Below are 57671 nucleotides of genomic sequence, written 5' to 3'. Positions count from 1 at the left end.
CACAAAAATTGTTTTTAACAACCGAAAAATAAATACCTCTTTATCTGATGCGATATTTGCTGAGTAGTTTTTGTTTGTTGTTTTTAGCTTGTGGTTCTTATCCTAAAAAACAAAATTTTCAAGTTGAGCAAGATGCAACGAGCATCTTTCATAATCCTTATTTTTCAAATGCAACTAAAGATTATGTTTACAAAGCCAATATTGAGGTCTACGACAATACCTTTAGCGGTATTTTTATCGTAAAAAAGTTAGGAAACTCTAATCATCGTATTGTATTTACTACAGAAATGGGAAATAAAATTTTCGACTTTTCCTTTGTAGAAGGCACATTTAAGGTTAACTTCATAATTGACGCTATGGATAAAGCTATTTTAATAAACATTCTAAAAAAGGATTTTAAAGTTTTAGTTGAAGAAGAATTATCTGTTATTAAATCCTATTCATTAGAAAACACTTTAGTGCATGAAATAACTATAGATTGTAAAACCTATTTTTATTTTAAAACACAACAGCTCGATAAAATAGTTCGTGTAGGGCATGGTAAAGAAAAAGTAACTTTTTTATTTTCAGAAATTAGTGATACTATTGCAAACCAAATTAAAATTTTACATTCAAATATTAAGCTTAACATCAATTTAAAATCAATCAATTAATTATGAAAAAATTAATATTAGTATTCGCATTTATTACATTAAGTACAACTGTATTTTCACAGGTAACCATAAGACCTGGCGTTAGAGCTGGAGCCAATATATCAAATTTCACCAATACTGAACATGATTCTAAAACAGATTTATATATTGGTGCATTTGCAGCAATTAAATTGGCAGATTTTTACACACTTCAACCTGAAATAAATTATTCAAGACAAGGAGCGAAGTCAAAATTTTCTAGTCATAAATACGAGATTAATTATGTAGGTATAACATTAGCCAATAAATTTTCTCCTTTTAAAGAAATAGGCTTAAACTTCATTCTCGGTCCTTCTATAAATATTAAGGTCAGTGATAATTTTAATGATTATTATGACGACTTAGAAGGTTTCGATTTTTTACTTTTTGGAGGTTTAGGTTATGAATTTCCTTTTGGTTTAGGTATTGAAGCTAGATATAACATTGGGTTAATAGATATTTTTGGAGGTAATGTTAACGCTGAATATGAAGAAGATACAAATATTGATAATTTAATTTTAAACAAGGTGTTTCAAATTGGAGCCACTTATAAATTCGATTTTTAATGAGTACATCACTTGAAGGTTTATACAAATTAGATGATTTAACGGTTCAGGATGCTTCTGCAACAGCTAAAATTACGATTAACAAAGATCACATTGTATTTAATGGGCATTTCCCAGACAATCCAGTAATGCCTGGAGTTTGTATGATGCAAATTATTAAAGAAATCACTGAAAAAATTGTTGAGAAAAAGTTGTTTATGCAATCTGCAAGCAACATTAAATTTATGGCGTTAATTAATCCATTTATTAATCCTGAATTAGAATTACAACTTAACATTATTGAAACAGAAGAAGGTTATAAAGTTAAAAACATTTCAAAATTTGAAGATACTATTGCTTTAAAATCTACCTCTAATTTTATAATGAAATAATTAAAAAATGAAGCTTTTAAATGTTCTCATATTAGCAATAAGTATCACAGTGTTATCTCTAGATGTTAGCACTGTTAGAAACGCTTATAAAGAAGCGGCTCAAGATAGCAGTAAAATAGAGGCATTTAGCAAACTACTAACTAATGTATCTAAAAACGATGACGTAACTTTAGTTGCATATAAGGGTGCGGCTATTGCTTTATTAGCCAGAAACGAAAAAAGAATTAAAGATAAAAAAGACTTATTCGTTGAAGGTATTTCTTATGTTGAATACGCTATAGAAAAGGCACCAAACAACATAGAGGTTCGTTTTATTAGATTAGGTATTCAAGAAAACACACCAAAAATTTTAAAGTATAAAGGAGATATTGAAGAAGATAAACAGTTTATCTTAAAACAGTTTAAAAATATCAATTCTTCTAATTTGCGAAATCACATAAAAGACTATATTTTACAGTCCAAATCTTTTAGTGATGAAGAAAAATCAGTATTTTCGAGATAATAATACTTTAAGGTTTCAATGAAGTGAACAACCAACTGATTCAACAAAAAATTACAGATTTAAATGTATGTGTGTTAATGCCAACGTACAATAACGAGCGTACTTTAAAGCGTGTTATTGATGGTGTTTTACAATTCACACAACATCTTATTATTGTTAATGATGGTTCTACAGATTCTACTACAAAAATTTTAGAAGACTATTCTACTCTTCAACAAATACATTTTAAAGAAAATAAAGGTAAAGGTCAAGCGCTTAGACAAGGCTTTAAGCATGCGGAAAGTTTAGGTTATAAATATGTAATTACTATAGATTCTGACGGTCAACATTTCCCTAAAGATATTCCTGTTTTCATAGATGAATTAGAACAAGCCGAAAACAAAAACCTATTACTCATTGGAGCACGAAACATGGCTCAAGAAAGTGTACCAAAGAAAAGTAGTTTTGGTAATAAGTTTTCTAACTTTTGGTTTTGGGCAGAAACGGGTATAAAATTACAAGACACACAATCTGGATTTAGACTTTACCCTATTCATCACTTTAAAAACCTCAACTTTTACACTAATAAATTTGAATTTGAAATTGAAGTTATTGTAAAAGCCGCTTGGAATGGTAGTGAAGTAAAAAACATTCCAATCCTTGTATTGTATGATGAAACCGAACGTGTTTCTCATTTTAGACCATTTAAAGATTTTACACGTATTAGTATTTTAAATACTTGGTTGGTTATCCTAACCCTTTTTTACATAAAACCACGAAATTTATTCAGGAGATTAAAAAAAAAAGGCATAAAACGATTTCTAGTTGAAGATGTCATTGGAAGTAACGATTCACCTCAAAAGAAAGCATTATCTATTGCCTTGGGTATTTTTATTGGTATCACTCCTCTTTGGGGATTCCACACTATTATTGTGTTATCATTAGCTCTAATTCTTAATTTAAACAAAGCCATTGCATTCGCGTTTTCAAATGTGAGTCTTCCTCCCTTTATACCATTTATAGTATTGGGCAGTTTTATACTTGGTAACACTATTTTAGGGCAGAACGAGACCTATAATCTCTCAACAATAACAACTAATTTTGAAGTTTTAAAGCATCTTAAAGCATATATCATTGGAAGCTTTGCGTTAGCCGCTGTATCAGCATTAATCGCAGGAATCTTTAGCTATTTTATATTATTAATTTTTCAGAAGAAAAAAGTAAGTGTCCCTAATGCATAACTTCTACTTTAACACATATAAATATTTTAAATCAAAGAAATGGTTTGGTCTAGGCATTTTGGTAGTCTTATTGGCTGGTCTTTTATTTGTGGCTTCAAAAATTCAATTTGAAGAGGATATTAATAAACTGATTCCAATAAATAAGGATAATGCTGAATTTCAAAAAGTTTTAAAGAACGTTAATTTCACCGACAAAATCATTGTTAATATTACCAAAGAAGATGATGCTTCTGTCGACGACTTAACCAATTATGCTTCGCAATTTATTGATAGTATAAATGCATCCTCTAGTCAATATATAAAAAAAATACAGGGACAAGTTCAAACAGAAGACCTTCAAGAAACAGCAGATTTTATTTATAAAAACCTTCCTCTCTTTTTAGATGAAAACGATTATAAAACGTTAGCTGATAAAATTGACAAAGACAGTATTGATGCTACAACCTTAAAGAATTATAAAACTTTAATCTCTCCTTCTGGTCTTATTACTAAAGATTTTATTTTAAAAGATCCCTTAGGATTATCGTTCATTGCTTTAAAAAAATTACAAGAATTAAGTTTTGGAGACGACTTTACATTACAAAATGGCTTTTTGGTTAGTAAAGACCATAAACACATTTTATTGTTTATTACGCCTGCATTAGAAGCCAATGAAACATCAGAAAACACTCTTTTTGTTAAAAATCTATATGATGTAAATGCCAAACTAAACGCTAGTTTTAAAGGTAGCGTAAGTAGCGAATATTTTGGTGGCACTTTAATAGCTGTAGCAAATGCTAATCAGATAAAAAGTGATATTCAGCTTACTATTAGTATTGCATTAACCATTTTACTCCTCATATTTATTGTATTCTATAGAAAATTAACGGTTCCGATAATCTTATTTGTCCCAACCATTTTTGGTGGACTAATAGCTATTGCAATTCTTTTTTTAATCAGAGAAAAAATATCAGCAATCTCATTAGGCATAGGTTCAATTTTACTTGGCGTAACCTTAGATTATTCTTTACACATTCTCACACATATTAGAAGTAACAATAATGTAAAAGATTTATATAAAGAAATTGCAAAGCCCATTTTAATGAGTAGCTCAACTACGGCTTTAGCATTTTTGTGTTTACTATTTATAAATTCACAAGCCCTTCAAGATTTAGGGATTTTTGCAGCTATTAGTGTTATGGGAGCGTCATTTTTTGCTTTGCTTTTTATACCTCAAGTTTATAATGAGCAATCTAAAAAAGTTCAAAAAAAGACAGTTTTAGACAAGGTTGCCTCTTATAATATTCATAAAAACAAATGGGTTGTTATTGCTCTTTTTGTTTTTTTTATTGGCAGTTTATTCACGTATAATAATGTCATCTTTAACAAGGATTTAAGTCAGATGAATTATCTGCCAGATGATATAAAAACAGCGGAATTACGTCTAGACAAACTCATTAACAGCACGTCAAAATCCATATATATTGCTGCTTATGGTAATTCTGAAGAAAGCACCTTAGAAGTAAATGATCGTATTTTAGAAAAACTTGAAAAATTAAAAGCCGAAAACAAGCTAATTAACTACAGCTCTATAGGGACATTTGTGCACTCTAAAAAGCAACAAAGCCAACAAATTGAGCAATGGAATTCTTTTTGGGACACTAATACAATTCAAAACACCAAACAAAATATTATAGAAAGCGGAACTGCTTTAGGTTTTAAACCCACAACGTTTAACGCTTTCTATGCGCTTTTAAATACCACTTTCAAACCTATAGAAATTGAAGACTACAAAAACATCAACACATTTTCTGTTGACGATTATATTGCGACAAAGGATAATTATACCACAATTACCACTTTAGTTAAAGTTGAAGATGGAGATGCCGTAATTGATACTTTTTCAAACGAAGCACAAACGTTAGTAATTGACAGAAAACAAATGAACGAAACCTTTTTAGGGAACTTAAAAACAGATTTTAATAGTCTAATTGGTTATTCGTTAGTTGTGGTTATCATTCTTTTATTGCTGTTTTACAAGAGTCTTTCGCTTACATTGGTTACAGGAATACCTATTTGCCTCACTTGGTTATTAACCGTTGGTATTATGGGATTATTCCATTTAGAATTCAACATATTTAATATCATTATTTCAACATTTATTTTTGGTCTAGGCATTGATTACAGCATTTTTATTACTAACGGATTGCTTCATGAATACGCAACTGGAGAAAAATCTTTAGCCACGCATAAGACTTCTATTTTACTATCTGTAATCACAACCATTTTAGGAGTTGGTGTATTAATTTTCGCTAAACATCCTGCGTTATACTCTATATCTATAGTTTGTTTAATAGGTATCTTATCCGCTGTTATCATCGCTTTTACTATTCAGCCTTTACTATTCAAACTATTTATTGGTAGTAAAACAAAACGACCAATATCACTAAGGCTATTAATACACTCCATACTTTCGTTTACTTATTTTGGTTCAGGAGGTCTTTTCATTTCATTGATTAGTGCTACGCTGTTAAAAATTATACCTGTAAGTAAAAAAGTAAAAATGAGATGGTTTCATAAAGTAGTATCAATATTTATGAAATCCGTGCTTTATTCTAATCCATGGTTAAAAAAGAAAGTTATAAATCTTAGTAATGAAACATTTAATAAACCAGCTATAATTATTGCGAATCACACATCGTTTTTAGACATTTTAGCCGTTGGAATGCTTCATCCTAAAATTATATTTTTGGTAAACGATTGGGTTTACAATTCTCCTGTTTTTGGCAAAGCGGTTAGAGCAGCAGGCTTTTACCCTGTATCTAGTGGTATAGAAAAAGGAGTGTCTCATTTACAAGAAAAAGTAAATCAAGGATACACTTTAATGGTTTTTCCTGAAGGTACAAGATCTACAACCAATAAAATGAAACGTTTTCATAAAGGAGCTTTTTATTTAGCAGAACAATTGAATTTAGATATTATACCTATCCTCATTCATGGTAATGCAGAAATAAACCCAAAAGGTAGTGCGCTGATAAGAAATGGCAATCTGACTGTAAAAATAATGGACAGAATTACTGTTGAAGATAAATCGTATGGCGAAACCTATAAACAACGTACAAAAAGCATCAGCGCGCATTTTAAACATGAATTTATGGAGTTTCGTAAAGAAGTAGAATCTGATACTTACTTTAGAGACAATTTATTGGACGACTATAGATTTAAAGGCGATGATTTATACCAAGATGTTAAAAAAGATTTTAACACGTATAAAGCGATTTACAATACTATTTTATGGACAATTGATGCTAAAGCTGAAATCATTCATCTATCAAAAGATTATGGGCAATTAGATCTTTTATTAGCCTTAAATTCTATCGATAGAAAAATAATTGCTTATATTGAAGACTCTAGTGTCAGAGCCATTCTTAAGAATAGTTTTATAACGAATAAACATCACAAAATCAATTTCGAGGATAGTTTAGAATCAACTTTGCAAAGCACAGGTGACACATTAATTCTAAACATAGACAATTTATCTGAAGCACAAATAAGCAACGTATTGAATAACACCATTAATCTTGTGATTTTAGTGAAAGAAAGTCGAAATTTGTATTCTGAAATGATAGCTGAATTTGGGTTTAAGTCCATTCAAGAGAATGAAAACCTTGCCATTTTCATACGAAAACAATAGAAAAACAATAAATATCTACACATGAAATCACATTATGACGTTGTAATAGTTGGAAGCGGATTGGGAGGCTTGGTGTCTGCCATTATTCTAGCCAAAGAAGGTTATAGTGTTTGTGTACTCGAAAAAAACAATCAATATGGTGGTAATTTACAAACCTTTGTAAGAAATAAAACCATTTTTGATACTGGAGTGCATTATATAGGTGGACTAGACAAAGGACAAAACCTATATCAATACTTTAAATATATTGATATTTTAGATGAAATTACTTTAAAAAAATTAGACGAAGACGGTTTTGATCTTGTCACTTTCGATGATGACCCTACAGAATATAAACACGCCCAGAGTTATAAAAAATTTATAGAAGTTTTAACTGAGCAATTTCCTGAGGAGGAATCTGCAATAATTACTTATTGTGAGAAATTACAGGAAACTTGTAGCAGTTTTCCTCTTTACAATTTAAAACAAGGTAAACCTTATTATGATGATACTGCTGTATTTCAACTTCAGGCAAAACCTTATATAAATTCGCTCACAAAAAATAAAAAATTACAAGCCGTATTGGCTGGAACAAACTTCTTATATGCTGGAGATGGAGAACGCACACCTTTTTATGTACATGCTTTAACTATCAATTCATATATAGAAAGTTCTTACAGGTGTGTTAATGGAGGTAGCCAAATCACTAAAGCTTTAATCAAAAAGCTTAAAGCACACGGAGGAGAAACATATAAGCACCATAATGTTGTTAATTTTGGATTTGAAGATGGTAAAATTACTTCAGCAATTTGTGCTAACGGTAAAGAGATAAAAGGAGATTTGTTTATCTCTAACATAGAACCAAAATTAACTTTAGACCTTGTTGGTAAAGATAAATTCAGAAAATCATACACTAATAGAATTGATCAGATTGAAAGTACAATCGCAGCCTTTAGTTTGTATATCGTTTTAAAACCAAATTCTTTCAAGTACCAGAACAAAAACTTTTATCACTTTAAAGATCCTGATAAGGTTTGGGATGTTCACAAATACACTCAAGAAAGTTGGCCTGAAGGCTATATGGTGTCCATGGCTATTAAAAAAAACATGGACGATTATGGCGATAATTTAACCGTAATGACCTATATGCATTATGACGAAGTTAAACCTTGGGTAGACACTTTTAATACGGTTGCGAATAAAAATGATAGAGGACAAACCTATGAAGAGTTTAAAGCTGAAAAAGCCGAAAAACTAATTGTAGAATTAGAAAAAAAATTCCCAAATATTAGAGAGTGTATTCAAGAAATCTACACCTCTACTCCATTATCTTATAGAGATTATATTGGTAGCAATAGAGGCTCAATGTACGGTTACGTAAAAGATGTTAACAGACCTATGTTATCTTATGTGTCTCCAAAAACAAAAATTAAAAATCTATTGTTTACAGGTCAAAGCTTAAATATGCATGGTATTTTAGGTGTTACTATTGGTGCGGTGATGACGTGTTCTGAAATTATAGGTAAAGACTATCTGTTAAATAAAGTTTTAGAAGCCAACAAGGAACAAGAAATCACAGAAAACAAGGTTCAATAATATGCTATTAAAAAAGGTACAATTAGTACACTGGTTTTGTTTATTTTCTATCTTATTTTTAGTTACATCTTGTGGTGTCTCAAAATCCTTACACGATCTTCCAGATGTAAGTGCTTATAATTCTACTATTCCCGAGCGCATAAAAACATCAGATTCTACATTTTCATTAGGAAGCAACCACCTCAACAAAAATAAACAAGGCTTATGGGAACTTTATGTAGAAGGAAACCCTTATGAAAGAGGTTTAATTACAGGACGTCTTTCAGAAGAACTATTTCATAAACAAGAAGCTGCCTTTTTATCAAAAGTAGATGAGTTAGTACCCTCTAAAACGAGGCAATTCTTTTTACGAAAAATTTTAGCCTGGTATAACAGAAAAATGTATTTGAATATTACTGAAGAATATAAAACTGAAATTTATGGGCTTTCAAAATATGCTTCTAACGACTATAATCACCTAGCAAGCAAATATTTAAGAATATTATATTTACATGGAGCACATGATATTGGTCATGCATTCCAAGATTTAGCACTAGTTGGCTGTACTTCTTTTGCAGCATGGGGAAATAAAACAGAAGACGGTAGTTTAATTATAGGACGTAATTTTGACTTTTATGCAGGAGATGATTTTGCAAAAGACAAAATTGTATCTTTTGTTAACCCTACAGAAGGACATAAATTTATGTCTGTTACTTGGGGAGGCATGATAGGTGTCGTTTCAGGAATGAATGAACATGGATTAACAGTAACTATTAATGCCGGAAAATCTAAAATTCCTTTAGTCGCAAAAACACCTGTTTCTATTTTAACACGCGAAATTTTACAATACGCTTCCACTATTGAAGAAGCTATTACGATTGCAAAAAAGCGACAAGTATTTGTATCCGAATCTATATTTATTGGCAGTGCAAAAGATAAGAAAGCAATAACTATTGAAATGTCTCCAAACAATTTTGGCATATATGAAGTTGCTAATTCTAATCAACTCATTTGCTCTAATCATTTTCAAAGTGAAGCCTACGCTGCAGATGAAAATAACAGTAAACATATCGTAGAAAGCCATTCTCAATACCGTTACGAACGTATGGAAGAATTGCTAAACCAACACCCAAAAATAACACCAGAAATTGCTGTAGATATATTAAGAAATAAGGATGGGTTACATGATAAAGCCATAGGTTATGGTAACGAAAAAGCGTTGAATCAATTATTAGCACATCATTCTATTGTTTTTAAACCAGAGCAACGCTTGGTTTGGGTGTCGTCTAGTCCTTATCAGTTGGGTGAATATGTGGCTTACGATTTAAATGACGTTTTCAAAAATCCAAATAAAAAATTACTTGCAAATACTAATTTAAACATTGAAAAAGATGATTTTCAATTTACTAAAGCTTTTAATAATTACGAAGCGTATAGAAAATTGAGAGCCGAAGTGCTTTCTGATATTGACGATAATGAAACGATAACTTCATCAACTCTTTTAAAATTGCAATCATTAAATCCAGAATATTGGGAAGCTTATTTTATAGTTGGTAAGTATAACTATGAAAAAGGCTACTATAGAGCTGCATTAAATGCTTTTGAAAAAGCAAAAACAAAGGAAATCACCACAATTCCCGACCTAGAACAAGTCGATAATTATATTAAAAAATCAAAAAGAAAGTTAGATTTATGAATCCTGAGATAGAATATGCATCAAAAGCCGAAATAAATAACTTTCAAATTGAAAAATTAAAAGCGCTTTTAAATTATTTAAGTACTAATTCTGCTTTCTACAAACGCTTGTTCAAAACACATCAAATTGATATTACTAATATTAATTCGCTAGAAGATTTATCCGTAATTCCAACCACATCAAAAGACGATTTACAACAATATAACGACGATTTTATCTGTGTACCTAAAAACAAAATTATCGATTATGTAACAACTTCAGGTACGCTAGGCGAGCCTGTAATTTTCGGATTAACAGATAAGGATTTAGATCGTTTAGCCTATAATGAAGCTATTTCTTTTGCTTGTGCAGGAGTGAAACCTGATGATGTTATTCAGTTAATGACCACCATTGACAGACGTTTTATGGCTGGACTTGCTTATTTTTTAGGAGCGCGAAAACTTGGCGCAGGAATCATTAGAGTTGGAAATGGTATTCCGGAATTACAATGGGATTCTATTTTAAAATTTAAACCCACTTATATTATTGCAGTACCTTCATTTTTATTGAAACTTATTGAATTTGCTAAAAATCACAACATCGATATTAATGCTTCAGGAATTAAAGGAGCTATTTGTATTGGAGAATCGCTTAGAGAACAAGATTTTTCATTAAATACATTATCAAAAAAAATAAAAGACAATTGGGATATTGAGCTGTATTCAACATATGCCTCAACTGAAATGAATACCGCTTTTACAGAATGTGAAGCACAAGAAGGTGGTCACCATCATCCAGAACTTATTATAACAGAAATCTTAGATGATAATAATCAACCAGTCGCTGAAGGAGAAGCTGGCGAATTAACCATTACCACTTTAGGTATTGAAGGCATGCCTTTATTAAGATTTAAAACTGGTGATATCGTTAAAGAACATAGTCAAAAATGTAAATGTGGTAGAAATACCAACCGCTTAGGCCCTGTTATTGGCAGAAAAAAGCAGATGATAAAATATAAAGGCACAACCATTTATCCGCCTGCAATGCATAATGTTTTAAACGATTTTAGTGAGGTTGAAACTTATATTATCGAATTGTCTCACAATTCTATAGGAACAGATGAAATACGCATTAAAATAGCTACAACAACACCTACAGAAGTTTTACTCCAAAATATAAAAGATCACTTTAGAGCAAAATTAAGAGTCCTTCCAAAAATTGAATATTGCGATAAAAAGGAAATTCAAGTATTACAGTTCCCTAAAATGAGTAGAAAACCTATGATGGTTATTGATTTACGGAAGTAATACCATTATTTAAATTTAGTAATGTACTTCAAGTAATTTTGAATTGTTAGAACAGAGTTCTAAAGTTTCAATAGTTGCAGGTATCAATATTGTCTCCCCTTTTTTAAGACTAATATTTTGATTTTTGTAGCTCATTTGTAAAATACCTTCTACACATATATAAATTACAAAAGAGTCGAGTTGCTTTAAATCCCTAAACATTTCACCTTTAATATGAAGAAAATTAGTTTTAAAATATGGTGAATTCACTAATTCGTTCTCTGAATTAATCTCTTTTGAATACCTCGATCTGTAATCTTCGTAAAAATTAAAGTCTATAGCATTTAATGCCAAATCGGTGTGTAATTCTCTTTTTTTTTCAGTAGTCTTGTCTATTCTATCATAATCATAAATGCGATATGTGATATCAGAGGTTTGTTGAATTTCTGCCAACAAAACACCTGCTCCAATAGCATGAACTCTACCTGTGGGAATATAAAATGTATCGCCTTTATCCACTTTTTCAATATTTAAAATATTACGAAGTGCAGAATTATTAAGATGCTTTTGATAGTTGTCTTTATTGGTAGTTTTATTGAACCCAATAATCAATTCTGCATCTTCTTCAGCTTCCATAACGTACCACATTTCGTTTTTTCCAAACGAGTTGTGACGCTCTTTTGCTAATTCGTTACTAGGATGTACCTGAATTGACAGTGGTGTTTTTGCATCTATAAATTTAATTAACAATGGAAAGTCATTACCAAAAGTTTTATAAACGTTATCGCCAACTAGCTCTCCTTTAAACTCAGTGATTAATTCTTTTAACGATTTTCCTTTTAGAGGACCTTCACTCACTAATGTTTCATTGTTTTCAACATCAGATATTTCCCAAGATTCACCAATAGAATCTTGCGTATAATCTTTATTCAAAACAGTTTTTAGTTTGTCTCCTCCCCAAATTCGATAACTGTAAACTGGATTAAATTTTAAAGGGTATAATTTCATTTATTTTTTAATTTTTTCAATAAATGTTCTAGTCATATTTTCTAAATACTGTGATGTATTTGTCAAAGCATCATCTAGGTCTTTTGCCAGACTCATAATAGAATCGCTATAATTAATTCCCATTGCATTTAATTCATCAGGTTGTAAATCCGTACTTCCACAAAAAGCAGCTACTTTTATTTTATGTTTCTTTGCAGAAGATAAAACACCACTTATCGTTTTACCAGACAAGGTTTGGTCATCTAATTTACCTTCGCCTGTAATAATCCAATCTGCAGTCTTAATATTTGCATCAAAATCTGCTATCTGCTTTATGAGGTCAATACCTGGTAAAAGCTCTCCTTTTAAAAAAGCTGTAGCACCTGCTCCCATTCCGCCTGCTGCTCCTGCACCTTCAATATTTTGAGTCTGAATGCTAAAATGTTTGTCTAAAACTTTTGAGAATTTTTGTAATCCAAAATCTAAATATTTAATTTCTTCATCAGAAGCTCCTTTTTGTTTTGCATAGACATATGCAGCTCCATTTGGTCCGTAAAGTGGGTTAGTAACGTCACAAGCAATTTGAAACTTAATAGTACTTAACCTTTTATCTTTAAGAGATTCATCGATTTTATAAATATTAGCAAGTTCTCGACCAATTGGCTTCACTTCATTGTCATTTTCATCTAAAAACCGATAACCTAAGGCTTTCGCCATACCAATACCACAATCGTTTGTGGCACTTCCACCAATACCTAAAATAATATGCTGAGCTCCTCTATTTATAGCATTAAGAATTAATTCTCCAGTGCCAAAAGTTGTTGTTTCCATACAGTTTTGGTCTTTGGGCTGTAAAAGCTTCATTCCTGAGGCTTCTGCCATTTCGATAAAAGCAGTTTTGGTTGCTTCTGAATATAAATAAGAGGCCATAACAGGTTTAAAAATAGGGTTAATAACTTCGGTCTGAATAGCCTCTCCTTTTAAATAGTAGTTAACAACTTCAATTGTACCATCTCCACCATCGGCTAATGGTACTTTTATAACTTCTGCGTTTAATGAAGCTTTTAAAATTGGTTCAATGATATTACAGAATTTAAGTCCTGTAAGTGAGCCTTTGTATTTGTCTGGTGCTAAAATAACTTTCATGAATGATACATCTAACTTAACATGCTTGGAAGAAAATAACTCACCACAAGAATTAAGATGAAAAATGACATTAAAATAATGCTCTCTTTCTTCAATAAATCTTTTGTGTTAAACGAATACGATAAATCCATTTTCTTAGCAGGTGTTTTACTCGTTAATTTGCTCACTATTATTGCCATTACTATAGCTATAACAAAGCCTGTTAAGTTATACCAAATCCAAAACAAATCCGGAATATTATTAATACCTAATTCAGCTAAAGCTACATGAATAGAATCATTGCCAGAATAGAAATTTCCTTGACTAAAGAAATACACTAACTCTGGTAAGTATTTAAAAATTAGATTAACAGCAACAGCCGTAATAATTGCTACATTCATCCCAATATGGTTTACTTTCTTTAAAAATATTGCAATCACAAAAGCTGCCAATATTGGTCCATAAAATAAAGATGAAATAGCATTAATTAACTCAATCACTGTGCTTTCACTATTACCGAAAAGATAGGCTGCCAAAATGCAGACAACTCCCCAAAACACAACCAAACCTTTTGATAAAAGCATGTATTTTTTTTCGGAAAGTTTCTTTTCTCCACTATTAAAAAAGTCTTCTATAGTCACAGCACTTAATGAATTAATTGTAGAACTCAATGAAGACATTGCTGCAGACATAATACCAACCATTAATATTCCGATAAGTCCATTTGGTAAATATTTAGTTATAAAAACAGGAACCATTAAGTCTGGTTTAATACCAGATTTTGCATATTCTGCAGGATAATGAATACGTGTTGTTTCTTTAATACTTTCATAAAATTCTGGAACGTTGCTTACTAAATAGCCAATCACTAATCCCATAATACAATACACTAAAACTACCGGAAACCTCAACAGTCCGTTTGCTAATAATAGTTTTCTTATAGTCCCTTCATTTTTTGCAGAAAGCAAACGTTGTGCTTGTGTTTGGTCAGTACCATAATACGATAGATATAAAAATAAACCACCTAAAAGCATTGGCCAAAACCCATATTCTTCACCATCAAAAAAGCCAAGGTTAGAGAAATCAATAACCTGAAGTCGTTCTGGATCAAAACCTTTAAAGGTTCCGGTATCTTTCATTAATGAATACCCAATAATAAGACATATTATTAAGCCCGAAAACAAAATAATCATCTGTATAGCATCTCCCCAAACCACAGCTTTCATTCCGCCTTGATAAGAGTATACAAGTGTTACAACACTTATAATAAGTAATGTCCAATGAAAACTTATACCAACGACAGACTGAATAATTAAAGCCATAGTAAAAACCATAACTCCAGTACCTAAAGCACGACTAATTTGGAAAACAACACTTATAAGTTTTCTTGTAGATTTTGAAAAACGACGTTCTAAATATTCATAAATACTTACAATTCCTGATTTGTATAATGGCGGAATTATAAAGAACATAATACCAATCATAGCTAATGGTACACCAAACTCAAAAGTTAACCATTTCATTCCACCATTAGCTTTTAGACCAACAAATGCTGGTGCAGAAATAAAACTAATAGCAGATAATTGCGTTGCCATTGTAGATAAACTTAATGGAAACCATCCAAGGCTTTTGCCTCCTAAAAAATAATCTTTTGAATTCTTATTTTCCTTAAAAAAATAACCCATAGCCATAAAGCCAATGAGGTAAACTGCAATTATTGTATAATCTAGCCAATTCATGTTAATTTATTTTTTAACTGTACTCTAACTGAATCTTTCCATTCGTCTTTTAGAATACTCATTAACACAGCATCAGTTCTTCCGATGCCATTAATACTTGGAAACATATTTCGTAATACACCTTCATTTTTGCAGCCAACACTACGCATTGCTGCTATACTTACTTCATTATCACTATAAGCACCAAAGCCTATTCTTTCTAATTTTAATTAATTCATTTATATAAGATATTTGTAAGTATAATCACCTTACTCTTTCATTTTCTAAAATATAATCTTTGGAAAAGTTAAGAATCATCATATTAGAAAATTAACACTTCAATAAGTCAATTAATAATGCAGCACTCCAAGAAAAATTATTACCTCCATAACCTGCATTTTCTTTAACAGATTTTCTAGAATCAAAATATTCGTAAAAACCATAGCGCTCTATTAATTGAACAGAATCGTCTTTCACACGATTTGCGATATCATAAAAACCGTAAGATTTTAAGCCTTTAAAAAGTAACCAATTTAGGTTGATCCAAACTGGTCCTCTCCAATATTTTTTAGGATTAAATCTATCACTACTTGGATCAAAAGATGCACACAAGTATCTATCTTCACTACCAAATTTATCCATCATTGTTTTTACAATAATCTCTGCTCTTTCCTCATTAGGTATGTCTGCAAAAATCGGTGCAAAAGATGAAGATGATAAAAATTCTATCTGCTTTTCGTTTCTAAGATCGTAATGCACATATGCACCAAGTTTTTCATTAAATAGCTTTTCATTAAATCTTGTAATAGCTTTTTTTTGCCACTGACGTAATGTTTTTATTTTATCTTCAGAATCACCAATCAGCTCATAAAGTTCAATTAATGCGGCATTAGATTTAATTAACATGGCATTAAAAAGTGGATCTTGAACTAAAAAAGGTGAAAGCTCTGCAATTTTAGCTTCATCGTAATTATGCGCTTTAGCAATTTCAATAAGGTGCAAATAGTAATCGTATTCTCTGTTTGTTGGTCTTTGTGCCGCATCAACATGTGTTGTATCTCTACGTTCAAATTTATAATTTGGTGGATCCATTGTACCCCAAATATCATCCCAAATTGGTGAGTTGTCTGTACCCGATTCCCAATTGTGGTAAATAAAAACTAAACCTTCTTGGTTTGGGTCTCTATGTGTATAGAAATGTTGGTGATTATTAAAAACCTTATCTATATTTTGCTTTATGAAATTGAGGATATCAGCTTTATCTTCTATAATATCATACATTTCCTTTAATACAAAACCTAAAACAGGTGGTTGTGTCATACCTGTTGTTCTGTGGCTTTTGGAAGCTAGAGGATGTAATTTAGACTGATGAAACTCAGGACCTGGAAAATAAGTATCACTATCGTTATGAAAAATGATATGAGGGATAAACCCGTTTTCCCATTGCGCACTTAATAAAGCTTCGACCTCTCGTTTGGCTTTGTTAGCATCATAATGTGCAAATCCTACAGCTATAAAACCAGAATCCCAGTTCCATTGAAAAGGGTACAACCCTTCACATGGTATTGTAAAACCTTTGTCTTCTTTAAAATTGTTGTTAAGGACTGTTTCAGCCTTTTTTATTAGATCGTTATTTGTCATAATAATATTTTAAAATGAAAAAGAAAGCATTGACACAATCTAACAATGCCAATGCTATCAAACTCAATTAATCAAACTTAAAAATTAAAAGTTGCATTGAAAAATACTCTTGTTGGTAAGACTGGTCTTCCAACAAAATACTCTTCATCTGTTTGGTTATTTCCTAATCGTGGTGAACCTTCTGTAACTCCTTCGGAATTAAAAAGATTAAATACTTGTGCTCCTAAACGAAGTGTTTCTCCATCTTCGCTTAAATCAAATGTATATCCGAGATTTAAATTTGCTAAACCTATTGCTTCTAACTCTATGCTATTTGCGTCATTCGCAAATTTCTTACCCGTATAATTATAAACTAAACCTGCATCAAACTTTGAGTTATTGTAATCAATTGCCAATGTTGATAGAATATTAGGTTGTCTTCTCAATTCGTTACCTTCTAAATCTGGGTCAGCTTCAGATTTTGTTATTTCATGACCTTGGTAAGTTAATGATCCTCCAAAATTAAAGTTATTAGCAAAAATCCAATTCCAAGTACCCTCAAGTCCATAAGTACTTGTATCCTGAATATCAACTTCCTCTATAAATCCACCTCCTGGTGCATTTACAAAACTAATTGATCGTCTGTCTTTTAAAGTAACTGCATATAGCGCAGCTGTTCCTGAAAATTTATTTTTAGAATATTTAATACCTAGTTCCCCTTGAATAATTTTTTCTGTATCATATGAAGAAGGATTACCTAAAGCATCAAACTTAGTCCCTCTAAGTTCTGGGAAAAAATAGCCTCTTGAAAAATTTCCATAAGCACTTAAATCATCATTGACTTTATATAAACCGGCAACAACAACTGCAAAATCATCAGCTGAGACATGGCCTCTTGTAAAACTTCCATTTCCCCAAGTCACATTATCTAAATTAGCAATACCAGTATTATCTACTGTATAAGATTCCGTACCCTCAACTTCAATATCTCCTGAAGCTCTTTCATATCTTATACCATAATCAAAATTCCAACGATCAAGTTTTACTTCATCTGCCACAAAAAGAGCAATTTTATTACTAGAAATATTTCTATTTGTATAAGCTGTACCTCTATTGGTAACACCATTTACAGTATAACCTGACACATTTATTAACTCAGGTCTATCGTTGTACTCTCCTAAATAATTAGTAATGACATTAAAGTCACCTCCTTGAGATCTAGACATAAAAGTTCCGAAAGTTATGTTATGATTTCCTGCAGTTTTAGTAAACTTGATGTCTGCCATTAACTCCTGTAAAGGTCTATTACGATCTAATATTCTATTTTCAAATAGTAAAGCATTTGCAGCTAAAGGTTGCCCATTTAGATAGGTAAAATCTCCAGAAGTTAAACCTCTAGCATCTAAAAATTCTTGTTGTGTTTCTACTGCTTTTGCCCCAGAAACACCACTACCATCAAGAAAAAGGTTGAATTGGTGTTCATATTTAGAATATCTAAGTTTAGCATCTAATTTTAAATCATCTGAAAAACGATGTTTAATATCTGTTAAAAAATATCCGCCTTTGGTAGCTACACCGTCTTCAATTGGAGAATTATAAATACCATTTGGTGTGGCATAAGAAATATCAGATGCTGCTGCAGTTTGTAAAGTGAATATTTCTTCGCCATCATTTCCTGTAGGGCGTTTTCTTGAACCTCCCTCTAAAGGGTATGGTAGAAAGAATTGTACAGCATCATCAATCCATTGTCCTGAAAAGGTAATTGATCCCTTATCTGTAACGTGTTTAATGTTACCTCTTAATTGGAAACCTTCTGTGGCTAAACCTGTTTTTAAAGGCCCCTCATCATATCTGTAAAAACCAGATAATGCGTAGAAAGTATTAGAATCTTCTCCACCTAGAGGACCGCTTGTTGCAAAATCAGCCTTATATCTAGAATTTGAAGCAACTTCAGTGCGCAAAGTTGTTTTACTTTTACTACTTCCCGTAGCACTTGTATAATTAATTATACCTGCAACAGAACCCACACCATAAAGAATGGAAGATCCACCTCTTACAAATTCTAAACTCTTCATTCCTATATCATTCCTAAAATACACATCGTGCGCAGAGGAATTTAAGCCAAAAGTACTAAGTACTGGCATTCCATCAATTTGTAATGGATTAAATTGATACTGCCCACCAGAAGGTAAACCTCTTACAAAAATATTTGAAGCCACTTCACCTCCACCACCTTCTGCAGTAATACCTGGAATACTTCGAAGCACATCTGCTTGACTACTAGTATTTACGGTTGATAATTTTTTGGCACCAATAGATGTAATAGACATTGGTGTTTCTTTTTGTGATCTTGTTGTGGATGTCGCTGTTAAAAGCACAGTATCTAAAGAGTTACCTCCTTCTGATAAGATTGCATTTACAGTAATTGCTGTACCATCACAAGTAATTGTTTTTTCATAAGTTTCAAATCCTAAGTAAGAAATTTGAAGAATTTGTTCTCCTGATAAATTAGTAGTAAAAATAAATTTCCCATCAAAATCAGTTGTTGCACCAGAAGTGCTTCCTTTAATAATAACATTAGTACCCATAATTGGCATACCAGATGCATCTGTAACTTTTCCGCTAATTTCTGTTTGCGAAAAAGCAGTAATCGTACTTAGAAAAAGCGCGAATGCGAGTAGAGATTTTTTCATTGATAATATAATTTTGTTGTTATTTAGGTGAAAATATTATCAATTCACTAAGTTTACACCATAAATGTTGCGAAATAATTAAGCAAACGTTTGCGGAAACGTTTGCAATTACATTTTATTAAATATATGTTATGAAAAAAAAGGTTACAACCTTAAAAATGTTAGCTCAAGCATTAAACCTATCAATTTCAACAGTTTCTAGAGCTCTCAACGATCATCCTGATATTAGTAATGACACTAAGGAAAAAGTTAAACGTTTGGCGCAATCAATGAATTATATTCCAAACATTTTTGCTAAAGGGTTTAGAAAACATAAATCCAACATAATTGGTATCATCGTTCCTAATATTACACATTATTTTACAACCACCATTATCCGTGGAGTACTTGAAGAAGCGTCTATACAAGGCTATCGTGTTATTATTTCAGAATCAAATAATGATGTAGAAAAACAAAAAGAAATGCTTAATACTATGTTACAATTTGGTGTGGATGGCATTTTAGCTTCATTAACAAAAATGACTAAAGAGATTACTCATGTACTGCCAATCATTAATGCTGTGCCTTTAATATTATTTGATAAAGTATCAGATAAAATACCTTGCACTCAAATCACCATTAATGACGAAGAAGCTGCTTTCAATGTTGTTGAACATCTTATTAATATTGGTAAAAAAAGAATCGCTATTATTAAAGAAAGAGAGTTTTCTTATACTTCAGAAAAAAGATATGCTGGATATCTAAAAGCATTAAAAGCTCATCAAATTGAAGTTGATGAAAAAATTATTATTAGTGTTGATGACATTTCTTTAAAACAAGGAAGAAGAATGACCAACAGTTTATTGAGTCTCAAAAAAAAGCCTGACGCCATTTTTGCTATAACAGATAGTGCTGCAATAGGTGTAATTCAAACACTTAAAAAATTCAATATTAAGATTCCTGAAGATATTGCCGTTGTTGGGTTTAGTAACTCTATAAATTCTACTATTATTGAGCCTATGTTAACTACAGTGAATCAACCAGGCAATACTATCGGAAAAACCGCGATCAAATATTTAATAAAAGAAATAGAAAATGATGATTCAAACCATATTTCTATGCATAAAACAGTAGAAATAAAAACAGAATTAATTGTTAGAGAATCAACGTTTAAAATTTCATAATCCGTTATAAACACAGAAAGTCCCCTTAATATAAATTATCTAAAGACGATGGATAAATGTTGTATCCGTTTTATGTCTAAATAAGAAATGTTAATCTAAAAAATAAGATATTTTTTTTATCTTAGAAATATACTTTAAAAATAACTTTTCGAATACTTCTAAAACAAAAAAGCCTCTATCTTTCGATAAAGGCTTTAGTACTGAAGACGGGACTTGAACCCGTACGTCCTAATGGACATTGGATTTTAAGTCCAACGTGTCTACCAATTCCACCACTTCAGCATCTAGGTTACAGCTGCAACCTAATTGGTATATTTTAATGAATAGAGCGAAAGACGGGATTTGAACCCGCGACCTCCACCTTGGCAAGGTGATGCTCTACCCCTGAGCTACTTTCGCAGTTTTTAAAGAACTATTCGCTCTGAAAGCGGATGCAAATTTATAATTTTTATTATAAAAGCAAAGCCTTTTTTAAAAATAAATTTATTTTTTTTTAAGCTTGCTTTTTCTTGATCAACATTCGCTTAATTTCATTAAGTTTCATTAAAGCTTCTACAGGCGTAAGCGTATCAATATCAGTGTGTAAAATCTCATCTTTTATTTCTATCAATAAAGGGTCATCCAAATTAAAGAAACTCAATTGTAAATCGTCTTTTATACTTTTTACCTTATCTGTTAGTTCTTCACTAGAATGTGACTTCTCTAATTTAGATAAAATTTTGTTTGCACGTCTAATTACTTGCTGAGGCATTCCTGCCATTTTTGCAACATGAATCCCAAAACTATGCTCACTTCCTCCTTCAACTAGCTTTCTAACAAAAAGCACGTTATCTTTTAATTCCTTTACAGCAACATTAAAGTTTTTAATACGACCAAAAGTTTCAGTCATTTCATTTAACTCATGGTAATGTGTAGCAAATAATGTTTTTGGTTTAGATGGATGCTCGTGTAAATACTCACTAATTGCCCAAGCAATAGAAATACCATCATAAGTACTCGTTCCTCTTCCTATTTCATCTAACAACACCAAACTTCGGTCTGAAATATTATTAAGAATAGAAGCAGTCTCATTCATCTCTACCATAAAAGTAGATTCTCCCATCGAAATGTTATCACTTGCTCCTACTCTAGTAAAAATCTTATCCACTAAACCGATTCTAGCTTCACCTGCTGGCACAAAACTTCCAATCTGTGCTAGTAATACAATTAAAGCCGTTTGCCTTAAAATTGCCGACTTACCAGACATGTTAGGACCAGTAATCATAATTATTTGCTGAGACTCTCTGTCTAGAAACAAATCGTTAGCAATATAAGGTTCTCCTATTGGTAATTGCTTTTCAATGACTGGATGACGACCATCTTTAATTTCTAAATCAAAACTATCATCAATTTGTGGATAGGTATATTTATTCGCTTTTGCCAAACTTGCAAAACCACATAAACAATCTAATTGCCCAATGAGTTGTGCATTTTGTTGCACCGAAATAATAAATTGATGCATCCACTGCACTAATTCTGAAAACAATTTTTGCTCAATAACAGAAATACGTTCTTCGGCTCCTAATATTTTAGATTCGTATTCTTTAAGTTCTTCAGTAATGTATCTTTCGGCATTTACAAGCGTTTGCTTTCTAATCCATTCTTCTGGAACCTTATCTTTATGAGAATTTCTTACTTCAATATAATAGCCAAAAACGTTGTTTGAAGCTATTTTTAACGATGTGATACCCGTACGTTCACTTTCGCGCTTCAACATATTATCTAAATAGGTTTTTCCAGATTGCGATAAACCTCTTAATTCATCCAATTCTTCAGAAAAACCTGCTGCAATGGTGCTTCCTTTTAAAATGTTTACTGGTGCATCTTCATTTAAAGTTTCCTTTATTTTATCACGCAGCAAATCACAGCGATGTAGATTATCACCCAATACTTTTAACGCTTCGTTCTCACAAGTTTCAGCAACTGACTTAATAGGAACAATAGCTTCTAATGAGTTTTTAAGCTGAATCACTTCACGTGGACTCACTTTAGTCGTGGCAATTTTTGAAATGAGACGTTCTATGTCTCCAATATGTTTTATTTGTCCTTGAATATCTTGAAGCACAGTTTCATTCTCTAACAAATACTTCACCACTTCGTGACGTTGTTTTATTTTCTCAGCATGTTTTAGCGGCAGTGCCAACCAACGTTTAAGCATACGTCCTCCCATTGCAGAAATCGTTTTATCAATCACGTTGATTAACGTTACTGCGTTTGCATTAGTAGAATTATAAAGTTCTAAATTACGAATGGTGAATTTATCCATCCAAACATAATCATCAGTTGCTATTCTAGAAATTGTAGCAATATGCTCTAACTTATTATGACGTGTTTCCCCTAAATAATGAAGAACCACTCCAGAAGCTATAATGCCTTCATACAAATCTTCAATACCAAAACCTTTTAATGTTTTAGTGTTGAAATGTTTGGTTAAGGTTTCATTGGCATAATCGGCTTGAAATACCCAATCTTCCAAATAAAACGTATGAAAATCATTTCCGAAAGCTTCAGAAAACACTTTTCGGCTTTGTTTTGAAATTAAAACTTCACTTGGATTAAAATTCTGAAGTAACTTATCAATATACTCAGCATTGCCTTGAGAGGTTAAAAATTCACCTGTTGAAATATCTAAAAACGCCACTCCAATACGTTGCTTGTCAAAATAAACAGCTGCTAAAAAGTTATTAGATTTTGAATGTAAAATATCATCATTAAAAGCCACTCCAGGTGTTACCAATTCTGTAACACCACGTTTTACAATAGTTTTGGTTTGCTTTGGGTCTTCTAACTGGTCGCAAATAGCAACACGCTCACCTGCTCTTACCAATTTTGGCAAATAAGTATTTAAAGAATGATGCGGAAAACCGGCCAATTCTATTTCACTTTCACTACCAGCTCCACGTTTGGTTAAAATAATATCTAGAATTTTAGATGCCTTTACAGCATCGCTACCAAAGGTTTCGTAAAAATCACCAACTCGGAATAATAATAAGGCATCAGGATATTTAACCTTGATGGCATTATACTGCTTCATTAATGGTGTTACTTTTTTTGCGGATTTTGCCAATGGTAATCTGGTATTAAGTTATATTTTTGCTTAGACTATTTTCAGAATTGCAAGTTTGCTAAATTACTTATATTTTAAGGTTTTTTGAAGCCGAAAAACTAGAAGTTATTTACAAGTGTTGATAACGGCGTGCCAACTGACCTAGCTGGTTTTTAAAAACTTTATTGGTATCGTAGAATAGAAAAACACCCCTAAAGTCCCCTCAAGGGGACAATTGTTAAAAATATCTTTCTGATTTTTTTAACCGCAACAGTGAGACTGTACCCTTGAGGATTAGTGAGAAATAAAATATATTTTGTTTTGAAACTACCGAGCGAAGCTCATTAGGGGTGTTTCAAAATTTAATTAAAAAAATTAAGTACAGTTGAAAAGAAAACTAAAAAACGAAGAATTAGACCGATTAGAAATTTCAGAATTTAAAGATGCTGAAAAATCACCAATCATAATTATTTTAGACAATATTAGAAGTCTCAACAATATTGGTTCTGTGTTTAGAACAAGTGACGCTTTTTTAATAGAAAAGATTTACCTCTGCGGTATCACGGCACAGCCACCACATAATGATATTAGGAAAACAGCTCTAGGAAGTACAGAAACGGTAGATTGGGAATATGCAGAAAACACCTTAGACGTTGTTGAAAAGCTTAAAGCAGAAGACGTAAACATTTGCTCAATTGAACAAGCCGAAAACGCAACCATGCTCAATGATTTTAAACCTCAATCCAACAAAAAATATGCTTTTGTTTTTGGTAACGAAGTTAAAGGTGTTGACCAAAACGTAGTTGACGCAAGTGATGTAGTAATTGAAATTCCGCAATATGGAACTAAGCACTCCTTAAATATCTCCGTGAGTTGTGGTGTTGTGATTTGGGATGTGTTTAGTAAGATGAAAAAGCCCATCTAAATCTTCCCAACGAGCAGACTTTCACTCAATACTGTCATTCCTACTCAGGCAGGAATCTAATAAAGATATTGATATAAAACATATCATAATTAAGTAATAACAACAATGAAGCAGTTCACTAAAAAAGTAATTGATATTTTCTTTTGGCTTCTTAAATGGACAATAATATCTATAATTACGATTGCGATTATTTATCTTGGATGGATGTCTTATGGTGGTATAGAACTATAATGGGCAGTCTTCATTTTACATTTTATCCTACTTTTATATATAGTTTTCATAAAAACAATAGATTCCTGTCTTCGCAGGAATGACAAAAAATAAAATGACCAAAAAACAAAAACAACCTTGGCCAACAAAAGACGTAATGAATCAGATTTATGATTTACATCTTTGGGGTGGAAAGGATTTTGATTTTTATTCGGGTTTTGGTTCTCATAACATTAAAATTGTTGAACCTTACCTACATAGTGTTTCTACGTTTTTAAAAACACATAACAATTCTCTTACTGTTTGCGATTTAGGTTGTGGTGATTTCAATATTGGAAAACAACTCGCTAAACATACCAAAAACTATATTGGAATTGATATCGTCGAAAATCTCATTGAAAGAAACAAAACATTATTTAAAGATAAAAACTTAGAGTTTCAGTGTTTAGATATTGTAGAAGATGAATTACCAAAAGCAGATTGTATTATTCTAAGACAGGTTTTACAACACTTATCTAATACTGAAATCTTAAAAGTCGTTGAAAAACTAACGAATTATAAATACATCATTCTCACCGAACACTTACCAGTTGCTGATTTTGAACCAAATAAAGATATTATTTCTGGTCAAGGGATTAGAATCAAAAAAAATAGTGGTGTTAACTTATTGGAAGCGCCTTTTAATTTGAAAATTGAAGAACAGAAAATTTTGAATGAAACTATTCTGGAAGACCATAAAGGTATAATCGTAACAACTATTTATACTTTATAAATGGTTACACTAAGAATAGATTCTGAATCGAGCTCAGAATGACAAAATTAAACGCTTATTGCTCACTGCTTAACGAAGCCTCATTAATCTCTGTCAACAACCATAAATAATCAGCACGGTTCTTAACAAAATCTTTTTCTGAAACATCAATAATCTTAACATTCATTTCGGGTTGACTTTTTAAGAATTCAAGATAACCAGAATTGATTTTATCTAAATAATCGTCTTTTATATCCTTTTCGTAATTACGTCCTCGCTTTTTAATATTAGCCTGTAAACGTTCGGTATTTTGATATAAGTAGATGTATAAATCTGGCTTTGCAATATCCTTGTAAACTTGGTAGAACAGTTTGCGGTACAAACGAAATTCATCTTCTGGCAAGGTTACCTTAGAGAATACGAGCGACTTATTTACATCATAATCACTAACCATAAAATCTTTAAACAAATCTAATTGCGATAAATCGTCACTAATTTGTTGATAACGGTCTGCTAAAAAAGACATTTCTAATGTAAACGCATAGCGTTCTGGCTCTTTATAGAATTTTGGTAAAAACGGATTATCTGCAAATCGCTCTAATATCAATTTAGCATTAAAATCGCTAGAAATCTTATTAGATAAACTTGTTTTCCCTGCACCAATGTTGCCTTCTATGGCAATATAATTATAGTTATTAAACGTGTACGATTTCTTAGGATTTTTCAACCAAATATTAACGTGCTCAATTACAGAACTATCATTACATTCCACCAATAAGGTTTCAATAGATTTATTTAAAACAGGATGTTTTAAGTCCTTTGCAACATCCAAAAGCGGTTGCAAAACAAATTTGCGATTTTGAAGCTGTGGATGCGGAAGAATCAAGGTTTTCTCTTCGATAATTTCGTCTTCAAAAAACAAAATATCTAAATCTATTTCGCGAGACTCATAACCTTTGCTTATTTTTGATTTCCTACCTAATTCAACCTCAATAGCCTGTAGTTCTCTGAGCACCTTTTTAGGTTTAAATTCCGTTACAACACTAATACAAGCGTTATAAAAATCATCGCCTTCAAATCCAAAAGCTGGTGTTTTATAAACTTTAGAAATCTTTTTTACAGCACCTATATGTACAAAAATAGCATCAATAGCAGATTGCAAATACTGCAACTTGTTGCCTTTGTTACTTCCTAATGCTATGTGAATTGTTTTAGTCGGTTTCATCGAAGGAACAAAATAACTAAAACAATTTTTATAACTTTACCTTTACTTAAACTATTTATTAACCATTTTCAATGTCACTAAAAGACAAGCTATTAGCACAACGTATTTACCTCTTACTTGGTGGCCTTTTTATAACCTCTCTCGTAGTTTCAAATTTAATCTTTCAAAAATTCTTTTATTGGCATCCTTTCGATGTAGAGATTTTTGGTTCAAAATTATTTGAAATCTCTGTTGGTATTTTACCGTATCCTATTACGTTTCTTATTACAGATTTAATTAGTGAGATTTATGGTAAAAAACGCGCTAACGATATTGTGGTTGTTGGTATTTTTGCATCGCTATTTTCACTTTTAATTGTATATACAGCTTCAAATGTACCAGCTACTGAATGGTCTTATGTAGACAACACAATGTTTAATACCGTTTTTGGTAATACGTCTTTAGCCGTTTTTGCTAGTATGCTAACGTATTTATTTGCTCAGTTTGTAGATATTCAAATCTATCATTTCTGGAAACGATTAACCAAAGGCAAACATTTGTGGCTGAGGAATAATTTTTCTACTTGGTTTTCTCAATTTGTTGACACTTTTACTATTGTCACGTTACTTTGTAGTTTCGGAATTATAGATTGGGCCAATTTTAAAGGCTTACTAATTAGTGGCTTTTTATTTAAAGTTATAGTCGCCTTGTTAGATACACCATTTTTATACTTAGGTGTGTATTTATTTAGAAAACGTTTCAAACTAAAAGTAAATGAGGAAATAAATTTACTATAACGATTAAACAAAACATTAAAATCTTCTTAAACTTGACAACAATAGCAACTTTTATGCGGAATTTTGCGTATATATAAAAGACGCTGTTTTAAAAAACACAAAAAGACCTTATGAAGAAATTTTTAAAAATTATTGGAATCGTTTTACTCATATTTATTGCGATTCTTATAGCTATACCTTTTGCTTTAGAATCTAAAATCGATACGATTGTTCAGAATTATGCAGATGAAAATTTAAATGCCGAATTATCCTTCGATGACATCAATTTAAGCCTTATCAGTAGCTTTCCGAAAGCAGAAGTTAGCGTTGAAAATTTAAAAATCACCAATCGTGCACCTTTTGAAGGTGAAACTTTAGCAACAGCAAAATCGTTATCTTTTGAAATGGGTGTAATGCAGTTATTAAAAGGAACTGAAGACCCATTAGAAATTAACGAAATTATCGCAGACGAGCTTCTTTTGGTTATTAAAACCAATAAAACAGGTGCTGTAAACTATGATATAGTAAAAGAAAGTGAAACAGATGCTGCACCTACAGAAACAGAAAGTTCTGGTGGTTTTAGTTTTGACATTGACAACTACGAGCTTAATAATAGTGCGTTTACTTATATTGATGACACTTCTAATTTAACCTTCTATTTAACAGAAATCAACCATAAAGGAACAGGAATTTTCTCTGGTGAAAAATCTGAATTAGACACCAACACAGAGGCAAATGTGACATTTGCTATGGATAGTACTGAATATTTAAGCAACAACAGTATTAAATTAGATGCGCTAATCGATTTAGACCTAGAGCAACAGAAATATACCTTCAAAGAAAACAAAGCCTACATCAATGCATTGCCTTTAGAGTTTGATGGATATGTTCAATTGGTTGAAGCTGGCCAGCAAATAGACATCACCTTTAAGAATCCAGAAGCTTCGTTTAAAGATTTCTTAGCCGTAATACCAAAGGCTTACGCAAAAGATATTGCAAATGTAAATACTACCGGAAATTTTACAGTCAACGGAATTATTAAAGGTTTGGTTTCAGAGGAAACGATTCCAACTTTAGACATCAATTTAAATTCAAGTAATGCATCTTTTAAATATCCTGACCTTCCAAAGAGCGTTAGAAATATTACAATTGATGCTTCTGTAAAAAACACAACAGGAAACGTTGACGATACTTTTGTAAATATTGATAAACTTAATTTTCAGATTGATGAAGATGTTTTTAAGTCTGAAATTCATGTTAAAAACCTAACTAAAAACCAGCAAATTGATGCTAAATTAGATGGTGTTTTAAATTTAGCGAACATCACAAAAGCGTATCCAGTAGAATTAGAAAATGAGTTGAGTGGTATTTTAAAAGGAAACATCAATACGTCTTTTGATATGAATGCGATTGAAACAAATGCTTATCAACGCATTAAAAATGTTGGTAGTGTTTCTATTTCAGATTTTATATTCTCTTCTGAAGATATTGTAAACCCTATTCAAATTAACAAAGCCGATTTAGCCTTTAAGCCAGGAACGGTAAGTTTGAACAGTTTTGATGCTTTAACAGGAAAAAGTGATTTTTCAGCCACAGGAACTATTAATAATTTATTAGGTTTTCTATTAAGCGACAAAAAACTTGAAGGTAATTTTAATGTAAATTCTAATACGTTTGCGATTTCAGATTTTATGTCTGAGGACGAAACAGCTACAGAATCATCTAATAAAACGACTTCAGAATCAGAATCACTTAAAATTCCAGATTTTTTAGATTGTACTATAACAGCCAACGCAAAAACTGTTATTTATGACAATCTCAACTTGAAGAATGTAAAAGGTCAATTATTAATAAAAGACCAAAATGCGAATCTAAAAAATATGACCACAGATATTTTTAATGGTCAATTAGGAATTTCTGGTAATGTCTCTACTAAAGCAGCCAAACCTGCTTTTGACATGAGTTTAGCGATGCAAAACTTCGATATTTCGCAATCATTTAAAGATTTAGATATGTTGAAGGCCTTAGCGCCAATTGCAAAAGTGCTTCAAGGAAAATTAAACTCTACAATAGATGTTAGCGGATTTTTAGACGAAAGCTTTTCACCTGATTTAAGTTCAATTTCTGGTAGTGCAATCGCTGATATTTTAACTAATAATATAGATGCTGCAAATAGCCCGTTGCTTTCAAGCTTAGATAGTAAATTAAGTTTTATAGATTTTAGTAAACTAGATTTAAAAGACCTTAAAACAAAATTAAGCTTTGAGAATGGACAAGTTTCTGTAAAACCATTTACTGTTAATTATAAAGACATACCAATTGTAGTGTCTGGATCTCATAGTTTTTCGAATTCAATGAATTATAGTGCTGTTTTTCAAGTACCAGCTAAATATTTAGGAAGTGATGTCAATCGTTTAATTGGAAAGATTAATGATAATGAAGTAAATAAACTTACTGTACCTGTTACGGCAAATATTGGTGGCACTTTTACAAGTCCTATTATACAAACAGATTTAACGTCTGGTGTTTCAAACTTAACGAAGCAATTAATTGAAATTGAAAAACAAAAATTAATTAACACAGGAAAAGATAAGGTTACCGATTTAATTGGTGGACTTTTAGGAGGAAACTCAAACACGACTAAAACAGATTCTACTACGACCACAATAGAAGACACAACTAAGCAAACAGCAGAAGATAAAGTTAAAGAAGGTGTAGGAAATATTTTGGGCGGACTCTTAGGCGGAAAGAAGAAATCAAAGGACACAAAAGCACAAGACTCAACTAAAAATTAACCGTTTATCGTCAAAAACAGCTTTTTTTCGTCAATATGTGTTAATAAACATACAATTATTTGGAAATCTAATTTATTAGGTTACATTGAAGGTTCACTAAATTTTAAATAGGATATATGAGGCAGTTAAAAATCACCAAGCAGGTTACCAACAGAGAAGACAAATCTTTAGATAAGTACTTACAGGACATCAGTAAGATTCCGTTGATAACAGCTGATGAAGAAGTGGAACTAGCACAGCTCATCAGAAAAGGTGATCAAGCAGCATTAGACAAATTAACAACAGCCAACTTAAGGTTTGTTGTATCTGTTGCAAAACAATACCAAAACCAAGGTTTAAAATTACCAGATTTAATTAATGAAGGTAACGCAGGTTTAGTAAAAGCAGCAAAACGTTTTGATGAAACTAGAGGTTTTAAGTTTATTTCTTATGCTGTATGGTGGATTAGACAAGCTATTTTACAGGCTTTAGCGGAACAATCTCGTATTGTACGTTTACCTTTAAACAAAATTGGTACTATTAATAAAATTAATAAAGCCTTTTCTCATTTAGAGCAGATAAACCAAAGACCACCAAATGCAGATGAAATTGCACGCGAATTAGACATTAGCGTTCGTGAAGTAAAACAGTCTATGAAAAATTCTGGTCGTCATTTATCAATGGATGCACCATTAAAAGATGGAGAAACTTTTAGTTTATATGATGTAGTTAGTTCTGGTGAGTCACCAAGACCTGACATGGCTTTAATGAAAGAATCTTTAAACACTGAAGTAGAACGTGCTCTAGAAACACTAACTCAAAAGGAAAGTGATGTGATTCGTTTGAATTTTGGAATTGGAGATCAACCACCTATGACGCTAGAAGAAATTGGAAGTATCTATGATTTAACTCGCGAACGTGTGAGACAAATTAGAGAAAAAGGTATTAGAAGATTAAGACACGCTAGTAAGAGTAAAATTTTAAAGACTTATTTAGGATAAAAACAATAGTATAATAGATTGCTATTTATAACTTAAGACATTGATTTTATGGTTTAAATGGCATTAAAAATACTAATCCAAAAAATAAATACTTAAAAATTTCATTTAATTTTTTATTTTCAAATAGTTAGCATATATTTGCCGACCATTTGCAAGAAATAGTTAACAAAAATATATCGATATAATGATTAAAATCGAAATCAAAGAAGGAGAAAATATAGAACGTGCACTTAAGCGTTACAAGCGTAAACACAGAAATGTGCAAATTATGCAAAACCTAAGAGAGAATCGTTATTTTGCTAAGCCTTCAGTTAAAAGAAGAAGAGAAATTCAGAAAGCTGAATACATTCAAGGTCTAAGAGACGCTGAAAACGTATAGTTTTCTCAATTATAAAATTTAGATTAAAGAGTAGCAGATATGCTGCTCTTTTTTTTGTGAAAAATTCTACAAATCTAAATTTTCATTTTATCTTTAGTACGTGTTAGCCTTGTATAAAGTTTCATATTTTTAAGGTTTCATATTTTTTTAAATGAGCATTCTATGTAATTATGCTCTAACCTAATTTTCAAAATAATAACATATGCCAGTTATAAAATCCGTAAGAGGAAATCATCCGCAAATCCCTGAAGATTGCTTCGTTGCAGAAAATGCAACTATTGTTGGGGAAGTTTCAATGGGAAAACAATGTAGTGTTTGGTTTAACGCTGTAATTAGAGGTGACGTTCATTTTATTAAAATGGGCAATAAAGTAAATATTCAAGATGGAGCCGTAATCCATGCAACCTACCAAAAATCACCTACAACCATTGGTAATAATGTATCCATAGGCCATAATGCGCTTGTACATGGTTGTACGATAAAAGATAATGTGCTTGTTGGTATGGGAAGTATCATTATGGACGATTGTGTCATAGAAAGCAATAGCATCATCGCTGCAGGTGCTGTAGTTACCAAAAATACCATAGTAGAATCCGGAAGCATTTATGCTGGTGTACCGGCCAAAAAAGTAAAAGACATTAGCAAAGAATTAATTTCTGGAGAAATTGACCGAATTGCAAATAACTATGTTAAGTATTCAAGCTGGTTTAAAGAGTAATTATTAAATACTAGATTTTAGTCGGCCTATTAAAGTTTCGACATTTGGAATATCATTTAAAACCTCTGGATTTAAAACGGTTGTGAGTTGATTCTTTTCTAATTTAAGTATGGTTGGATACAATAGCTTGACTTTTGGAAATATAATTTCAAACTCATCCTTGTGATAAAAAACCATATCAAATTGGCCTTCATCTCTAAATCTTTTCCATATTGCGTTTTCAGAAAAAACGTCATGTGTTAACGCACATAAACTACATTTATAAGATGAAGGACTAAAAAGCTTGTGTCCCACATCAAACAACGTATTTAACTTTCCTGAATTAGCATTGTAGACAAATAATAATTTCATAATACCTTAGTATGATTTAAAGACTAAACCTTACTAAAAATCTAAATAAGACACTTCAAATTTATCCTCAATAATAGATTTTAAAACACTAACATCACCATTAGAAAATAATTGTGTTGTTGGCTCTAAAGTAGCATCATCCAATAAATTAAGATTTGATAAGATTAATTGTGTTTGTTTTGCTACCGCTAATCCCGAATCAATAATTTTAACATCGTTTGGCAGCATTTCAGCTAGTATAGGAATCAAATATGGGTAATGAGTACAACCTAGCACCAGGTAGTCTATATTCTGCTCTAGCATAGGTTTTATATATGTATCTAAAAGCAACTTCATTTCAGTAGAATTCAATTTACCAGATTCAATAAGCGGCACAATACCTTCACCAACTTGTTCTATTACCTTTATGCCATTAGCATATAAATCTGTTGTTTTATGAAAAAGGTGACTGCTTAATGTCCCTTTAGTTGCTAATATACCTACAGATTTGGTTTGTGTATTTAATGCTGCCGTTTTAATAGCAGGCTCAATACCAATAAAAGGAATGGGATAGTTTTCTCTTAAGTAATCAATGGCATTTGTTGTAGCTGTATTACAGGCCACAACTATTATTTTACACCCTTTAGCTATTAGGAATTCTGTATTTTTAATACTCAACCTAATAATCTCTTCTTTAGATCTGTTACCATAAGGAGCATTTTTGCTATCAGCTAAATATATGAAGTTTTCATTTGGCAAAAGCGCATGGATTTCTTTGAAGATAGATGTACCTCCAATACCAGAATCGAATATGCCAATTGGTCCTTTACTCATTATTACAAAAATAAAAAGTCGCTTATTAATAAGCGACTTTCTAAATAAATATTTTTAGTTGGGATTACATTCCTAATTGCTTCTTAACATCCATCATAAGATTTTTGCCGTCTGCTACTATTAGCATTGCAGAGTCTACAACATATTGGTATCCTTGAGCCTTAGCAACTGCTTTAATAGCATTGTCTGCTTTTTCAACGATAGGCTTTAAAAGATTAAATTCTTTTTCTTGTAAATCCTTTTGTGCTTGTTGTTGGTACTCACCTAAACTCTGCTTTATACCTTCAACTTCTTGCATACGCTTCATGTTTTCTTCTTCAGTCTTAGTTTCAGCTTCTGCATTATATTGCTTTAACTTAACATCTAATTCTTTAAGAGATGTTTGAATAGTTGCTTCATATGTTTTACCTAACTTTTCAATTTCAGTTTGAGCTTGAGCATAAGCAGGCATTGCTTTAATTAATTCTTGCTTATTAATATGAGCAATTTTAGTTTGAGCAGTTGTAAAACTTGTTGCTCCTACAAAAAGTACTGCTGCAAATAATAAAGATTTTAAATGTTTCATTTTCTAAAGTGTATTTGTGTGTTATAAATTATTAATTGTTGTTTTATTCGTTCTTCTTAGCCTTGGCTATAGAGTCATTCCTTTTTACTTGTTTTTCACGCTCTTCACGCGCTTTTTTTCGTTGCTCTATTATCTTCTTTTTTCTATCTTCTAATTCCTTTTGACGCGCTTCTCTATCTTTCGCTTTTTGAAGACGTTCTGCCGCAGCTATTTCTGCAGCTGTTTTAGGTTTAGCTGAACTGGCTGAATCTTTCTTAGCAACATCTTTGGCTTTTGTACTATCTGTTTGAACAGTAGGTCTTGCACTACTAGTACTATCCTTCTCAACAGTTTTAGCTTCCTCAGAAGATTTAGCTCTATTATTTCTAGCATCTGTAGCTTTTTGTCTACGTGCTTCTGCTTCTAATCGCTTTGTCTCTCTTAAGGCTTCCTGGGCTTTTTTTCTATCTTCAGCTGCCTTTTCACGTTCTGCGCGCTTCGCTGCTAATTGCTCCTCACGTTTAGCTTTTTTATCGTCCAATGCTTTTTGACGAGCATCTTGACCATCACTTACTTCTGGCACAACTTCTTCAGCTTCTAATTCTTTACGCTCTTTTTTACTTTTTGCTTGCGATCTTTTAGAAGATCTAGTTATTGTTTTCAGTACACGCTCACTAATATCGTAACGTTCCGCTGAATAAAGCATTACTACATCTGCTGATTTATCAAACACAAAATCATATTTACCCGTTTCAGCAATGTCTTGTACAGCCGCAAAAATCTGATCTTGTATAGGCTCTATCAATTGGCGTTTTTGGATCATTAAATCACCTTCAGGACCAAAACGTTTTTGTTGATAGTCTAATATTTCAGCTTCTTCAAAAGAAATATCTTCATAACGTTCGTCGTACAATTCTTTTGTTAGAAGCACACGTTCATTATCAAGCTCTTTTTTCTTTTGCTCAATACCTTTTAATTTTGAATCTATTTCAGCCTTCCAATCCTGAACCTTTTTGTCTAATTGCGTTGAAGCTTCTTGATATTCTGGAACATTTTGTAAAATGTACTCCGTATCTATATAACCTATCCTTACACCACGTTGCGCATTAGCACTAAAGCTCAATAAACCTACTATTACTATTAAAAAAAGAACTTTAAATTTCATCATTTCTGTTTTTGTATTTTGAGACATCTTACCCGTAAAACTAAATGTATTACCGTTTTAGTATTACTAATCATCAAATTTAACGAAATATATTCTTAAAAATTTTAACATCCTGATGAAATCCTTATTTAGCTATTAGAAAATATCGTGCCAAACTTAAAATTGTTGTCCAATAATGAAGTGTGTTTCCCAGTTTTTAACTGTTGCTCCGTATGGAGCATCATCAAATGCATGACCAAAGTCTATACCAAGTAAACCAAAGGCTGGCATAAAAATTCGTAGTCCAAAACCTGCTGATCTTTGAAGTTTAAATGGATCAAAATCTTTAAAATTATTAACTGATGAACCAGCTTCTAAAAATGACAATGCATATATTTTAGCTTGCGCACCTAAAGTAATAGGGTAACGCAACTCTAATGAGAATTTGTTATAGATTGATCCACCATCAGCATCTGATAGCGATTGATTAGGATATCCTCTTAATTGCACTACTTCTCTTCCATCTAATGAAAAGTTACCTAAACCATCTCCACCTACGAAGAAACGTTCAAAAGGAATTACTCCACGAGAATTATTATAAGCACCAAGGAAACCAAATTCTACACTTGGACGTAGCACTAATTTTTTTGTTAATGATTGGTACCAATCTGCTTTAAATTTAATTTTATAAAACTCTAACCACTTAAAACGTTCTTGATCAATTTCTGATCTTCTTGCTACAGCATCATCATAAGCACTTATTACTGCTGGATTTGTACTTGGATTAGCTTGGTACTCGTTAATTGTTTCTTCTTGTTCATCTCTTTCATCTGCTAATGCATCATAATCTACACCGTTTACTAATGAATAAGGGAATGAAAACTTAGCCGAAACTGAAAAATTAGAACCTCCTGTAGGATAAATAGGGTCTGTATAAAGGTTGTTTCTACTTAGACCAATCGTGTAAGACAAGTTGTTAGAGGTACCATCACCAAAGGTAAATAAACCTGTATTATAATTCTGAAGATCATAATGCTGATAACTTAATGCTTGTGATAATAAAAAGTAATCATCTGGCTCAGATAACCTAGTTGACAAACCAAAAGTTAAACCTGTAATGTTAAAGCGCTTATCTCTATCTGCACTTCCTGTTGATGAATTGTATAAAAACTGTCTAGAATGCGAGATTGAAGTTGACATTTGGAACGGCTTTTTACCACCAAACCAAGGCTCACTAAATGAAAAGCTATAGGTTTGAAAAAACTGACTTGCTTGAAGTCTCAATGCTAAACTTTGTCCATCTCCTCTTGGTACTGGCTTATAAGCATCTTTCTTAAATAAATCTCTAATAGAAAAGTTATTAAATGACAACCCAAGTGTACCAATAAATCCGCCACCTCCGTAACCACCTTGAACTTGTATCTGGCTAGAACCTTGTTCTACAACAGAGTACTCTACATCTAAAGTTCCATCTACTGGATTAGGATTTTTAACATTTGGTGTAATTTGTTGTGCATCGAAATAACCTAGTTGCCCAAGTTCTCTAATGGTTCTAATGATATCTGCTTTTCTATAAAGCATACCAGGACGTGTTCTTATCTCTCTATAAACAACATGGTCATTGGTAACATCATTTCCTACAACTGTAACATTATTAAAGTAAGCCGGTTTACCTTCAGAAATACGGATTTCCATATCTATAACATTTCCTTCTGCACTTACCTCAACTGGATTAATTGTTGAGAACATATAACCAAAGTTTTGATAAGCATTTGTTATATCGTTAGCATCTGGGTTAGTCTCATCTGCAATACGTTCTCTCAATTCTACTCCATTATAAGTATCACCTTCTTTAATTTGAAGAAGATTAGATAATTGTTGGTCTGTATAAACCGTGTTACCAACAAAAGTAATCTTACCAAAAGTGTACTTTTCACCCTCTTCTACTTTTATATCTAGATTAATGTTTCGTTTGTCTAAATAAGTTATTGAGTCTGATATTACTCTAGCATCACGATAGCCATTTTCTTTATAGTAATCAACTAAACTTATTAAATCAGCTCTAAAATCATCTTCAATATATTTAGAACGCTTTAATAACCTCAATGGACTTAGACTTTTTTGCTTCGTGTTTTTCATTGCTTTACGAAGCTTTTTATCTGTTATTTTTTCGTTGCCTTCAATATTTATGGCTTTTATTTTTACTTTCTGGCCTTTATCAATATCAATACGCATATTAACTCGCTCTTTCTCAACAGAGTCAATTACTTGTGAAGTACTTATTTTAACTTTAGTATTAAGAAATCCTTTTTTTCTATACTTATTAGTTAAATAGTTTTTAGTTGTTGCAATGAGATTCTCAGTAACTTTCTGTCCTGTTTTGAGTTTATTCTCATCAATTACCTCATCTTTTTTACCTTTTCTAATACCTTCAATTGTAAGGTCTTTAAGTTCTGGTAAATCACTAAGGTTAATTTCTAAATCTGCTGTACTACCATCTATGTTAATCACATAAATATCAATACTACTAAACAGGTTAGATTTCCATAATGTTTTTACGGCGTTGGCAATTTTTTCGCCACCAACTTGTATTTCTTCATCTTTTCTAAGTTTAGAATATGCAATAATTGTTTGCTCGCTAAAATTAGTGTTTCCGGTAACTTTAATTTCCTTAATTAAATAGGTTTCTCCACCTTCAACCTGTGCAATACCGGTAAATGAAATTGTAAAAAGGAATACTGTAAAGGCAAGTTTTATTAATGACTTCAATACTGTATTATTAGGTAAGTTGTTCGCTTGTTTTTCCAAATCTTCGTTCTCTGTTTTGATAGTTTACGATTGCCTCATATAGATCTTCTTTTTTAAAATCTGGCCATAAAATATCTGTAAAATATAATTCTGCATAGGCTATTTGCCAAAGCAAAAAGTTACTAATACGCTGTTCACCACTTGTGCGAATAAGTAGATCTACGTCTGGTAAATTTTGCGTGTAAAGATGCTTATTTATAATTGATTCGTCAATACTTTCTACAGAAATTATATTATTTTTAACTTTAAATGACAATTCTTTAATAACATTAACAATTTCTTCACGAGAACCATAACTTAACGCTAGAGTTAATGTCATATGAGTATTATTCTTAGTATTTTCTATAACATCTAATAATTCTTTATGAGCTTTTTTAGGCAAATCTTCTAAACAACCAATGGCACAAAGCCTTATGCCATTGTCTTGAAGTGTTTTTATTTCCTTTTTTAAAGACTTTACCAAAAGCTTCATTAAGGTCTGCACTTCTAATTTTGGCCTATTCCAATTCTCTGTAGAAAACGCATAAAGCGTTAAATTTTTAATTCCTAATTCCGCACTAGCTTCAACAGTTTGTCTTACTGATTTTGTTCCATTTTCATGACCAATTGCGCGCAACAACCCTTGTTGTTTTGCCCAACGACCATTACCATCCATAATAATTGCTAGATGGTTGGGAAGCTTTTCTTTGTTTATTTGTTCTTTTATACTCATTTAAAAATTGCAATAGCAAGGTCTTCTACCAAAGGTGTAAGTTAATGTAATTCCTGTAAACATATACCAATCAGTGTTATTAGTATTTCCAAAACTAAGGGCTTCTCGGTCTACAGAATCTGGAACACTTCCATCTAATTCATCTGAAAAAGTATAACGTGCACCAATTTCTGCTCCCAGTACTAAATGATGAGATATCTTAGCTTTATAGCCTAATGCCATAGGAATTCCAACTGCCCAACTACTTGTGTTTTCTGAAGTAAATTGACCTGCGGATGTAAAATAATTATTATCGTGATTAGCTAACGAAATACCTGAATATATATATGGTGTACCTTTAAATCCACTTTTATGAAGATCAAAATCTAAAAATGTAAACTCCATACCTGCTGAAACCTCTATAATACTCGTGTTAAATTCATAGCCACGTTGCTTTCGTCTTGGGTCATCAGATTTTACATCTAAACCTTTAAGATCCGTAAAAATCACGGAAGCCCTAAAAGAGTGTCTCGGACTTCTGTTCCATTTTACAATAGCACCAAATGCTGGTTGATTTGGCGAAATATAATCCGTAGCGCCAACATCTCCAATAAAATTACTGCCACCAGCAAATACGCCAACCTCATAGATTTGAGCCTCAGCTTTATTAATAATAAATGTGCTTAATAGCATTAGAAAAATATACCTCATAAATTTTTCAAAGTTTGCAAATATAACAATTATGATTTGTGCATAACAATTTGACGTAAATTGTCTTACTGATAAACAGTTTATTGAAGTATTTATTGTTTTAATTGCGTCGATCTTCTCCCCAAAGTAACTTTTTTCGGAGTGTTGCTAAAAATGTTTCATCTAACAGTTCTACCATTTTAATTACAAAATCTGCTTTTTTAACTATTACTGTAGTTGTATTAGATAATGTTACAATCCTAGAATCTAAAGACATTAAAAATTGATCTTCCCTACCATTAACTCTTAATGTTACAGTTGTACTATCTGGTATTATTAAAGGACGTGCACTCAAATTGTGCGGAGCAATCGGTGTAAGTGCAAAATTATTAGCATCTGGCGCAATTACCGGACCTCCACAGCTTAAAGAATAACCTGTTGAGCCCGTTGGAGTAGATAAAATTAGTCCATCTGCCCAATATGAAGTTAAAAACTCATCATTTAGATGTGTTTCTACAGTTATCATTGATGTTGTGTTTTTACGACTTAATGCAATTTCATTAAGCGCAAAATTAGTTTCAACCACATCACTATGCTCTGGATCCGTTGATACGCTTAACAACGAACGTTCCGAAATTTTATAATCTCCCTTAAATATTTCCGTAAGTGCCGTTTCTATATCGTCTATTTGTATGGTTGCTAAAAAACCCAAACGACCTGTATTAATACCAACAATTGGTATCCCTAAATCTCTAACATAAGTTACAGCTCTTAAAATTGTACCATCACCTCCAACGCTTATTAATAAATCAAAAGTTTTATCGAGCTTATCAAAAGTACTAATGGCAGAACTATTTTGTATTTCTGCATTTTGAGTTGTAATAAATTCACTCTCAAAAAAAACATTAGCTTGTTGCCTTAATAATATATCTAGAAGTCGTTCCACTGCTTTTTGAGTGGTATCTTTTACATAATTCTGACCGTATATTGCTACTTTCATGTGTTTTCTCTATTATTTTTCAATGATCACATGCTGTTCGCTATTAAATATTTGTTTAAGTAATGAAATTTTGAACATGCTCGTTTCATCATTACATGTTTAGGTATTTGTCTAGATATTTAGAACGTTCCTTTAAACTTTCAATATAAGTATCATCCTCATGGCCAGATACAATATTATAGCTATAACGTCTAAAGGTTTGAATCACCTCATTAAGACTTGCATTAGCAATCTTTAAAGTAATTTTTACTAAATCGCCATCCATTTTAGAAATAAAGGCACCTAAAAGTTTTGCGTCATTAGATTCTACAATTTGGCTAATTTCACTAAATGAATAATCGTTAATTCCTTTTTCAACAATTAAAATACCTCCTGGTTCTGAAAAGAAAGGAGTTTCATTAAATAAATGAATAATATCATTTAACTCGTAATATCCCAAATATTTATTATTCTGATCTAAAACAGGCATAATGTTAGAATCGTTTTGAGCAAATGCTTCAAGTACATCTAACCAATTAGTTGTTGGTCTCACAAAAAAACCTTCAATAGCATAATTACAATCGCTTATTGTAATACTACCTTCAAAACAATGTGTATCAGTCTCAGAAATACAACCCATATAAACATTATTATTCATTATAGGAATATGAGAATAGGTTAGCTGATTAAATAGCACTTTTAAATCCCCAATTTTATCGGTAAAATTGAGTGGCTTTATATCGTTTATCACATAATTCTGAAGCTCCATTATACTAAAATATTTAAGTTGCAAATTAATCAAAAATAACCATTAAAAGCACCTCCTACTTCGTATTTTTGTAATTCAAAATCTATAAAAATGACCAAATTAAGTGTTAATATAAACAAAATCGCAACGCTAAGAAATAGTCGTGGAGGTGACACACCAAATGTTGTTCAGTTTGCTAAAGATGTTCAGCGTTTTGGCGCAGAAGGTGTTACTATTCACCCAAGACCAGATGAGCGTCATATTCGCTACCAAGACGCATATGACTTGAAACCAGAAGTTTACACTGAATACAATATAGAAGGTAACCCTATTCCAAAATTTGTGGATATGGTTTTAAAAATAAAGCCTACACAAGTCACCTTAGTACCAGATTCTGTAGATGCAATAACTTCTAATGCAGGTTGGGACACTCTAAAACATAAAGATTTTTTAATTGAAGTGATTAAGGAATTTAAAAGCAACGGTATAAGAACTTCCATATTTGTAGATCCAGACTTACACCAAATTGAAGGTGCAAAAGCAACAGGTACTGACCGGATTGAACTTTACACAGAAGCCTTTGCACATCAATATAGTTTAGGAAATAAAAAAGCTATTAATCCATATATGGAATGTGCAGGCTTGGCTAACACCTTGCAACTTGGCATTAATGCAGGACATGATTTATCTTTAGATAATATTAAATTTTTCAAAGAAAACATAACGGGCTTGCTAGAAGTTTCTATTGGACATGCCTTAATTGCCGAAAGCCTTTATTTGGGAGTTGAAAATGTAATAGGCATGTATTTAGATAAATTAAAGTAAATTTTCATTAAAAGACACAAAGTCGTTAAGAAACAAAACTGATAATGATATTATACTCAAACATTATAGGAGAGGGAAAGCCATTTATTATCCTACATGGTTTTTTGGGCATGGGAGACAATTGGAAAACTTTAGCTAAGCAATTTTCTGAAGAGAATTTTGAAGTGCACCTCGTGGACCAACGTAATCATGGTCGTAGTTTTCATTCTAACGAGTTTGACTACGAGTTAATGGCCGAAGATTTAAAAACTTATTGTAAAACCAACAATCTCGAAGACATTGTTTTATTAGGCCATTCCATGGGAGGAAAAACAGCTATGCTTTTTGCCGCCAAATACCCAGAAATGGTTAGTAAGCTCATTGTTGCAGATATTTCACCACGCTACTACCCTATTCATCATGATGCCATTTTAGAAGGCTTAAGCAGTTTAGATTTTTCAGAAATAAAAACGAGAGGCGAAGCTGATAAAGCTCTGAGTAACTATGTTCATGAAGTGGGAACTCGTATGTTTCTTCTCAAAAATTTATATTGGGTAGAAAAAGGACAATTAGGCTTACGCATTAATTTAGATAGTTTAAAAGAAAACGTTTCCGAAGTTGGAGAAGCACTTCCTATACATGCTATTTTTGAAAAAGACACTTTATTTTTAAGAGGTGACCGTTCAGAATATATTGCTGAGGCAGATGAAGCACTTATTCATCGTCATTTTCCTAATTCTAGGATAATTACAATTTCTAATGCTGGCCATTGGCTACATGCAGAAAATCCAAAAGAGTTTTATGATGCTGTAATGAACTTTCTTTAATTAAAATCCATATCTTATTAGTATGAAGTATATATACATAATTATTCTTTTCCTATTTAGTATTCAATTTTCATTAGCTCAAAACAAGCCTGATGGACCACATCAAGAATTCTATGATTCTGGAGAACTTAAAAAAGAAGGGCAATACAAAAACAACAAACGTATTGGAGAATGGAAACGCTATTATAAAAACGGACAAGTTTCGAGGATATACAGTTATAATGATGGTAAATTTAATAAAGAAGAAATTTCATATTTCGAAAATGGAATAGTTAGCAGAAAAACAGTAAAAGAAGATGGTGTTTATGTACGTATTGGTTTTTATGAAAGTGGAAATACAAAGTACAAATGGCAAGATAAATCGGGCTATTTTAAGAGTTATTATGAGGATGGCTCCATAGAAATTGAAGCCAAGCATAAAAATTATGATCCAGTAGGAGAATGGAAACGCTATTTCAAAAACGGAACGGTAGAATGGTTGGTAAATTATAAAGATGGTGTAAGAGATGGAATCTATAAAAACTTTTACAAAAATGGAAACCTTAAATTAGAAGGTAAAAATGAAAACGACAAAAAAGAAGGCGAAGAAAAACGCTATTTACCAAATATGATTTTGGAATGGAAAGGAGACTATAATAAAGATAGGCTACATAACACTTGGACAAAATATGACGCTAATGGTAAAAAGGTAGAAAAAATTAAATTCTATTATGGGGCAGCTACAAATTCAAAAACCGATACTAAATTACTAATTACTGAAGTACCAGATGGTGTATTAGAAAGAGTTGCTATTTATCCTGGTTGTGAAAATTCCAAAGGTAATTCAGAAAAAAAGAAATGCATGAATAAAAAAGTCAATGAGATAATCAAAGCAAATTTCAATACTAATTCAGCTGCTAATATCGGGCTATCAGGAATTCAACGGATTTTTGTAACATTTAAAGTTGATAAAACTGGGGAAATAACAGATATAAAGGCAAAAGGACCTCATCCTAAACTTATTAAGGAAGCGATTCGAGTTATAAACTTACTCCCTAAATTAAAACCAGGAAAACAACGTGGCAAAACTGTTATAATGCCTTTTTCAATACCTATTGTTTTTCAAGTTCAGAAATAATTTTAAAATATTCAGTATCTTAGATATAATTCAAAACAATAAATTATGAATCTAATTATTAGACTTTTACTTAACGCACTAGCCGTTTTTATTTTAGCAAATGTTTTAAACGGTGTACATGTAGACGGTTATACTGGCGCAATAATAGTTGCTGTTGTTTTATCCATTCTAAATTTATTGGTAAAACCAATTTTAGTCATTCTTACATTACCAATAACCATTGTTACTTTAGGATTGTTTCTTTTGGTTATCAATGCGTGCATTATTCTATTAGCAGACAAACTTGTAGACGGATTTAGCGTCTCTAGTTTTTGGACAGCCATATTATTTAGTATTCTACTATCTATACTGCAATCATTACTACAATCCTTTTTAAAAGACGATAAAAAGTAGCTGATATACAAACGCTTAAAACTGTTGTTGGGTTGCAAAAAATATTGTATTTTTGCAGCCCAATTTTAGTTTCAATAAAAATGAACATTACAAGAGAAAACATCGATGCATTAAATGCAGTTGTAAAAGTTGATATCGCTAAGGAAGATTATAGCGATAAAGTAGAAAAAATATTAGTAGATTACCGTAAGTCTGCAAACATTCCTGGCTTTAGAAAAGGCCACGTACCAATGGGAATGGTAAAAAAGCAATATGGTAAAGCTGTATTAGTAGATGAAGTAAACAAATTACTACAAGATGCCCTTGGCAAGTATTTAGTTGAAGAAAAATTAGATGTTTTAGGTAATCCGTTACCAAAAGCACAAGACGATTTAAATTGGGATGCAGAAGCATTTTCTTTTGAATTTGAATTAGGTTTAGCTCCTAAATTCGATGTAGAATTAAAGGGTAAAAAAGCAATTACACATTATAATATTGTTGCAGATGACAAAATGATCGATGATCAAATTGTACATATCCAAAAACAATATGGAAAAATCGTTTCTCAAAACGAAGTAACACAAGATTCTGAAATCACAGGAACTTTTACTAACGAAGAAAAGGAAATCGATAATTCTACAATGATTACTTTAGATAAATTAAAAGGGAAAACAAATCCTAAGAAATTTATCGGAGCAAAAGTTGGTGATGTTATAACATTAAAGACAAAAGGATTATTTAACGATGATCACGATTTAATGAACTTTTTAAAAGTAGCTCATGATGATGCTCATGGTTTAGATATTGAAGTGAATTTTACAATCACTGAAATTAACGAACGTGAATTAGCTGATTTAGACCAAGAGTTATTTGATAAGTTATTTGGTGAAGGAAAAGTTACTTCTGTAACCGAACTAAAAGACAAAATCAAGGAAGATTCAGAAAAGCAATTTTCTCAACAAGGTGATCAGAAACTATTAAACGATGTTACTGAGAGCTTAATTGAAAACACTAAATTCGATTTACCATCAACATTCTTACAGAAATGGATGCAAACTGCAGGTGAAGAAGCAATGACTGAAGAGCAAGCTAAAGAAGAATATGAAAAGTCTGAAAAAAGCATGCGTTACCAACTTATAGAAGGTAAATTGATTCAAGATCATAAACTTCAAGTTCAATTTGAAGAATTAAAATCTTATTCTATGGATATGATTAAAGGACAAATGGCACAATTTGGACAAATGAATCCTTCAGAAAAAGAGCTAGAAGACATTGCAGCACGTATTTTATCTAACCAAGATGAAGTAAAACGTATGTCTGAACAGTTGATGAGTCAAAAATTATTAAACCTTTATAAGACTGAAGCTAACGTTAAGACTAAAGAAATTACTTATGACGATTTTGTTAAAGAATTTTATAGTTAATCAGTCTCATTAAAATAATTAGTATCTTTAAAGCGTAAAACTTATTGGTTTTGCGCTTTTTTTTATGGAAAATAATTTTCTTTAGAAAACAGTGGCCACACTGAGCGTAATTGATTTGCTTCTAAACGGAATTCACAATCAAAAACCTTTATTATTTACATAAAACGGAAGACGTTAAAATGTCTAATTAATTAAAAGAATTTAAATTTATATGGATTACGGAAAAGAATTTGAAAAATTCGCAATTAAAGATCAAGGAATCAATAGTAATTATTACAGTAAGATTATAGAAAGCATGTACCCTTCTAACATGACTCCAAACATTATTGAAGAACGCCAAATGAATATTGCCGTTTTTGATGTGTTTTCACGTCTTATGATGGATCGTATTATCTTTTTAGGCACTGGTGTTAACGACCAAGTTGCAAATATTATACAAGCACAATTATTGTTTTTACAAAGTACTGATGCTTCAAAAGATATTCAAATTTATATCAATTCACCAGGAGGTTCTGTATATGCAGGTTTAGGTATTTATGATACTATGCAATTTGTAAAACCAGATGTAGCTACAATTTGTACAGGCATTGCAGCTTCTATGGCAGCCGTATTATTATGTGCTGGTGCAGAAGGCAAACGTTCGGCATTAACGCATTCTCGTGTAATGATTCACCAAGTAAGTAGCGGAACTCAAGGTCAGTTAAGCGATATGGAAATTGCCTTAAAAGAAACCATTAGAGTTAAAGAAGAATTATACGCAGTTATTGCAAAACATTCTGGCAAATCTATTGAGCAAGTTGAAAAAGATTCTGATAGAGATTATTGGATGCGTTCAGAAGAAGCTTTAGAATACGGTATGATTGATGAAGTATTAAAGCGCAAGTAAACCTCATTACTTTCGACTAATAATTAAAATGTAAAATAAAATTTCTGGATACGCAGGAATTTAAAAAATTGAAGATGGCAAAGGAAGAATTAGAATGTTCATTCTGTGGTAGAAAAAAACCAGAAACTAGTTTACTAATTGCAGGTTTAGATGCGCATATCTGTGACCGTTGTATTGAGCAAGCTCATGGCATTGTTTTAGAAGAGTCTAAACAATCTGGCAACTCAGAACTAAGTGCAGAATTAATGCTTAAAAAACCTAAAGAAATAAAAGGATTTTTAGACGAATATATCATTGGACAAGAAAACACTAAGCGTGTAATGTCTGTTGCTGTATATAATCACTACAAGCGTTTATTACAACCACCAACCGATGATGATATTGAAATACAAAAGAGTAACATCATTATGGTTGGGCAAACAGGTACCGGTAAAACGTTAATGGCAAAAACTATTGCTAAAATGTTAAATGTACCTTTAGCTATTGTTGATGCCACTGTACTTACAGAAGCTGGTTATGTTGGTGAAGATGTAGAAAGTATTTTAACTCGCTTATTGCAAGCAGCAGATTACAATCTTGAAAAAGCACAACGAGGTATCGTTTTTATTGACGAAATTGATAAGATTGCTCGTAAGAGTGATAACCCATCTATAACTAGAGATGTTTCTGGTGAAGGTGTGCAACAAGCTTTACTTAAACTTTTAGAAGGCACTGTAGTAAACGTACCACCAAAAGGAGGTCGTAAGCATCCAGATCAAAAGTTTATTGAAGTAGACACAGAAAACATTTTATTTATTGCTGGTGGAGCGTTTGATGGCATTGAACGTGTTATTACCAAACGTTTAAATATGCAAGCGATTGGTTATAGCTCTATTAATAAAGAAAGTGTTGATAAGGATAATATCCTACAGTATATTATACCAAAGGATTTAAAGGATTTTGGATTAATTCCAGAAATCATTGGTCGTTTACCTGTATTAACATACATGGATCCTTTAGACGCTAAGACGTTAAGAGCAATTTTAACAGAGCCTAAAAATGCCATCATTAAACAATATAAAAAATTGTTTGAAATGGATGATGTTAATTTTACCATTACAGATGGTGCTCTAGATTATATTGTAGGAAAAGCTATTGAATATAAACTTGGTGCTCGTGGTTTAAGATCGCTTTGTGAAGAAATTTTAACAGAAGCCATGTTTGAATTGCCAGGTTCTGGTGAAACAAAACTAAATATCACAAAAACTTATGCTGAAGATCGATTGAATAAATCGACGTTGAAAAAATTGAAGGCAGTTTCTTAAACTTCTTAATTATTTTAACCAAATAAAAAACCACAATTCAATAGTTCTGAATTGTGGTTTTTTTAGTCAGGGAATTAATTAATTTAATATTGCTGGCAATATATTTTAAGGAATTGTAAAAGTTAATAGCACATTAATTTTTAACGAATATATAAGCTATAATCAATGTGAAGTGCATTTGATTATATATTTTGGATAAAATACAAGTGATTGCCGTTATGTTGTTTCTTTCTGTTCTTTTTAAGGTTAAACAGCTAGTTGATCATTTTTAAACAACTATAGAACAATCAAATGCTATTAATTTGTAATAGTTGTTCTAAATAAATTCTAGAATTAGATAAACGAGGCACTTTATGCTGCCCTCCTAATTTATCATTTTCCTTTAACCAATCATAAAACAAGTTAGGCCTTGCACAATGAATTTTAGGTTTATTTAAGGTCATGTTATTAAAACGCTTGGCCTCATAATCCGAGTTTAAGGATTTCAATGCATTATCAAATAACTCTTCAAAATAAGACATGTTTTCTGGTGGAGTTTTAAACTCAATAATCCACTCGTGTGCTCCCTTTTCTTTCCCTTCCATAAAAATAGGAGCCGCAGTATAATCAACTATTTCTGCTGCAGTACGTTTACATACGCTTTTAAAGGCTTTCTCTGCATTCTCTATAATCAATTCTTCACCAAAAGCATTAATGTGATGTTTGGTTCTCCCAGTAACCCTAATTCTATGTGGACTTAAACTTACAAATCTAATTGTATCACCAATTTTATATCTCCATAAACCGGCATTAGTTGTAATTATAACAGCATAATTGGTATTGAGCTTTACATCGCCTAATGGAATTACTGTTTGCTGTAGCGTACCATAACTATCCATAGGAATAAACTCATAAAAGATACCATAGTCTAACATCAACAATAAATCGCTAGAATTATTCTGATCTTGAATGGCAAAAAAGCCTTCAGAAGCATTATAAATTTCGTAATATCTAAAATTATTTGAAGGTAATATAGCTTTATACTGTTCTACATACGGATTAAAACTTACTCCTCCGTGGAAATAGACTTCTAAATTTGGCCAAATATCAAATAGACTATCTTTTCCTGTTTTATCCAAAACGTTGTTCAACAAAACCAACATCCAAGATGGTACACCTGCAAGACTTGTAACATTTTCCTCTATAGTTTCATCAACAATGGCTTGCATCTTAGTTTCCCAATCACTCATTAAAGATACCCTATTACTAGGAGTGCTACTAAACTCTGCCCAAAATGGCATATTATCTATAAGAATAGCACTTAAATCCCCAAATGCCGTTCCATTTTCCTTGTATAACTCTTTACTGCCACCTAGCCTTAAACTTTTCCCTGTAAATAATTGTGCGTCTTCATTATTATTTAAATACATACACAACAAATCTTTACTTGCTGCATAATGGCAATCTTCTAAAGATTCTGAGCTAACAGGAATAAATTTACTTTTTGCATTTGTTGTTCCGCTAGATTTAGCAAACCACTTTATAGGTCTCGGCCAAAAGATATTCTGTTCACCATTACGCGAGCGTTCTACTAAAGGCTGAAAATCTTCATAATTAACAACCGGAATTCGAGAATTAAATTCCCTATATGTTTTTATAGAATCAAAATCATATTGCCTACCTATATCGGTATCTTTTGCCACTTTTAAAAGGCTAAAAAGCAATTCATTCTGAACTTCATTTGGGTATTTTAAAAACAATTCAATTTGATGAAATCGTTTTTTCAAAAACCATGAAGCTATAGAATTTACAATAGGAATTGGCATAGATTGGCTATCTTTACGACATAAATGAATGCTAAAAATACTAAAATTCTTTCATGGTTTACACAGGAGTCCTCACAAAAATGCAAACTGAATTTTTAGAGCCTATTCAATACTATCTAGTCTTTAAAAATGATTTTATACATGTCAATCAATTATTGAATAAACCTATTGATATAAAGCTTATTGGACATCAATGTTTAAGCTGTGGATTAGACCGTCCAATTTACAGACAAGGCTTTTGTAAAACCTGTTTTTTTAATCAACCACTCGCAGGAGATTGGATAATGCGACCAGAATTAAGTACAGCACATTTAGGTATAGAGGATAGAGACCTCGAATTTGAAAAACAAGTACAACTACAACCACACATTGTATATTTAGCCAACTCTAGCAACGTAAAAGTTGGTGTTACTAGAAAAGGACAAGTGCCCACGCGTTGGATTGACCAAGGCGCACATGAAGCCATAGAGATAGTTGAAGTTCCTAACCGTTATTTAGCTGGAATTACCGAAGTTGCCTTAAAAGAACATGTTGCTGATAAAACCAACTGGCGAACTATGCTGAAAAACGATATTAAGGATGAAGATTTATTAGAATGGCGACAAAAACTAAAACAATACATTCCAGAAGAAGCACAACCCTATTTTATTGAAAACAATACTGAAACACATATTGATTTCCCTGTAGAACACTATCCTTTAAAACCTAAAAGCCTTAATCTAAGTAAAACTCCACATTACTCTGGAAAATTAGTTGGTATTAAAGGCCAATACTTAATTTTTGAAGATAATACAGTTTTTAATGTAAGAGCAAATGAAGGCTTAGTAGTGGAATTGAGTATGTAATTTAAATTAAATGCTGTTAGAGTTACGTTAAATACCTTTTAGATTTTACATAAAATTAGTATCTTAAATTAAAAATTTTTAAGATATGAAATCCTCACCTTTTCCATATGTAATAATCACCACATTATTATTGATTACCGTAACAATAATGGCCACACTAAATTTTTCTTTTACTTGGGTCTTTTATCTAACTGTTATTGGGCAAATAGCTGTAGTTTTAATGGTATATAAAACATTAAAAGAGAAATACACAACAAATAAGACCTTTGAACATTATTATCAAGATCATCCCATTGAGCCATTTAAATATGAGCAAGAATAAAAGCTATTTTATCACTTAAAATAAGACAACAAATCAGACTTTTTTGAAGCTGATACCATAATCTCTTTGCCATTACTTAATACCACACTTCCACCTTTACCTTTTACGTATTTTACAATTTCATTAACGTTGACTAAGTAGCTTTTGTGCACTCTAGCAAAATTAGCATCCTTTAAGCTTTCCTCTATATACTTTAATGTTTTACTAACAAGTTTCTTTTTATTGGTATTAAGATATATTTCTGTGTAGTTATCATCTGCTTTACAATACATAATATCTGCAGTTTCGATAACTTCAAAACCATCTTGCTGCGGAATAGTTATTTTACCACTCACAGAATTTGTCTTTGGCACTAAAACCTGATCTTGAAGGGCATCTTCTTTTGTTCTAATTTCCGTAACATAATCTACAGCTTTTATTAACTCATCAATAGAAATTGGTTTCATTAAATAATACGAAGCATGCGCATTTAAAGCTTCAATTGCATAATGGTTGTAAGCGGTTACAAATATGGTTTCGAAATTGATATCTCCAACTTTATCTAATAAATCAAAAGCATTGCCATAAGGCATCTCTACATCTAAAAAGACAACATCTAAATCATTAGCTCTAATTAATACTAATGCTTCTTCAACATTTGCCGCTTCACCTAAAATCGAAATATTGGGGCAGTATTTTGTTAAGTAATTTCTTAGAATTAGTCTACTATTTTCTTCGTCCTCAACAATTATAGCGTTTAATTTCATACTTAATCTTTCTTTAGTGTTACAACTACCTTGGTTCCTGCATCTTCCAAATTTTGGAAATCATCGATTGTTACATCAACTTTATCTTTATACATTTCATTCAAAATAGCAACACGTTTTTTAATATTATTCATTCCTTTAGAGTTTTGCTTTTTCTGATGGTCTGTTTTTAATGCTTTAGAGCGTTCTCTACCAATACCATCATCTGAAATGGTGATATTTATTTCGTCTTTGGATTTTGGTTGAATATTAATATTTAAATGTCCTTTTTCGGTTTTGTAACGTAAGCCGTGCCATACGGCATTTTCAATATAAGGTTGTAATAACATAGGTGGAATCTGAAATTCTTCAATATCTATAGTTTCGTCTACATCTATAGAATAATCAAACTTATCTTGAAATCTAAAATGCTCTAGCTTGGTGTATAAATTTAATAACTCAATTTCCTTTTTCAATGGAATAAAATCTTCTTCACTATTTTCTAAAACAGCTCGCATTAACTGTGAAAAATCAGACAGATATTTATTTGCAGTTCGCTCATCATTTGTTGCAATAAATGTATTTACAGAGTTTAAAGCATTAAAAATAAAATGTGGATTCATCTGACTTCTTAAGGATTTTAAAGCCAATAGATTATTTGCTAAACGTTGTTGTTTAATATATTTAAACATTAAATAACCCGTAATTAATAACAAAACTAAACCTCCAATTAGTGAATAAATAATAACTTTCTGACTTTTATTCTGTTCTTGTGTTAACTCGTATTTACTCTTAGACAAAGCCCTATCACTCTCTAAAGATGTTATTCTATTTTGCTGCTCAGCAATGTTTCTACTAAAACGTGCGGCTTGAGATATTTCTTGTATTTTTTTAGCATATAACTCATCTACTACATTTTTATATTCTTCATTATAGGCTATTGTTTTTTCAGTATTACCTAATCTCGCATTAACTTCAGAAAGCTTGCGCGTTGCATCTAACTTAACATCTAAATCTCCCTTCTCTCCAGCTTCTTCTCTACTTTTTTCTAAATATGGAATCGCATTGTTTAAATCATCACTAAGTAAGTAAGCTGTTGCAATTTTATAGTTTTGTTTTTGTGATGTTATAGGACTTTCATTAGCGATTACAGAATCTCTTTCAATATCCTTAATTCCTTCAATCGCTTGCTTTCTTAATACAATTTCATTTTCGTAATCTGCATTTGCGCTATTAAATTCTGCTACCTTAATCTGTTCTTCTACTGCACGTTTTTTATTTTCTTTTTCAGCTAAATTCAAGGAATTATTAAAAAAACTTTTTGCCTTAGTCGTTTGTCCTTGGTCGCTATAGACTTGTGCCATTTTAGAATTTAAATCTGTAACCTTTGGCGCAATTAGATGTTTTTTTGCCACTTTTAAGCCATCTTCATATGCTTTAATGCCGTTAGAATAATCTTTCAGTTTTACAAATACATCTCCTCTACCTTCAAACCATATAGTTTTATCATAGTTAGATAAAGCATTTTCATCAATCGCATTATAAGTCGCTAGGCTAGTATCAAAATCACCATTATCTAGATAAGACTTTGCTAATTTTAGTTGTGCAGATGTTGTCTTTGTATTTTGAAGGCTAATTTTGTATGCAGAAATAGCCAAATCAAACTGTTTCCAATACCTATAAACATCACCCAACAATTCATGTGCTTCAGCACTTTGTGCGGTATTAATTCCTCCATTTAGTGCATCTCCAATAAACTTAATACTCTTCTCTGCGTCTTTTTTAAGGTAGACATCAGCAGAATCAATCATCTCATTAAAACGTTTTACATTTCCATTACTTTTAGATTGAAAACTCGATTTTTCAGAATCAACAACTTCAATAATTACACGTTCATTAGATTTAATGGTATAGTAAATGGTTTCAAAATCTTTATGGCTAATAATTAGCTCATCCCCCATTTTGGCTAATACATTAAATGATCCATCAAAACTAGTTCTAGTGTACTTTCCTCCATTTACTAATACTTCTACACCACTATAAGGATCATGTGTACTTTTGTCATACACAGAGCCTCTAATGGTAAATACAGGTTCACTGTTTTTTTTAATTGACTTATTATTCTGTCCGAAGGATAAAAACCCAACACAACAAAACAATAGTAAAAAACCATATGTTTTAAAAATTCTCACTTACACTTTCTATTTGTTGGACTAAACTTACATACTTTATTTGGTTTCAAAAAATCACTGATACGGAATTCTATACATATCAAACATTAAAAGAGGACTTATACTAAAAACTTAGTCCAGTTTACTCATCCAAAGAAGCGTTTTACTCATTCTGGTTTTTAATCGCTGTTTTTTCAACAGAGCTTTACCCTATAAATCAAAAAACAATAATACACATGAAAACAATCAATTTAGGATTAGTGCTCTTTTTAATATTCAGCCTTAATCTTGCTGCTCAACATCGAGGAAATTATAATGAAATCACTAAAGATATTTCTAGACAAAATATTTTAAGTTCAGGAAATGCTCAAATCTATAACCCAACGGTTCAAAAACAAATCAACCAAACACTTCATCCCAGTAATATATTGACCGTTGATGTAAAAGCGCTCCAAAATGTTAGTGCTACAACTTACACAGCTCTATTCAATGTCTCTCAAATAGGGCCTTCAGCTGAAATCACTAACCAGTTAATGAAAGAACGTATAGACCAAATTAAAAATCGCTTAAACGCTAAAGGTATTACTCAAAACAATATAGCAATTGATGTGATCTCTTTTATTCCTATTTACGAAGTTGAAGTCACTAAGAAATTATTCAGTAAAACGTACACGGAAGTTCCTAAGGGATTTGAATTGCAACAAAACATTCATATTCAATTTACAAAAACCAATCAGTTTGAAGCGATTTTAGAAGCATGTGCGCAAAGTGAAGTATATAACTTGGTCAAGGTTGATTATTATATAGACAACATTCAAGACGTTTACAAAAATCTTCAAGATCAATTATTAAAACTCATTGAAGAGAAAAAAGCATACTACAAAGTTTTAGGCTTTGATATGTCTGATTATAACGTAGCTATTGCAGATGATAAATATTGTTATTTTCCGAAGGATTTTTACCAAAGCTACCAAGCCTATAACAGTATTTCCGTAGAGGCCTTAGATAAAAGCAAGGGCGTAACTACAGCAAAAAAACAGACCTCTTACTATTACCAACCTTTAACCTACGAAAACTATGATGTTGTAATTAACCCTTCTATTTTAGAACCTGTAGTTCAAATTGGCATGAATATAAAACTCGTTTTCACTCCCAAACCAATAGAGAAAAAAGACACACCAATTGTAGAAACAAAAATAGATCACAAGTACTATGTAATTTCTCCAAACGGTACAATAGATGTAAAAGAATTAAACACAAAAAAATAAACTTTTGAATATAATTTAAAACCTATAACATGAAAACACAATTTAAACCTTTGATTGTTGCATTATGTCTTACCACTTTAATGGCTTGCAATGCCAATAATAAAAAGTCGGATATTTCTAATCAATTAATTGCAGAAACTGTAATCGAAACAAATTCAAAAACCGAACAACCCGAAATTAAAGTTGCGTTACTACTAGACACTAGTAATAGTATGGATGGATTAATAGACCAAGCCAAAGCCCAACTTTGGAAGATTGTAAACGAACTGTCTTATGCAAAATGTGAAAACGAAAATCCTAATCTTAAAATTGCACTTTACGAATACGGAAACGATAATCTTAATGCAGAAGAAGGTTATTTAAGACAGGTGATTTCTTTTAGTGATGATTTAGATGAAATTTCCAAATCATTATTCTCTTTAACCACAAACGGAGGAAATGAATATTGTGGAAAAGTAATTAAAACAGCTCTTAACCAATTAGAATGGGGAACTAATGAAGATGATTTAAAACTTATTTTCATAGCCGGAAATGAACCTTATTCTCAAGGTAATGTGAGTTATAAGGAAGCATCAAAATTAGCGCACAACAGAGACGTTACTGTAAACACTATTTTTTGTGGAGATTATGATCAAGGCATTTCTATCTCATGGAAACACGGAGCCGATTTAACTCATGGTAATTATATGGCAATTAATCATAATGAAGCAACTGTGCATATCGCTTCACCTTACGATGACAAAATATTAGAGCTCAATGAAAAATTGAACAAAACTTATGTTGCCTATGGTAGTGCTGGTAGAAAAAAGATGGAAATGCAAGCCGAACAAGATTCTAATGCAATGAGTTATAATAAAGCAAATGCTGTAAGTAGAACGGTAAGTAAGAGTTCTCGTCTATATAAAAATAGTTCTTGGGATTTAGTTGATGCCGAAAAAGAAGAAGATTTTTCATATGAAGATTTAAAACAAAGCGAATTGCCAATAGAATTAAAAGGAAAATCTAAAGCCGAAATTAAATCTTATGTTGAAGCACAAAGTAAAACTCGTATAAAGCTACAAGATGAAATTGCGGCCCTCAACCTAAAGCGACGAGATTATGTAGCTAAGCAAAATACCAATGCGTCTAACAGTCTAGAAAATGCAATGCTTAAAGCTTTAAAAACACAAGCAGAAAAGAAAAATTACAAATGGGAATAATAACTCATTAAAAGAAAAAAAGGCTCAATTATATTGAGCCTTTTTTTCTTTTATATAAAATGATAATAATTTAATTTACTGCAGGACAATTACACTCATATTTAGCTCTTCTACAGTTAAAGTTGAAACCAAGAGTTAATTGGTGAAAACCACCTGAGTTAAAACTTACCGTATTTGCCTGATAAGAATATGTGTAAGCAAACACGAAATTATTATAATCTATTCCTAAAAATGGAGTTATATATTGTAATTTTTGACTACTAACACCAGATCCATCTTGAAACTCTGCTCCATCTAAACTACGTCTGTAAGATAATCCACCCCAAACTTTACCAAAATCCATTTCTTTATAAACTTTAGCATTAAGGTCAATTGAAGATTCTTTAGTAGCATCTCTATACATATACATAATTGAAGGCTCATAGCTCCATTCGCTACCGAACTTACTAAAAGTATAACCAGAAGACAATAAATAGGTTCTTAAATTTTGATATTCAAATCCATCTATACCATTCCAATTTATCCCTTCGTTATCCAAAATATTCTTTGCCGTAAAATGTGCATAAAAATCTACAAAATGGTAAGAAAAGCCAAAGTCAATATTAAAATTAGTTGCGCTTTGTACTATACCATCCACAGCCTGATCATAAGGTTCACCTGGAACTAACCAACTCGTTTCATCTAACTTATACTGTAAAAAACCAGCACTTAGACCAAAAGAAAGCATATTTAAATCAATTTCATTTCTAGAAAACATTAAATGATAAGCAAAAGTTGCATAACCACCAACGGTTGAATGGTAACCATTAGCATCATTAAAAACAACACCACCAATAGCCACAGGAGAATCACCTATTCTACCGTTCATACTTAATGTTTGCAAACTAGGAGCATCATCAACACCAAACCATTGCTGCCTTGCCGTTAACCTAATCTTGGCACAATTAGCAACACCTGCCATAGAAGGGTGAATTAAATAATAATTATCTGTTAAATAATCAGAATAAATAGGAATTCCTTCTTGGGCAAAGCTATAATTTGCCAAAAAAGCTATAAATGCTACTAAACAATACTTTTTTAATTTCATAATTCTTTATCGTTTCAAGGTGAAATGGGCTTTAAATTCTTTACGTGCTCCTGTTAAAGGTTCGTCATACTCTACTGTAAACCAATAGCCATCCGTTGGC

General features: G+C 31.6%; 50 protein-coding genes and 2 tRNA genes (1 of these 52 running past the window's edge). 29 read left to right on the top strand and 23 right to left on the bottom strand.

The features are described 5' to 3' along the window. The 10 genes from DFQ10_RS12810 to DFQ10_RS12765 form a co-directional block, all read left to right on the top strand. On the top strand, window positions 1-67 hold the 3' end of the coding sequence (locus DFQ10_RS12810; RefSeq protein ID WP_115817834.1) for a LolA family protein. 551 nt of this gene lie to the left of the window's left edge; the window shows 67 of its 618 coding nt (coding positions 552-618); the start codon falls outside the window, past its left edge; it ends in the stop codon at window positions 65-67. Next, complete coding sequence (locus tag DFQ10_RS12805; RefSeq protein ID WP_115817833.1) at window positions 48-653, top strand: hypothetical protein; 606 nt, start codon at window positions 48-50, stop codon at window positions 651-653. Before DFQ10_RS12810 ends, DFQ10_RS12805 begins: the two co-directional genes overlap by 20 nt. A gap of 2 nt (window positions 654-655) precedes the next feature. Beyond that, window positions 656-1237 carry a porin family protein gene (locus DFQ10_RS12800; protein WP_115817832.1) on the top strand — a complete coding sequence of 194 codons (582 nt, stop codon included), beginning with the start codon at window positions 656-658 and terminating at the stop codon, window positions 1235-1237. After that, entirely contained in the window at window positions 1237-1608 is a 372-nt protein-coding gene (locus DFQ10_RS12795; RefSeq protein ID WP_115817831.1) for a 3-hydroxyacyl-ACP dehydratase, read from the top strand. The genes DFQ10_RS12800 and DFQ10_RS12795 overlap by 1 nt, the downstream gene beginning before the upstream one ends. A gap of 7 nt (window positions 1609-1615) precedes the next feature. Next, entirely contained in the window at window positions 1616-2110 is a 495-nt protein-coding gene (locus DFQ10_RS12790) for a hypothetical protein (protein WP_115817830.1), read from the top strand. Between the two features lie 77 nt (window positions 2111-2187). Next, a complete protein-coding gene (locus DFQ10_RS12785) occupies window positions 2188-3330 on the top strand; it encodes a DUF2062 domain-containing protein (RefSeq protein ID WP_115818000.1) in 1143 nt (380 codons plus the stop codon). Then, complete coding sequence (locus DFQ10_RS12780; RefSeq protein ID WP_115817829.1) at window positions 3323-7003, top strand: MMPL family transporter; 3681 nt, start codon at window positions 3323-3325, stop codon at window positions 7001-7003. Before DFQ10_RS12785 ends, DFQ10_RS12780 begins: the two co-directional genes overlap by 8 nt. A 21-nt stretch (window positions 7004-7024) precedes the next feature. Further along, entirely contained in the window at window positions 7025-8578 is a 1554-nt protein-coding gene (locus tag DFQ10_RS12775) for a phytoene desaturase family protein (protein ID WP_115817828.1), read from the top strand. A gap of 1 nt (window position 8579) precedes the next feature. Beyond that, window positions 8580-10253, top strand: a complete 1674-nt coding sequence (locus tag DFQ10_RS12770) for a C45 family autoproteolytic acyltransferase/hydolase (protein WP_115817827.1) — start codon at window positions 8580-8582, stop codon at window positions 10251-10253. Further along, complete coding sequence (locus DFQ10_RS12765; RefSeq protein WP_115817826.1) at window positions 10250-11539, top strand: phenylacetate--CoA ligase family protein; 1290 nt, start codon at window positions 10250-10252, stop codon at window positions 11537-11539. The genes DFQ10_RS12770 and DFQ10_RS12765 overlap by 4 nt, the downstream gene beginning before the upstream one ends. A 15-nt stretch (window positions 11540-11554) precedes the next feature. On the opposite strand, the gene DFQ10_RS12760 is transcribed toward DFQ10_RS12765, so the two are convergent. The 6 genes from DFQ10_RS12760 to DFQ10_RS12740 form a co-directional block, all read right to left on the bottom strand. After that, on the bottom strand, window positions 11555-12526 hold the full coding sequence (locus DFQ10_RS12760) for a type I phosphomannose isomerase catalytic subunit (protein WP_115817825.1): 972 nt from the start codon (window positions 12524-12526) through the stop codon (window positions 11555-11557). Beyond that, complete coding sequence (locus DFQ10_RS12755) at window positions 12527-13651, bottom strand: glycerate kinase (protein ID WP_115817824.1); 1125 nt, start codon at window positions 13649-13651, stop codon at window positions 12527-12529. 11 nt (window positions 13652-13662) lie between these two features. Continuing rightward, window positions 13663-15369, bottom strand: coding sequence for a sodium:solute symporter family transporter (locus DFQ10_RS12750; protein WP_115817823.1), 1707 nt, complete (start codon window positions 15367-15369; stop codon window positions 13663-13665). After that, window positions 15366-15518, bottom strand: coding sequence for a hypothetical protein (locus DFQ10_RS18605; protein ID WP_181897636.1), 153 nt, complete (start codon window positions 15516-15518; stop codon window positions 15366-15368). Before DFQ10_RS18605 ends, DFQ10_RS12750 begins: the two co-directional genes overlap by 4 nt. Before the next feature lie 160 nt (window positions 15519-15678). Then, window positions 15679-16989, bottom strand: coding sequence for an MGH1-like glycoside hydrolase domain-containing protein (locus tag DFQ10_RS12745; protein WP_115817822.1), 1311 nt, complete (start codon window positions 16987-16989; stop codon window positions 15679-15681). Between the two features lie 77 nt (window positions 16990-17066). Then, a complete protein-coding gene (locus tag DFQ10_RS12740; protein ID WP_115817821.1) occupies window positions 17067-19661 on the bottom strand; it encodes a TonB-dependent receptor in 2595 nt (864 codons plus the stop codon). A gap of 131 nt (window positions 19662-19792) precedes the next feature. Between DFQ10_RS12740 and DFQ10_RS12735 the strand changes: the two genes are divergently transcribed. Then, window positions 19793-20824, top strand: coding sequence for a LacI family DNA-binding transcriptional regulator (locus DFQ10_RS12735; protein ID WP_115817820.1), 1032 nt, complete (start codon window positions 19793-19795; stop codon window positions 20822-20824). Window positions 20825-21022: 198 nt separating this feature from the next. Here DFQ10_RS12735 and DFQ10_RS12730 read toward each other — a convergent pair. The 3 genes from DFQ10_RS12730 to mutS form a co-directional block, all read right to left on the bottom strand. Then, window positions 21023-21106 (bottom strand) — tRNA-Leu (locus DFQ10_RS12730). 45 nt (window positions 21107-21151) lie between these two features. Next, window positions 21152-21223 (bottom strand) — tRNA-Gly (locus tag DFQ10_RS12725). Between the two features lie 94 nt (window positions 21224-21317). Beyond that, window positions 21318-23930: a DNA mismatch repair protein MutS gene (gene mutS / locus DFQ10_RS12720; RefSeq protein ID WP_115817819.1), complete on the bottom strand. Its 2613-nt coding sequence runs from the start codon at window positions 23928-23930 to the stop codon at window positions 21318-21320. 364 nt (window positions 23931-24294) lie between these two features. On the opposite strand from mutS, the gene DFQ10_RS12715 reads away from it, so the two are divergent. After that, the gene (locus tag DFQ10_RS12715) at window positions 24295-24834 is read left to right on the top strand and encodes an RNA methyltransferase (protein ID WP_115817818.1); all 540 of its coding nucleotides are present in this window, start codon (window positions 24295-24297) and stop codon (window positions 24832-24834) included. A gap of 325 nt (window positions 24835-25159) precedes the next feature. Then, entirely contained in the window at window positions 25160-25816 is a 657-nt protein-coding gene (locus DFQ10_RS12710) for a class I SAM-dependent methyltransferase (protein ID WP_115817999.1), read from the top strand. A gap of 55 nt (window positions 25817-25871) precedes the next feature. Here the strand turns inward: DFQ10_RS12710 and folK are convergent, their stop codons facing one another. Beyond that, the gene (gene folK, locus DFQ10_RS12705) at window positions 25872-27020 is read right to left on the bottom strand and encodes a 2-amino-4-hydroxy-6-hydroxymethyldihydropteridine diphosphokinase (protein ID WP_115817817.1); all 1149 of its coding nucleotides are present in this window, start codon (window positions 27018-27020) and stop codon (window positions 25872-25874) included. Window positions 27021-27091: 71 nt separating this feature from the next. Between folK and DFQ10_RS12700 the strand changes: the two genes are divergently transcribed. The 5 genes from DFQ10_RS12700 (at window position 27092) to DFQ10_RS12680 (ending at window position 32647) form a co-directional block, all read left to right on the top strand. After that, window positions 27092-27796, top strand: coding sequence for a queuosine precursor transporter (locus tag DFQ10_RS12700; protein WP_115817816.1), 705 nt, complete (start codon window positions 27092-27094; stop codon window positions 27794-27796). 110 nt (window positions 27797-27906) lie between these two features. Beyond that, entirely contained in the window at window positions 27907-30570 is a 2664-nt protein-coding gene (locus DFQ10_RS12695) for an AsmA-like C-terminal region-containing protein (protein WP_115817815.1), read from the top strand. Window positions 30571-30686: 116 nt separating this feature from the next. Continuing rightward, complete coding sequence (locus DFQ10_RS12690) at window positions 30687-31550, top strand: sigma-70 family RNA polymerase sigma factor (RefSeq protein WP_115817814.1); 864 nt, start codon at window positions 30687-30689, stop codon at window positions 31548-31550. A 184-nt stretch (window positions 31551-31734) separates the two neighbouring features. Further along, window positions 31735-31929: a 30S ribosomal protein S21 gene (rpsU, locus tag DFQ10_RS12685; RefSeq protein WP_115817813.1), complete on the top strand. Its 195-nt coding sequence runs from the start codon at window positions 31735-31737 to the stop codon at window positions 31927-31929. Window positions 31930-32131: 202 nt separating this feature from the next. Then, entirely contained in the window at window positions 32132-32647 is a 516-nt protein-coding gene (locus DFQ10_RS12680) for a gamma carbonic anhydrase family protein (protein WP_115817812.1), read from the top strand. Window positions 32648-32650: 3 nt separating this feature from the next. Here DFQ10_RS12680 and DFQ10_RS12675 read toward each other — a convergent pair whose 3' ends face one another. The 9 genes from DFQ10_RS12675 to DFQ10_RS12635 all read right to left on the bottom strand — a co-directional run bounded on the left by DFQ10_RS12675 (window position 32651) and on the right by DFQ10_RS12635 (window position 41436). Then, window positions 32651-32998: a GTPase gene (locus DFQ10_RS12675; protein WP_115817811.1), complete on the bottom strand. Its 348-nt coding sequence runs from the start codon at window positions 32996-32998 to the stop codon at window positions 32651-32653. A 33-nt stretch (window positions 32999-33031) separates the two neighbouring features. Next, window positions 33032-33811, bottom strand: a complete 780-nt coding sequence (gene murI, locus DFQ10_RS12670; protein WP_115817810.1) for a glutamate racemase — start codon at window positions 33809-33811, stop codon at window positions 33032-33034. A 64-nt stretch (window positions 33812-33875) separates the two neighbouring features. After that, on the bottom strand, window positions 33876-34376 hold the full coding sequence (locus DFQ10_RS12665) for an OmpH family outer membrane protein (protein ID WP_115817809.1): 501 nt from the start codon (window positions 34374-34376) through the stop codon (window positions 33876-33878). Window positions 34377-34419: 43 nt separating this feature from the next. Continuing rightward, window positions 34420-35547, bottom strand: a complete 1128-nt coding sequence (locus DFQ10_RS12660) for an OmpH family outer membrane protein (RefSeq protein WP_245940706.1) — start codon at window positions 35545-35547, stop codon at window positions 34420-34422. A 129-nt stretch (window positions 35548-35676) separates the two neighbouring features. Continuing rightward, entirely contained in the window at window positions 35677-38307 is a 2631-nt protein-coding gene (gene bamA, locus DFQ10_RS12655; RefSeq protein ID WP_115817808.1) for an outer membrane protein assembly factor BamA, read from the bottom strand. Then, window positions 38279-39019: an isoprenyl transferase gene (locus DFQ10_RS12650; protein WP_115817807.1), complete on the bottom strand. Its 741-nt coding sequence runs from the start codon at window positions 39017-39019 to the stop codon at window positions 38279-38281. Before DFQ10_RS12650 ends, bamA begins: the two co-directional genes overlap by 29 nt. After that, window positions 39020-39709, bottom strand: a complete 690-nt coding sequence (gene porG / locus DFQ10_RS12645) for a type IX secretion system protein PorG (protein ID WP_115817806.1) — start codon at window positions 39707-39709, stop codon at window positions 39020-39022. A gap of 100 nt (window positions 39710-39809) precedes the next feature. Continuing rightward, window positions 39810-40688 carry an NAD kinase gene (locus DFQ10_RS12640; protein WP_115817805.1) on the bottom strand — a complete coding sequence of 293 codons (879 nt, stop codon included), beginning with the start codon at window positions 40686-40688 and terminating at the stop codon, window positions 39810-39812. Between the two features lie 91 nt (window positions 40689-40779). Beyond that, entirely contained in the window at window positions 40780-41436 is a 657-nt protein-coding gene (locus DFQ10_RS12635; RefSeq protein ID WP_115817804.1) for a CBS domain-containing protein, read from the bottom strand. Between the two features lie 90 nt (window positions 41437-41526). Between DFQ10_RS12635 and DFQ10_RS12630 the strand changes: the two genes are divergently transcribed. The 7 genes from DFQ10_RS12630 (at window position 41527) to clpX (ending at window position 48149) form a co-directional block, all read left to right on the top strand. After that, window positions 41527-42240, top strand: coding sequence for a pyridoxine 5'-phosphate synthase (locus DFQ10_RS12630; protein ID WP_115817803.1), 714 nt, complete (start codon window positions 41527-41529; stop codon window positions 42238-42240). Window positions 42241-42284: 44 nt separating this feature from the next. Next, window positions 42285-43046, top strand: a complete 762-nt coding sequence (locus DFQ10_RS12625; protein ID WP_115817802.1) for an alpha/beta fold hydrolase — start codon at window positions 42285-42287, stop codon at window positions 43044-43046. Between the two features lie 22 nt (window positions 43047-43068). Beyond that, window positions 43069-44163 carry an energy transducer TonB gene (locus DFQ10_RS12620; RefSeq protein ID WP_115817801.1) on the top strand — a complete coding sequence of 365 codons (1095 nt, stop codon included), beginning with the start codon at window positions 43069-43071 and terminating at the stop codon, window positions 44161-44163. Window positions 44164-44208: 45 nt separating this feature from the next. Further along, window positions 44209-44556 (top strand): phage holin family protein, encoded by a 348-nt coding sequence (locus DFQ10_RS12615; RefSeq protein WP_115817800.1) that lies wholly within the window; start codon window positions 44209-44211, stop codon window positions 44554-44556. Between the two features lie 80 nt (window positions 44557-44636). Next, complete coding sequence (gene tig / locus DFQ10_RS12610; protein WP_115817799.1) at window positions 44637-45959, top strand: trigger factor; 1323 nt, start codon at window positions 44637-44639, stop codon at window positions 45957-45959. Window positions 45960-46170: 211 nt separating this feature from the next. Then, on the top strand, window positions 46171-46845 hold the full coding sequence (locus DFQ10_RS12605) for a ClpP family protease (protein ID WP_115817798.1): 675 nt from the start codon (window positions 46171-46173) through the stop codon (window positions 46843-46845). 74 nt (window positions 46846-46919) lie between these two features. Then, a complete protein-coding gene (gene clpX / locus DFQ10_RS12600) occupies window positions 46920-48149 on the top strand; it encodes an ATP-dependent Clp protease ATP-binding subunit ClpX (RefSeq protein ID WP_115817797.1) in 1230 nt (409 codons plus the stop codon). Between the two features lie 287 nt (window positions 48150-48436). On the opposite strand, the gene DFQ10_RS12595 is transcribed toward clpX, so the two are convergent. Next, on the bottom strand, window positions 48437-49954 hold the full coding sequence (locus DFQ10_RS12595) for a GH3 auxin-responsive promoter family protein (protein WP_115817796.1): 1518 nt from the start codon (window positions 49952-49954) through the stop codon (window positions 48437-48439). 53 nt (window positions 49955-50007) lie between these two features. On the opposite strand from DFQ10_RS12595, the gene DFQ10_RS12590 reads away from it, so the two are divergent. Next, entirely contained in the window at window positions 50008-50799 is a 792-nt protein-coding gene (locus tag DFQ10_RS12590; RefSeq protein WP_115817795.1) for a DUF2797 domain-containing protein, read from the top strand. An 85-nt stretch (window positions 50800-50884) separates the two neighbouring features. After that, window positions 50885-51121 carry a hypothetical protein gene (locus DFQ10_RS12585; protein ID WP_115817794.1) on the top strand — a complete coding sequence of 79 codons (237 nt, stop codon included), beginning with the start codon at window positions 50885-50887 and terminating at the stop codon, window positions 51119-51121. An 11-nt stretch (window positions 51122-51132) separates the two neighbouring features. Here the strand turns inward: DFQ10_RS12585 and DFQ10_RS12580 are convergent, their stop codons facing one another. Continuing rightward, on the bottom strand, window positions 51133-51867 hold the full coding sequence (locus tag DFQ10_RS12580) for a LytR/AlgR family response regulator transcription factor (RefSeq protein WP_115817793.1): 735 nt from the start codon (window positions 51865-51867) through the stop codon (window positions 51133-51135). A 2-nt stretch (window positions 51868-51869) separates the two neighbouring features. Beyond that, the gene (locus DFQ10_RS12575) at window positions 51870-54038 is read right to left on the bottom strand and encodes a histidine kinase (RefSeq protein WP_115817792.1); all 2169 of its coding nucleotides are present in this window, start codon (window positions 54036-54038) and stop codon (window positions 51870-51872) included. 215 nt (window positions 54039-54253) lie between these two features. Here DFQ10_RS12575 and DFQ10_RS12570 point away from each other — a divergent pair, with 215 nt between their 5' ends. Then, window positions 54254-55285 carry an SIMPL domain-containing protein gene (locus DFQ10_RS12570; RefSeq protein ID WP_115817791.1) on the top strand — a complete coding sequence of 344 codons (1032 nt, stop codon included), beginning with the start codon at window positions 54254-54256 and terminating at the stop codon, window positions 55283-55285. A 29-nt stretch (window positions 55286-55314) separates the two neighbouring features. Continuing rightward, window positions 55315-56484, top strand: a complete 1170-nt coding sequence (locus DFQ10_RS12565) for a vWA domain-containing protein (protein WP_115817790.1) — start codon at window positions 55315-55317, stop codon at window positions 56482-56484. Window positions 56485-56554: 70 nt separating this feature from the next. Here DFQ10_RS12565 and DFQ10_RS12560 read toward each other — a convergent pair whose 3' ends face one another. Continuing rightward, the gene (locus tag DFQ10_RS12560) at window positions 56555-57571 is read right to left on the bottom strand and encodes a PorP/SprF family type IX secretion system membrane protein (RefSeq protein ID WP_115817789.1); all 1017 of its coding nucleotides are present in this window, start codon (window positions 57569-57571) and stop codon (window positions 56555-56557) included. Window positions 57572-57671 lie beyond the last annotated feature (100 nt).

Origin of the sequence: Winogradskyella eximia, assembly GCF_003386165.1 — a bacterium.
Classification (GTDB): Bacteria; Bacteroidota; Bacteroidia; order Flavobacteriales; family Flavobacteriaceae; genus Winogradskyella; species Winogradskyella eximia.
The sequence above is the reverse complement of the archived record's forward strand: the minus strand, read 5'-3'. Positions and strand labels throughout refer to the sequence as shown.

Bases quoted from the DNA above. Each gene is read 5' to 3' on its own strand.
- DFQ10_RS12695 (WP_115817815.1), top strand. From the start codon at position 27,907: ATGAAGAAATTTTTAAAAATTATTGGAATCGTTTTACTCATATTTATT.
- DFQ10_RS12770 (WP_115817827.1), top strand. From the start codon at position 8,580: ATGCTATTAAAAAAGGTACAATTAGTACACTGGTTTTGTTTATTTTCT.
- DFQ10_RS12630 (WP_115817803.1), top strand. From the start codon at position 41,527: ATGACCAAATTAAGTGTTAATATAAACAAAATCGCAACGCTAAGAAAT.
- DFQ10_RS12650 (WP_115817807.1), bottom strand. From the start codon at position 39,019: ATGAGTATAAAAGAACAAATAAACAAAGAAAAGCTTCCCAACCATCTA.
- DFQ10_RS12625 (WP_115817802.1), top strand. From the start codon at position 42,285: ATGATATTATACTCAAACATTATAGGAGAGGGAAAGCCATTTATTATC.
- DFQ10_RS12790 (WP_115817830.1), top strand. From the start codon at position 1,616: ATGAAGCTTTTAAATGTTCTCATATTAGCAATAAGTATCACAGTGTTA.
- DFQ10_RS12755 (WP_115817824.1), bottom strand. From the start codon at position 13,651: ATGAAAGTTATTTTAGCACCAGACAAATACAAAGGCTCACTTACAGGA.
- DFQ10_RS12700 (WP_115817816.1), top strand. From the start codon at position 27,092: ATGTCACTAAAAGACAAGCTATTAGCACAACGTATTTACCTCTTACTT.
- DFQ10_RS12680 (WP_115817812.1), top strand. From the start codon at position 32,132: ATGCCAGTTATAAAATCCGTAAGAGGAAATCATCCGCAAATCCCTGAA.
- DFQ10_RS12580 (WP_115817793.1), bottom strand. From the start codon at position 51,867: ATGAAATTAAACGCTATAATTGTTGAGGACGAAGAAAATAGTAGACTA.
- DFQ10_RS12710 (WP_115817999.1), top strand. From the start codon at position 25,160: ATGACCAAAAAACAAAAACAACCTTGGCCAACAAAAGACGTAATGAAT.
- DFQ10_RS12585 (WP_115817794.1), top strand. From the start codon at position 50,885: ATGAAATCCTCACCTTTTCCATATGTAATAATCACCACATTATTATTG.
- folK (WP_115817817.1), bottom strand. From the start codon at position 27,020: ATGAAACCGACTAAAACAATTCACATAGCATTAGGAAGTAACAAAGGC.
- murI (WP_115817810.1), bottom strand. From the start codon at position 33,811: ATGAGTAAAGGACCAATTGGCATATTCGATTCTGGTATTGGAGGTACA.
- DFQ10_RS12785 (WP_115818000.1), top strand. From the start codon at position 2,188: ATGCCAACGTACAATAACGAGCGTACTTTAAAGCGTGTTATTGATGGT.
- DFQ10_RS12615 (WP_115817800.1), top strand. From the start codon at position 44,209: ATGAATCTAATTATTAGACTTTTACTTAACGCACTAGCCGTTTTTATT.
- DFQ10_RS12760 (WP_115817825.1), bottom strand. From the start codon at position 12,526: ATGAAATTATACCCTTTAAAATTTAATCCAGTTTACAGTTATCGAATT.
- rpsU (WP_115817813.1), top strand. From the start codon at position 31,735: ATGATTAAAATCGAAATCAAAGAAGGAGAAAATATAGAACGTGCACTT.
- DFQ10_RS12660 (WP_245940706.1), bottom strand. From the start codon at position 35,547: ATGTCTCAAAATACAAAAACAGAAATGATGAAATTTAAAGTTCTTTTT.
- DFQ10_RS12690 (WP_115817814.1), top strand. From the start codon at position 30,687: ATGAGGCAGTTAAAAATCACCAAGCAGGTTACCAACAGAGAAGACAAA.
- DFQ10_RS12805 (WP_115817833.1), top strand. From the start codon at position 48: ATGCGATATTTGCTGAGTAGTTTTTGTTTGTTGTTTTTAGCTTGTGGT.
- DFQ10_RS12635 (WP_115817804.1), bottom strand. From the start codon at position 41,436: ATGGAGCTTCAGAATTATGTGATAAACGATATAAAGCCACTCAATTTT.
- DFQ10_RS12795 (WP_115817831.1), top strand. From the start codon at position 1,237: ATGAGTACATCACTTGAAGGTTTATACAAATTAGATGATTTAACGGTT.
- DFQ10_RS12565 (WP_115817790.1), top strand. From the start codon at position 55,315: ATGAAAACACAATTTAAACCTTTGATTGTTGCATTATGTCTTACCACT.
- DFQ10_RS12765 (WP_115817826.1), top strand. From the start codon at position 10,250: ATGAATCCTGAGATAGAATATGCATCAAAAGCCGAAATAAATAACTTT.
- DFQ10_RS12620 (WP_115817801.1), top strand. From the start codon at position 43,069: ATGAAGTATATATACATAATTATTCTTTTCCTATTTAGTATTCAATTT.
- tig (WP_115817799.1), top strand. From the start codon at position 44,637: ATGAACATTACAAGAGAAAACATCGATGCATTAAATGCAGTTGTAAAA.
- DFQ10_RS12590 (WP_115817795.1), top strand. From the start codon at position 50,008: ATGGTTTACACAGGAGTCCTCACAAAAATGCAAACTGAATTTTTAGAG.
- DFQ10_RS18605 (WP_181897636.1), bottom strand. From the start codon at position 15,518: ATGCGTAGTGTTGGCTGCAAAAATGAAGGTGTATTACGAAATATGTTT.
- DFQ10_RS12740 (WP_115817821.1), bottom strand. From the start codon at position 19,661: ATGAAAAAATCTCTACTCGCATTCGCGCTTTTTCTAAGTACGATTACT.
- DFQ10_RS12800 (WP_115817832.1), top strand. From the start codon at position 656: ATGAAAAAATTAATATTAGTATTCGCATTTATTACATTAAGTACAACT.
- DFQ10_RS12675 (WP_115817811.1), bottom strand. From the start codon at position 32,998: ATGAAATTATTATTTGTCTACAATGCTAATTCAGGAAAGTTAAATACG.
- DFQ10_RS12560 (WP_115817789.1), bottom strand. From the start codon at position 57,571: ATGAAATTAAAAAAGTATTGTTTAGTAGCATTTATAGCTTTTTTGGCA.
- DFQ10_RS12665 (WP_115817809.1), bottom strand. From the start codon at position 34,376: ATGAAACATTTAAAATCTTTATTATTTGCAGCAGTACTTTTTGTAGGA.
- DFQ10_RS12570 (WP_115817791.1), top strand. From the start codon at position 54,254: ATGAAAACAATCAATTTAGGATTAGTGCTCTTTTTAATATTCAGCCTT.
- porG (WP_115817806.1), bottom strand. From the start codon at position 39,709: ATGAGGTATATTTTTCTAATGCTATTAAGCACATTTATTATTAATAAA.
- clpX (WP_115817797.1), top strand. From the start codon at position 46,920: ATGGCAAAGGAAGAATTAGAATGTTCATTCTGTGGTAGAAAAAAACCA.
- DFQ10_RS12750 (WP_115817823.1), bottom strand. From the start codon at position 15,369: ATGAATTGGCTAGATTATACAATAATTGCAGTTTACCTCATTGGCTTT.
- DFQ10_RS12780 (WP_115817829.1), top strand. From the start codon at position 3,323: ATGCATAACTTCTACTTTAACACATATAAATATTTTAAATCAAAGAAA.
- DFQ10_RS12595 (WP_115817796.1), bottom strand. From the start codon at position 49,954: ATGCCAATTCCTATTGTAAATTCTATAGCTTCATGGTTTTTGAAAAAA.
- DFQ10_RS12775 (WP_115817828.1), top strand. From the start codon at position 7,025: ATGAAATCACATTATGACGTTGTAATAGTTGGAAGCGGATTGGGAGGC.
- DFQ10_RS12640 (WP_115817805.1), bottom strand. From the start codon at position 40,688: ATGAAAGTAGCAATATACGGTCAGAATTATGTAAAAGATACCACTCAA.
- DFQ10_RS12745 (WP_115817822.1), bottom strand. From the start codon at position 16,989: ATGACAAATAACGATCTAATAAAAAAGGCTGAAACAGTCCTTAACAAC.
- DFQ10_RS12605 (WP_115817798.1), top strand. From the start codon at position 46,171: ATGGATTACGGAAAAGAATTTGAAAAATTCGCAATTAAAGATCAAGGA.
- DFQ10_RS12735 (WP_115817820.1), top strand. From the start codon at position 19,793: ATGAAAAAAAAGGTTACAACCTTAAAAATGTTAGCTCAAGCATTAAAC.